Origin of the sequence: Cetobacterium sp. 2G large (genome assembly GCF_014250655.1) — a bacterium.
Classification (GTDB): Bacteria; Fusobacteriota; Fusobacteriia; order Fusobacteriales; family Fusobacteriaceae; genus Cetobacterium_A; species Cetobacterium_A somerae.
The window spans coordinates 115,343-173,013 of the sequence record NZ_JACHTH010000003.1 but is presented as its reverse complement, the minus strand read 5'-3'; the positions used below and the strand labels follow the sequence as shown (position 1 = coordinate 173,013).

At 30.5% G+C, this 57,671-nt stretch carries 45 protein-coding genes (2 of these 45 running past the window's edge); 35 read left to right on the top strand and 10 right to left on the bottom strand.

The genetic code is table 11. The features are described 5' to 3' along the window. The 6 genes in view from H5J23_RS02030 to glgB are tightly spaced (at most 21 nt apart) and all read right to left on the bottom strand, a layout consistent with a single transcriptional unit that may run on beyond the window. Window positions 1-219: the beginning of a glycoside hydrolase family 13 protein gene (locus H5J23_RS02030; RefSeq protein ID WP_185890797.1), read on the bottom strand. Its footprint begins 1,719 nt before the window's first position; the window shows 219 of its 1,938 coding nt (coding positions 1-219); its start codon is at window positions 217-219; its stop codon lies off the left edge, out of view. Next, entirely contained in the window at window positions 212-2,644 is a 2,433-nt protein-coding gene (locus H5J23_RS02025) for a glycogen/starch/alpha-glucan phosphorylase (protein WP_185890795.1), read from the bottom strand. The genes H5J23_RS02030 and H5J23_RS02025 overlap by 8 nt, the downstream gene beginning before the upstream one ends. Beyond that, on the bottom strand, window positions 2,641-4,083 hold the full coding sequence (gene glgA / locus H5J23_RS02020) for a glycogen synthase GlgA (protein WP_221892777.1): 1,443 nt from the start codon (window positions 4,081-4,083) through the stop codon (window positions 2,641-2,643). Before glgA ends, H5J23_RS02025 begins: the two co-directional genes overlap by 4 nt. A 21-nt stretch (window positions 4,084-4,104) precedes the next feature. Next, entirely contained in the window at window positions 4,105-5,196 is a 1,092-nt protein-coding gene (glgD, locus tag H5J23_RS02015; RefSeq protein ID WP_185890793.1) for a glucose-1-phosphate adenylyltransferase subunit GlgD, read from the bottom strand. Continuing rightward, a complete protein-coding gene (locus H5J23_RS02010; RefSeq protein WP_185890791.1) occupies window positions 5,196-6,314 on the bottom strand; it encodes a glucose-1-phosphate adenylyltransferase in 1,119 nt (372 codons plus the stop codon). The genes glgD and H5J23_RS02010 overlap by 1 nt, the downstream gene beginning before the upstream one ends. A gap of 2 nt (window positions 6,315-6,316) precedes the next feature. Further along, complete coding sequence (gene glgB, locus H5J23_RS02005; RefSeq protein ID WP_185890790.1) at window positions 6,317-8,197, bottom strand: 1,4-alpha-glucan branching protein GlgB; 1,881 nt, start codon at window positions 8,195-8,197, stop codon at window positions 6,317-6,319. 225 nt (window positions 8,198-8,422) lie between these two features. Here glgB and H5J23_RS02000 point away from each other — a divergent pair, with 225 nt between their 5' ends. The 24 genes from H5J23_RS02000 (at window position 8,423) to H5J23_RS01885 (ending at window position 33,567) form a co-directional block, all read left to right on the top strand. Then, window positions 8,423-9,052: a polysaccharide deacetylase family protein gene (locus H5J23_RS02000; protein WP_185890788.1), complete on the top strand. Its 630-nt coding sequence runs from the start codon at window positions 8,423-8,425 to the stop codon at window positions 9,050-9,052. A gap of 179 nt (window positions 9,053-9,231) precedes the next feature. Beyond that, window positions 9,232-9,432: a cold-shock protein gene (locus H5J23_RS01995; protein WP_023052090.1), complete on the top strand. Its 201-nt coding sequence runs from the start codon at window positions 9,232-9,234 to the stop codon at window positions 9,430-9,432. Window positions 9,433-9,675: 243 nt separating this feature from the next. After that, entirely contained in the window at window positions 9,676-11,028 is a 1,353-nt protein-coding gene (gene mgtE, locus H5J23_RS01990; RefSeq protein ID WP_185890786.1) for a magnesium transporter, read from the top strand. A gap of 146 nt (window positions 11,029-11,174) precedes the next feature. Further along, the gene (megL, locus tag H5J23_RS01985) at window positions 11,175-12,368 is read left to right on the top strand and encodes a methionine gamma-lyase (protein WP_255494336.1); all 1,194 of its coding nucleotides are present in this window, start codon (window positions 11,175-11,177) and stop codon (window positions 12,366-12,368) included. A gap of 245 nt (window positions 12,369-12,613) precedes the next feature. Next, window positions 12,614-13,954, top strand: a complete 1,341-nt coding sequence (locus tag H5J23_RS01980; protein WP_185890784.1) for a YjiH family protein — start codon at window positions 12,614-12,616, stop codon at window positions 13,952-13,954. 128 nt (window positions 13,955-14,082) lie between these two features. Further along, window positions 14,083-14,727 (top strand): transcriptional regulator, encoded by a 645-nt coding sequence (locus H5J23_RS01975; protein WP_023052086.1) that lies wholly within the window; start codon window positions 14,083-14,085, stop codon window positions 14,725-14,727. Between the two features lie 16 nt (window positions 14,728-14,743). Next, window positions 14,744-15,319, top strand: a complete 576-nt coding sequence (locus H5J23_RS01970; protein ID WP_023052085.1) for a 2-oxoacid:acceptor oxidoreductase family protein — start codon at window positions 14,744-14,746, stop codon at window positions 15,317-15,319. Then, the gene (locus tag H5J23_RS01965) at window positions 15,319-15,621 is read left to right on the top strand and encodes a 4Fe-4S dicluster domain-containing protein (RefSeq protein ID WP_023052084.1); all 303 of its coding nucleotides are present in this window, start codon (window positions 15,319-15,321) and stop codon (window positions 15,619-15,621) included. The genes H5J23_RS01970 and H5J23_RS01965 overlap by 1 nt, the downstream gene beginning before the upstream one ends. 14 nt (window positions 15,622-15,635) lie before the next feature. After that, on the top strand, window positions 15,636-16,886 hold the full coding sequence (porA, locus tag H5J23_RS01960; RefSeq protein WP_185890782.1) for a pyruvate ferredoxin oxidoreductase: 1,251 nt from the start codon (window positions 15,636-15,638) through the stop codon (window positions 16,884-16,886). Between the two features lie 4 nt (window positions 16,887-16,890). Further along, entirely contained in the window at window positions 16,891-17,829 is a 939-nt protein-coding gene (locus H5J23_RS01955; protein WP_185890780.1) for a thiamine pyrophosphate-dependent enzyme, read from the top strand. A gap of 296 nt (window positions 17,830-18,125) precedes the next feature. Beyond that, window positions 18,126-19,691, top strand: a complete 1,566-nt coding sequence (locus tag H5J23_RS01950; protein WP_185890778.1) for a hypothetical protein — start codon at window positions 18,126-18,128, stop codon at window positions 19,689-19,691. Then, window positions 19,688-20,380 carry a LytTR family transcriptional regulator DNA-binding domain-containing protein gene (locus H5J23_RS01945; RefSeq protein WP_023052001.1) on the top strand — a complete coding sequence of 231 codons (693 nt, stop codon included), beginning with the start codon at window positions 19,688-19,690 and terminating at the stop codon, window positions 20,378-20,380. The genes H5J23_RS01950 and H5J23_RS01945 overlap by 4 nt, the downstream gene beginning before the upstream one ends. Before the next feature lie 29 nt (window positions 20,381-20,409). After that, on the top strand, window positions 20,410-21,189 hold the full coding sequence (locus H5J23_RS01940) for a transporter substrate-binding domain-containing protein (RefSeq protein ID WP_185890777.1): 780 nt from the start codon (window positions 20,410-20,412) through the stop codon (window positions 21,187-21,189). An 8-nt stretch (window positions 21,190-21,197) separates the two neighbouring features. Continuing rightward, window positions 21,198-21,989 (top strand): amino acid ABC transporter permease, encoded by a 792-nt coding sequence (locus H5J23_RS01935; RefSeq protein ID WP_185890775.1) that lies wholly within the window; start codon window positions 21,198-21,200, stop codon window positions 21,987-21,989. Further along, on the top strand, window positions 21,979-22,728 hold the full coding sequence (locus H5J23_RS01930; RefSeq protein ID WP_185890773.1) for an amino acid ABC transporter ATP-binding protein: 750 nt from the start codon (window positions 21,979-21,981) through the stop codon (window positions 22,726-22,728). Before H5J23_RS01935 ends, H5J23_RS01930 begins: the two co-directional genes overlap by 11 nt. A 199-nt stretch (window positions 22,729-22,927) precedes the next feature. Next, window positions 22,928-23,671, top strand: coding sequence for a potassium channel family protein (locus H5J23_RS01925; protein ID WP_185890771.1), 744 nt, complete (start codon window positions 22,928-22,930; stop codon window positions 23,669-23,671). A 19-nt stretch (window positions 23,672-23,690) separates the two neighbouring features. Then, entirely contained in the window at window positions 23,691-26,000 is a 2,310-nt protein-coding gene (locus H5J23_RS01920) for a patatin-like phospholipase family protein (protein ID WP_185890769.1), read from the top strand. A gap of 81 nt (window positions 26,001-26,081) precedes the next feature. Next, window positions 26,082-26,708, top strand: coding sequence for a hypothetical protein (locus H5J23_RS01915; RefSeq protein ID WP_185890767.1), 627 nt, complete (start codon window positions 26,082-26,084; stop codon window positions 26,706-26,708). Between the two features lie 203 nt (window positions 26,709-26,911). Further along, on the top strand, window positions 26,912-28,030 hold the full coding sequence (locus tag H5J23_RS01910; RefSeq protein ID WP_185890765.1) for a glycoside hydrolase family 105 protein: 1,119 nt from the start codon (window positions 26,912-26,914) through the stop codon (window positions 28,028-28,030). After that, window positions 28,030-29,838, top strand: coding sequence for a transporter (locus H5J23_RS01905; protein WP_185890762.1), 1,809 nt, complete (start codon window positions 28,030-28,032; stop codon window positions 29,836-29,838). Before H5J23_RS01910 ends, H5J23_RS01905 begins: the two co-directional genes overlap by 1 nt. Before the next feature lie 109 nt (window positions 29,839-29,947). Continuing rightward, window positions 29,948-30,616, top strand: coding sequence for a GntR family transcriptional regulator (locus H5J23_RS01900; protein ID WP_185890760.1), 669 nt, complete (start codon window positions 29,948-29,950; stop codon window positions 30,614-30,616). A 23-nt stretch (window positions 30,617-30,639) separates the two neighbouring features. Next, a complete protein-coding gene (kduI, locus tag H5J23_RS01895; protein WP_185890758.1) occupies window positions 30,640-31,476 on the top strand; it encodes a 5-dehydro-4-deoxy-D-glucuronate isomerase in 837 nt (278 codons plus the stop codon). A 43-nt stretch (window positions 31,477-31,519) separates the two neighbouring features. Then, the gene (gene kduD, locus H5J23_RS01890) at window positions 31,520-32,281 is read left to right on the top strand and encodes a 2-dehydro-3-deoxy-D-gluconate 5-dehydrogenase KduD (RefSeq protein WP_185890756.1); all 762 of its coding nucleotides are present in this window, start codon (window positions 31,520-31,522) and stop codon (window positions 32,279-32,281) included. A gap of 68 nt (window positions 32,282-32,349) precedes the next feature. Next, a complete protein-coding gene (locus H5J23_RS01885; RefSeq protein WP_185890754.1) occupies window positions 32,350-33,567 on the top strand; it encodes an AarF/UbiB family protein in 1,218 nt (405 codons plus the stop codon). A gap of 39 nt (window positions 33,568-33,606) precedes the next feature. On the opposite strand, the gene H5J23_RS01880 is transcribed toward H5J23_RS01885, so the two are convergent. Further along, window positions 33,607-34,251, bottom strand: coding sequence for a GntR family transcriptional regulator (locus H5J23_RS01880; RefSeq protein ID WP_185890752.1), 645 nt, complete (start codon window positions 34,249-34,251; stop codon window positions 33,607-33,609). A 196-nt stretch (window positions 34,252-34,447) separates the two neighbouring features. On the opposite strand from H5J23_RS01880, the gene H5J23_RS01875 reads away from it, so the two are divergent. From H5J23_RS01875 to H5J23_RS01840, 8 genes are all read left to right on the top strand, one after another. After that, window positions 34,448-35,884, top strand: coding sequence for a tagaturonate reductase (locus H5J23_RS01875; RefSeq protein ID WP_185890750.1), 1,437 nt, complete (start codon window positions 34,448-34,450; stop codon window positions 35,882-35,884). Beyond that, entirely contained in the window at window positions 35,884-37,374 is a 1,491-nt protein-coding gene (locus H5J23_RS01870) for a UxaA family hydrolase (protein ID WP_185890748.1), read from the top strand. The genes H5J23_RS01875 and H5J23_RS01870 overlap by 1 nt, the downstream gene beginning before the upstream one ends. Before the next feature lie 16 nt (window positions 37,375-37,390). Then, complete coding sequence (locus tag H5J23_RS01865) at window positions 37,391-38,368, top strand: TRAP transporter substrate-binding protein (protein ID WP_185890746.1); 978 nt, start codon at window positions 37,391-37,393, stop codon at window positions 38,366-38,368. 11 nt (window positions 38,369-38,379) lie between these two features. After that, a complete protein-coding gene (locus tag H5J23_RS01860; protein ID WP_185890744.1) occupies window positions 38,380-38,859 on the top strand; it encodes a TRAP transporter small permease in 480 nt (159 codons plus the stop codon). Then, window positions 38,859-40,166 (top strand): TRAP transporter large permease, encoded by a 1,308-nt coding sequence (locus tag H5J23_RS01855; RefSeq protein ID WP_370523806.1) that lies wholly within the window; start codon window positions 38,859-38,861, stop codon window positions 40,164-40,166. The genes H5J23_RS01860 and H5J23_RS01855 overlap by 1 nt, the downstream gene beginning before the upstream one ends. 23 nt (window positions 40,167-40,189) lie before the next feature. After that, window positions 40,190-41,593: a glucuronate isomerase gene (uxaC, locus tag H5J23_RS01850; protein WP_185890743.1), complete on the top strand. Its 1,404-nt coding sequence runs from the start codon at window positions 40,190-40,192 to the stop codon at window positions 41,591-41,593. 119 nt (window positions 41,594-41,712) lie between these two features. Further along, on the top strand, window positions 41,713-44,595 hold the full coding sequence (locus H5J23_RS01845) for a DEAD/DEAH box helicase (RefSeq protein WP_185890741.1): 2,883 nt from the start codon (window positions 41,713-41,715) through the stop codon (window positions 44,593-44,595). Continuing rightward, entirely contained in the window at window positions 44,579-44,974 is a 396-nt protein-coding gene (locus tag H5J23_RS01840) for a (deoxy)nucleoside triphosphate pyrophosphohydrolase (RefSeq protein ID WP_185890739.1), read from the top strand. Before H5J23_RS01845 ends, H5J23_RS01840 begins: the two co-directional genes overlap by 17 nt. Window positions 44,975-45,007: 33 nt before the next feature. Here the strand turns inward: H5J23_RS01840 and argH are convergent, their stop codons facing one another. The 3 genes from argH to yfcC all read right to left on the bottom strand — a co-directional run bounded on the left by argH (window position 45,008) and on the right by yfcC (window position 49,678). Continuing rightward, on the bottom strand, window positions 45,008-46,423 hold the full coding sequence (gene argH / locus H5J23_RS01835; protein WP_185890737.1) for an argininosuccinate lyase: 1,416 nt from the start codon (window positions 46,421-46,423) through the stop codon (window positions 45,008-45,010). Further along, complete coding sequence (locus H5J23_RS01830) at window positions 46,378-47,916, bottom strand: Na+/H+ antiporter NhaC family protein (RefSeq protein ID WP_023052235.1); 1,539 nt, start codon at window positions 47,914-47,916, stop codon at window positions 46,378-46,380. Before H5J23_RS01830 ends, argH begins: the two co-directional genes overlap by 46 nt. A 262-nt stretch (window positions 47,917-48,178) precedes the next feature. Further along, on the bottom strand, window positions 48,179-49,678 hold the full coding sequence (yfcC, locus tag H5J23_RS01825) for a putative basic amino acid antiporter YfcC (RefSeq protein WP_185890735.1): 1,500 nt from the start codon (window positions 49,676-49,678) through the stop codon (window positions 48,179-48,181). Between the two features lie 421 nt (window positions 49,679-50,099). Between yfcC and H5J23_RS01820 the strand changes: the two genes are divergently transcribed. The 3 genes from H5J23_RS01820 to H5J23_RS01810 all read left to right on the top strand — a co-directional run. Next, window positions 50,100-51,521, top strand: a complete 1,422-nt coding sequence (locus H5J23_RS01820) for a sodium-dependent transporter (protein WP_185890733.1) — start codon at window positions 50,100-50,102, stop codon at window positions 51,519-51,521. A 164-nt stretch (window positions 51,522-51,685) separates the two neighbouring features. After that, the gene (locus H5J23_RS01815) at window positions 51,686-52,957 is read left to right on the top strand and encodes a phosphatidylserine decarboxylase family protein (RefSeq protein ID WP_185890731.1); all 1,272 of its coding nucleotides are present in this window, start codon (window positions 51,686-51,688) and stop codon (window positions 52,955-52,957) included. A 119-nt stretch (window positions 52,958-53,076) separates the two neighbouring features. After that, window positions 53,077-57,671, top strand: partial view of a hypothetical protein gene (locus H5J23_RS01810; protein ID WP_185890729.1) — the 5' portion only. It continues 1,072 nt past the right edge of the window; only the first 4,595 of its 5,667 coding nucleotides appear in the window; the start codon lies at window positions 53,077-53,079; its stop codon lies off the right edge, out of view.

The following is a 57,671-nucleotide window of genomic DNA, read 5'->3' as shown; positions in this document are numbered from 1 at the left end:
TCCAATTTTTTTTTCAGCTTCAGGAAGCATTTTAAACTCCAATATTTTTCCATTTTTAATTATTAAGTTAATACCTAAACAGTTAATATTTTTTTGAGTTAATATATTAAATTTTATATTTTCTCCACAAGGAGTAGCTCCAAAAGGTGTTTTAAATTGTTCATTTTGAGAATCAAATAAAATAGAATCTTTAGGCAACGAGTAAGAAAGACTATTCACCTCTTTTCACCTCCTTAATATGCCAAATATCTTCAGCATATTTTCGAATACTATTATCAGAAGAGAATTTTCCAGAGTGTGCAATATTAACTAAACACATTTGTAACCAGCCTCTTCTATTTTCGTATAGAGTATTAATTTTATTTTGAGCTTCAACATAAGCAGAGAAATCCTTTAAGACAAAATAAGGGTCTCCTTCTCCATATATATGATTTAGGATATCTTTAAACTCCTCCTTATTTTCAGAAAAAGTTCCATCACTAAGTTGAGTAAGAATCTTTTGTAAATCAGGGTTAGAATTTAAAATATCTCTAAAGTTATATGTTCTATTCTTTTCTAAATCCATAACTTCTTGAGAAGTAAGTCCAAAGATAACGATATTATTATCTCCAACTTCGTCATAAATCTCAACGTTAGCTCCATCAAGAGTAGCAAGAGTAACAGCTCCGTTCATCATAAACTTCATATTTCCAGTTCCAGAGGCCTCTTTAGAAGCTGTTGAAATCTGCTCACTTACATCTCCTGCTGGAATTATAAGCTCAGCTATAGAAACACCGTAATTTTCAAGAAATACGACCTTAATTTTATTTCTAATATCAGGATCATTATTTATAACATTAGCTACAGAGTTTATAAGCTTTATAATATTTTTAGCTAAATAATAAGATGGTGCAGCTTTAGCACCAAAAAAGAATGTTCGTGGAACTATATCAAGCTCTGGATTTTGTTTTAGCTGATTGTATAGATAAATTATATTAAATACATTAAGCAGTTGTCTTTTGTATCCATGAAGCCTTTTAACTTGTACATCAAAAATTGAAAATGGATTTATATCTATGTTATATTTATTTTTAACAAAGGCAACAACTTTCTCTTTGTTTTTAAATTTGATTTTATCTAGTGTCTGTAAAACATTATCATCATTTATATATTTTAAAAAGTTAATAAATTTATTTGTATCATTTAAACACTCAGGACCACTTTTCTCTATAACTAATTTGTAAAGTTCAGGATTTGCATTTTTTAACCATCTTCTATGGGTAATACCATTAGTTTTATTGTTAAATCTTTCAGGATAAAGAAGATAGAAGTCATGGAGCTCTCTGTTTTTTAGAATTTCAGTGTGAATTTTAGCAACTCCATTAATTGAATGAGAACCTATTATAGCTAGATTAGCCATTCTAACCTCACCATTATAGATTATTCTCATTGAATCAATTTTACTATAATCCTCTTCATATTTTTTACTAACCTCTTCACAGAATCTTCTATCAATCTCTTCGATAATCATAAGAATTCGAGGAACAGTTTTTTTAAACATATCATAAGGCCATTTTTCCATAGCTTCAGCTAATATAGTATGATTAGTATAAGCTAAAGTTTTAACTGTTATATCCCAAGCGCTATCCCAGTCTAGTCCCTCTTCATCTAAAAGTAACCTCATAAGTTCACCAACAGCTATAGCAGGGTGAGTATCATTAATATGAACTCCTACAAAATCAGAGAATTTATGGATAGATTCTTTGAGCTTTTTATATCTTTTTAAAATAGTTTGAAGTCCAGCACTAACAAAAAAATACTCCTGCTTTAGACGTAAAAGCTTTCCTCGCATACTAGAATCATCAGGATATAAAATCTGTGAAATAGCTTCAACAGCAAACTTTTTATCAATAAATTTTTGATAATCACCTTTTTGAAGACCATTTAAATCAATCTCTTCTTCAGGGAGTTCAGCACTAAAAAGTCTAAGGGTATTAACAGTTTCCATATTAGAACCTAAGATAGGGATATCATAAGGAACAGCGTCAATCTCTTCACAACCAGAGTATACGGGCTCAATTCCATTTGGAGTATTAACTAAATTTACAACTCCACCAAATCTAACAGTTACAGTTTTTTCAGGTTTTTTAATCTCCCATAGAAAATCCTCTTTTAACCAGTTATTTAAAAGTTCTTTTTGATATCCATTTATAATTTTTTGATTAAAAAGGCCATGTTTAAATCTTATACCACATCCATGACCAGGAAAACCAAGGGATGCAAGTGAATCCATAAAACATGCTGCAAGTCTTCCAAGACCACCATTTCCAAGAGCAGGATCAGGTTCTAATTCTAAAAGAGTATCTAAATCAATTCCTAAATCTCTAAGCCCATCTTTAACAACATCTCGAATATTAAGATTTAAAAGATATGAGTTTAATAATCTCCCAAGTAGAAATTCCATAGAGAAATAATATATCTGTTTACATTTTTTCTTAGTGTAGTAGTTGTTAGTTTCTGCCCAAGATTCAGATATATAATCTCTTATAAGTTTTCCAAGAGCTAAATATTTATGCTCTAGGGAAGCTTCTGTAGTAGTTTGTGCAAAAGTTAGAGTAAGTCTTTTAACATAATCTTCTTTAAATTGATTTTTAGTTAGATTCATAAAAGACCTCCATATAACGATTTATATTTTTTAGCTGACTCTTTCCAATCAGAGTTATATTTCATACAAGATCTCATAAGAGCGGTCCAAGCTTTTTTATCTTCATAGAAAACTTTAGCAGCATATTCAAGTTTGAAAAGCATATCATGAGCATTATAGTTTTGGAAAACAAAACCAGTTCCTCCCAAGGTATCGGGATTAAAGTTAGAAACAGTATCTTTTAAACCTCCAGTCTCTCTAACTAAAGGAATAGTACCGTATCTCATAGCAATAAGTTGACCTATACCACATGGTTCGAATAGAGATGGCATTAAAAACAGATCACATGCTCCATATATTTTTCTAGCTAATTCATCACTAAATGTTATGTTAGCTGAGAGTTTCCCAGGATTAATATATGAATAATAGTTAAACAGATCTTGGTACTGCACATCTCCAGTTCCTAAAACAACAAATTGAAGGTTAATATTCAAGATATCATCCATAACCCATTTTATAAGATCAAGGCCCTTTTGACTAACTAAACGAGAAACTAATCCTACCATTAAAATATTTTCGTCTACAGGAAGTCCCAGTCTTTTTTGTAATTCCACTTTATTTATAGCTTTTTTCTTTAAGTTAGTTAATCCAAAATTAGCGTAAAGTTTATCATCTTTTCTAGGATCGTATAAAGTGTAATCGATTCCATTTACAATTCCATGAACTTTATCTCCAAGTTCAATAATTAATCCATTTAATTTTTCCCCATAGAAAGGATATGTAATCTCTTTAGCATAAGTTTCACTAACAGTTGTAACTAAATCAGAGTATATAAGACCACCTTTCATAAAAGATACACCATCATAAAATTTAAGTTTATCTTCTGAATAATATGATGAATCAAGACATAGAAGTTCTCCCAAAATATCTTTAGAAAATACACCTTGATATTTTAGATTATGTATTGTAAAAACTGTTTTAGTATTTTTTAAAAGTGAATCCTCTTTGTAAAAAGCTTTTAAAAGTACAGGAATCATACCTGTGTGCCAATCATTACAGTGAATGATATCAGGAGAAAAATCAGGTATATGCTTAACAGCTTCTAAAACTCCTCTACAAAAGAAAGAAAAAATCTCTCCATCATCATAATGACCGTAAGGTATATGTCTTTTAAAATAGTATTCATTATCTATGAAATAGAAATCCACACCATCATACTCTAAATGAAATAATCCAGCATATTGATTTCTCCATCCAACAGGTACAGTAAAAGAACCTAAAAAATTCATTTTTTCTACAAATTTTTTAGGAATATTTCCGTTTTTTGGAAGTATAACTTTAGCATTAACACCAACTTTTTTTAATGCCTTTGGAAGAGCGTGAGATACATCCCCAAGACCTCCAACTTTTAAAAATGGATCAGCTTCTGAAGTGGCAAAAAGCAGATTGATATTTTTCATCTTCTTTCCTCCTTGTAAAAGTTAAAATTTATATTTTTTCTGAATAACAAGAGGATATGAAGGGTTTCCTTCTAACTCTGTTTCTTCTAAAACAACATTTTTATCAACAATAATATTCTTTAAGTGTGTACCAGCTTTTATAGTACAATTTTGAAGAATAATACAATTTTCTACTCGAGCACCTTTTTCTACATTGACATATCTTGAAAGCACGCTATTAATAACAGTTCCTTCAATAAAACACTCATTAGAAATAATAGAGTTTTTTACAACCTCTTCACTTAAATAGTGAGTAGGAATTGAATCTTTAACCTTGCTAAAAATAGGTCTATTTTCATTAAAGAAAATCTCTTTTAAAGTTTTAGAGTTTATTAAATCCATATTAGTTCTAAAGTAGTTAGCTAGTGAATTTAAACAAGAAAGGTACTCTTTATGCTCAAATCCCATGATTTTTAGATTGTTTTTACTTCTATAGATAATATCTTTTAAAGAGATTTGATTATGGGGTCTAGACATAACTAAGGCCATTAAAAGAGATCTTTTTATCAAAAATATTTCTAAAGATATATTTTGATTTTTCTTTGGTAAAAAATTAGCACAAGCTCTTGTTAGATGATTTTTTTCATTAAATTCTAAAATATCACAACCAAGAAAATTTTCTGATGGTTCAGGAATATTTTTATATATAACTGTAACATCAGCTTCTGAAAGCTCATGAAATTCAATAGCCTTATCTAAGTCTATATTTGCAACCATGTAAGTTGGAGCGATGACAATCATCTCATCTTTAGATTTTAGAAGATCATCAAAGTTTTCAACTAAAAGTTCAGTGTCACTTTCAACATCACCACTGTGAATTGTAAGACCTCCATTTTTTCTATTTAACCCCCAAGATTTAGCTACATCTAAGTGATTTCTAAGAGAACGACAATTTTTACTAGTAAGAACATGAATATTTCTAATTCCAGAATTTTTCATATATGATAAAGGGAAATCAATAGCTCTATATTTTCCTGCAATAGGAACTGTAGCGATTCCTCTATGGGCTGTTAAAGTTTTTAAAAGATCTCTACTTTCAAAAGATGTGATAACTCCAGTATATTTTGCTAACATTATTCATCCCCCCCACTGATAAATAGAATTTCATCTTTTCTTCCAAAATGCTCATTTTTTTCAACAACAACATTTTCACCTAAAATTATTCTATTAACAAAACTATCCTCTTTTAAAACTGCTCCAGCTAAAATGACACTGTTATGTACTTTAGCTCCCTCTTCAACAAAAACCTCAGAAGAGATAATAGAGTTAATAACTTCACCTTTAATAATACATCCCTCTGAAATAATAGAGTTTTTAATAACTGCAGTTTCTTCAAGAAGGTGACCAGGTTTATTTGTAGCTTGAGAGTAGATTCTCCAATTTTTATCAAAGAGGTCAATGGGATTTGAGCTATCTAATAAATCCATATTAGCAGCCCAAAGACTCTCTATAGTTCCTACATCTTTCCAGTAACCAGCAAAAGGATAAGCCATTAATTTTTGATTTTCTCTTAAAAACTTTGGAATAATATTTTTTCCAAAATCTTTGTCTGAGTACTTATCTTGTTGATCCTCTTTTAGTGCTTTTTTTAGAGCAGACCAATTGAAAATGTATATACCCATACTTGCTAAAGTACTCTTAGGCTCTTTAGGTTTTTCTTCAAACTCATAGATCTCTCCATTTGTATTTGTATTCATAATTCCAAAACGAGAAGCTTCCTCAAGAGGAACATCAATAACAGCTACAGTTGCTGCAGCTCCTGTTTCAATATGAAAATCTAACATTTTATCGTAATCCATTTTATAGATATGGTCTCCAGAAAGAATAAGAACATATTCAGGATTATACATATCAATATAGTTTTCATTTTGAAATATAGCATCGGCAGTCCCCTTATACCAACGATTTTCACTTTCTGTAGAGTATGGAGGTAAAATACTAACTCCAGCTCCTTCAACATCTAAATCCCATGGACTTCCAACTCCAATATGTTTATTTAACAGAAATGGCTTGTATTGAACTAAAACTCCAACAGTGTCAATTCCAGAGTTAACACAGTTGCTTAATGGGAAGTCTATAATTCTGTACTTACCTCCAAAAGGAACAGCAGGTTTTGCAACATCTTTTGTGAGTTTTTTAAGTCTACTTCCTTGACCGCCAGCTAAAATCATAGCTATCATTTTCTTTTTCATAGTTAAATTCCCCCTTTTTTTAATATTGGCTTTAAAAACAGTGTACAAAGTGGAGCTATATTTATTGAAATAGAGAAAGGTTGATCATCTAGCTCTCTATTCATAGGTTTGATAATTTCACTATTAACTTGGTTACTACCGCCAAAAATATCTTTATCACTATTAAAAACTTCCATATACTCAAACATTCTTGGAACACCAATAGAGTGATTTATATACTCATTTTTAGTAAAGTTACAAACAACTAAAATAAAATCCTCTAAATTATCTCCTTTTCTTATAAATGTTATAAGTTTTTGAGTGTGATTTTTATGATTAACCCACTGGAATCCATCAGAAGTTGAATCTTTTCCCCAAAGAGCTGGTTCTGATTTATAAAATTCATTAAGTTTGCTAATATAAGTTTTTAAAGAGTCATGTTGTGGATATTTTAAAAGTTTCCATTCTAACTCTTCATAATATCTCCATTCGATAAATTGACCAAATTCCCCTCCCATAAAAATAAGTTTTTTTCCAGGATGTCCAAACATGAATCCATAAAACATTCTAAGGGAATCAAATTTTTGAATATAATCTCCACTCATTTTATCAAGAAGTGATTTTTTTCCATGTACCACTTCATCGTGAGATAAGGCTAGTATAAAGTTTTCGCTAAAAGCATACATAATAGAGAATGTTAAAAGATTATGATTTTTATCTCTTTCACAAGGGGTATAGGACATGTATTTCAACATATCATTCATCCATCCCATATTCCATTTGTAGTTAAATCCAAGGCCTCCTTTATATGTAGGAGCTGTTACTAAAGGCCAAGATGTGGCTTCTTCAGCAATCATAAGTGGGTTTTTGTAAAGTTTAAAAATTGTTTCGTTGAGTGTTCTTAGAAAATCGATAGCTTCTAACTTAGCATCTCCACCAAGTGAGTTTTTAAGACCTGTTTTTTCACGTCCATACTCAAGGTATAAAAGGTTTGAGACTGCATCAGCACGAATTCCATCAATATGAAAATGTTCAAATAAAAATGTTGCACTTGATAATAAAAAGTTTTTGACAAAGGGTTTAGTAAAATCAAAGTTAGCAGTTCCCCAAGTTGGGTTTTCCCCTAAAATTTCGTTTTCGTATTCAAAAAGAGGTGTTCCATCAAATCTATATAGACCATGGGCATCTTTACAAAAATGTCCAGGGACCCAGTCTAAAATGACTCCAATTCCAGCTTTATGGCATTCATTAACAAGATATTTAAAATCTTCAGGTGAGCCATAACGACTTGTGATAGAGAAATATCCAACTCCTTGATATCCCCAAGATGTATCTAAAGGATGTTCAGTGAGAGGAAGGATTTCAATATGAGTAAAACCTGTTTCTAAAATATATGGAACAAGCTTTTTAGCAATTTCTCGGTAGTTGAGAAACTCTCTTCCATCTTCAGGGCCATCTCCACGGTTATAGTTTCTTTTCCAAGAACCTAAATGTAGTTCATAAATACTGATAGGTTTACTGTAAAGATTTTCTGAAGCTCTTTTTTCTAACCATTTTTTATCTTCCCACGGAAAAGATTTAAAAGGGTTATAAACAATAGAAGCAGTATTAGGTCGAACTTCAGAATAAAAGGCAAAGGGATCACTTTTCATAAATATTTTTTGATTTTTATCAGCAATCATATATTTATAAATTGTTCCCTCTTTTAAATTAGGAATAAAAAGAGTCCAAATTCCAGTTTGAATATCTTTATTCATATAGTTTCTTTTTCCATCCCAGTCATTGAAATCCCCAACGACTGAAACTTTCATAGCATTAGGTGCCCAAAGAGTAAATAGAACTCCATCAACACCATCATTTTTTTTCAGATGAGAACCGAAAGTTTTATAAAGAGTATAATTCATAGAAATCCCCCCTTTTTCCCAAAATTTTAATTATTATAATATATTATTTTGAAAAAAGATACATCTTTCCTTTATAAAAATAAAAAATAATTTCCAAATTAAAAAAAGAAAGTGAAGGAATATTTTGTATTAAATTTATTTAGTATAAAATAAAAAGAAAATATCTATACCAAAGGTATGATATTGTGTTATATTTTAATTGAAAAAATAAGGAGAGGGGAAAAGATGAAAATATTAAAGTATTTATTAGTGGCATGTATGATGACTATGTCTATTTTTGCTCAGGAAACAAAGAGAATAGCTCTGACTTTTGATGATGGTCCAAAAGCTAAAATAACAGAGGAAATTTTAGAAGTTTTAAATGAAAACAATGCAAAGGCAACATTTTTTATTTTAGGAACAAATGGAAAAAGATATCCAAAAATTTTAGAAAAAATATATGATGGTGGACATCAAATTGCAAACCACTCATATAATCATCCAAATTTAAAAAAATTACCAATGAATGATGTAAAAAAAGAACTTGAAAGTACAAATAAAATTATTACAAGTGTAACAAATAAAAAAGTTGTATACTTTAGACCTCCATATGGTGCTTTAGGAAAAACTCAAAAAGAGGAGTTAAAAAAGAGTTTAGGTATGGAGTCAGTTATGTGGAACATCTGTCCTAAAGATTGGGAAAAACCATCTGACGCAGATTATATAGCTAAATTTTTAGTAGAAAATGCAAAGGATAATGGGATAGTATTACTACATGACTATGGGAAAACTGCTCAGGCTCTAAAAGTAGCTATTCCTCAATTAAAAGCTAAAGGTTTTGAGTTTGTAACAGTTGAAGAGCTAAATAAGAAATAAAAAAAATTAATAAAAAAGCTTTACTTTTTAATAAAAAACATGTATAATAATTCTAGATTAATAATATGAGTTTTAAAATTTTTAGAAGAGAAACCTATAGGTAACTTGAGTTTGTTTAACCTCTGATTTAAAGATTAAGATTTGTAGAGTTATAAAAAATAATTTTATGGAGGTATCAAATGAAAGGTACTGTTAAATGGTTTAACGAAGAAAAAGGATTTGGATTTATCACTGGTGAGGACGGGAAAGATGTATTCGCACACTTCTCTCAAATCAAGAAAGATGGATTCAAGAAGTTAGTAGAAGGAGAAGAAGTAACTTTTGACGTAGTTCAAGGTGAAAGAGGACCTCAAGCATCTAACATCGTAACTGTAAAGTAATGATATTTTAAAGCCTTAGAAGATTTTCTAAGGCTTTTTTTTATGTAAAAATATAAAATATTTACTTTTTTTTATAAAAAAGGTATAATTTAAAGGTTGAAAAACAAAAATAAATTAAAGGAGAGAAAAGATGGATAGTTACCCCAAACGGACTAAAAATAAAAACAATTTAATATATAGTTTGTAGGGGAAAGGTCTAGAAATTTTTCTTCAGTTTTCCTCTGCAAAATTCAAGGAGGAAAAATGTTTGAAACAAAAGTAAAAGAGCTTCTATTAAAAAAAGATTTAAAAGGTCTAAAGGAGGTTCTAAACTTAGAAACTCCTGTAAATATAGCTGAATTTATTGAAGCTAATAGTGAAAATGAAAAAGATATAATTATTCTTTTTAGACTTTTACACAAAGAGTTAGCAGCGGAAGTTTTTGCAAATTTAGATGCCGATGAGCAGATAAAAATTGTAGGTTCAATAAATGATGATAAGCTTCAATCTCTATTAGAGGAGCTATATTTTGATGATATGATTGACTTTTTAGAAGAGATGCCTTCAAATGTTGTGAAAAGAGTGCTTGAGAACTACAAGCATGAAAATAGATCTCTAATAAATCAATTTTTATCTTATGAAGAGGATTCAGCAGGAAGTTTAATGACAATAGAGTATCTTTCTCTAAGAAGTAACCAAACTGTAAAAGAGAGTCTTGAGCATGTAAGAAAATATGCAGAGGAACTTGAAACTATAGATGTTGCTTATGTTATAGACAAGAATAAAAAGCTTGAGGGAGAGATAACATTAAAGAAACTTTTAGCATCTTCTGATGATGAGGTTATAGAAAATATTATGGATAAGAATATACTTTCTGTAAAAACATCAACAAACCAAGAGGAAGCTGTAAAGTTATTTAAAAAGTATGATTTAACAGTTTTACCAGTAATTGATAAAGAGAATATTTTAGTGGGAATTATTACTATAGATGATATGGTAGATGTTATTGAAGAGGAAAATACAGAGGACTTCCAGAAGATGGCTGCCATGGCACCAAGTAAGGAGGAGTATTTAGAAACTTCAGTTTTACACTTAGCTAAAAATCGTTTAACATGGCTTTTAGTACTAATGGTTTCAGCTACTTTTACAGGATCAATTATTAGTAAATATGAAGAGATAATAGAACAGATGGTAGTTTTAGCTGCAGCAATTCCAATGCTTATGGATACAGGAGGAAATGCTGGTTCTCAATCGTCAACTCTTATAATAAGAGGAATGGCTTTGGGAGAGATTAAAATGAGTGATTATTTAAAAGTTGTATGGAAAGAGTTAAGAGTAAGTTTAATCGTAGGATTGGGATTAGGAGCTGTAAACTTTTTACGTATGAATTATATATTAAAGCAAGATTTTAAAATGTCAATGCTAGTATCGTTTACTTTAGGTATAACAGTAGTAATAGCAAAATTAGTTGGAGGATTACTTCCAATTGGAGCTAAAAAATTAAAGTTAGACCCAGCTATAATGGCAGGGCCATTAGTTACAACTATTGTTGATGCACTAGCCTTAGTAATTTACTTTTACTTAGCAATGTTTTTATATAGTGATGTATTGAGATAGAGAGTCAGATCGAAAGATCTGACTTTTATTTTTCTAAATATTTTTATAAAAAACTGTTATATAACAGTTTTTCCTTTGAAACCTTGCTTTAAGAGTTAAAAGAGGTATAATTGTGTTAAAAATAGGTTTCGTAGGGAGGAGTTATTATGGATAAAAATATGAAAAATGGTTTTGGAACAATAGCGATTCATGGTGGAAGTGAGAAAAATCCTTTTGGAACTTTAGCTACACCAATCTATCAGACATCAACATTTATATTTGATTCAGCTGAGCAAGGGGGAAAAAGATTTGCTTTAGAGGAAGAGGGATATATTTATTCAAGATTGGGGAACCCTACAGTAACAGTTGTAGAGAAAAAATTAGCTCTTTTAGAAGAGGGAGAAGCAGCATTAGCTACAGCTTCAGGAATGGGAGCAATAGCTTCAGTTATGTGGACAGTTTTAAAAGCTGGAGACCACGTTTTAGCAGATAAAACACTTTATGGATGTACATTTGCACTGCTTAGTCATGGATTAACAAAATTTGGAATAGATGTAGAATTTATAGATACTTCAGATTTAGAAGCTGTAAAGAGATCTTTAAAAGCTAATACAAAAGTTGTTTATTTAGAAACACCAGCAAATCCAAATCTGAAAATTGTTGATATAGAAGCAGTTTCAAAAATAGCTCATACACACAATGATGATATATTAGTTGTAGTGGACAATACATTTGCAACACCGTATTGTCAAAAACCTTTAACACTGGGAGCAGATGTTGTTGTTCACTCAGCTACAAAATATTTAAATGGACATGGAGATGTAATAGCAGGTTTTGTTGTAGGTAAAATGGATTTAGTAACTCAAGTTAGACTTGTTGGAGTAAAAGATATGACTGGAGCAGTTTTAAGTCCAATGGACGCTTACTACATAATTAGAGGAATGAAAACTTTAGAGATTAGAATGGAAAGACACTGTTCTAATGCTAGAAAAGTAGCGGAGTTTTTAAATACTCATCCTAAAGTTGAAACAGTGTTTTATCCAGGATTAAAAACACATCCAGGACATGAGGTTGCATGTAAACAGATGAAAGACTTTGGAGGAATTTTTGCCTTTGAACTAAAAGGTGGAATGGATGCAGGAAAAACTTTATTAAATAATCTAAAACTTTGTTCTCTAGCAGTTTCTTTAGGAGATACAGAAACACTTATTCAACACCCAGCTTCAATGACTCACTCACCATATACAAGAGAGGAGAGATTAACTGCAGGAATCACTGATGGATTAGTTAGAATCTCTGTAGGACTTGAGGATGTAGAGGATATAATTACAGACTTAAGAAATGGTTTAGAGTTAGTTTAAAAGCAGTATAAAAATAAAAAATAATATATTGACAAAATAACGAAAATGCATCATAATGCATTATAAAATTTTAATATTAGTTCACCTTTATAAACTGAGCCTAAGGCCGATGGCAAAGACGTTATAACCCTGTGAACATAAATATTGTGACGCTGCCATAACAATATTCGAGAATTTTGTTATTTGTTATCTTTGAGAGCGTACTTTGTGCGCTCTTTTTTTGACTAAAAAATAGGGAGGCGATAGTGGTAATCAATACTTTTAAATTCGGATTTTATTCTTTTATGGGAATCTGGCTGTTTCTAGTTCCAATTGTAATTGGAGGAGAATCAGCAATGCTTTTAGGACACATAAAAAGTTATATAGTTAATGGATATGTGGGAGTAGTTAAGTCCTTTATGATAGGATTTGCTGTGGTCACCATATTTGGAACTATTTTTGGAATAAAAAAGAAAACTTTTAATGATAGAGTTTTGGACGAATTTTTTATAAGTAGTAAATTTGTATCAATAGTTAGAATAATTGGAGCACTGTCTTTAATTTTAATAGCATATAATTTTTTACCCAATGTAATAGGTGATGTAGTAGCAGATGAAGGAACTGGTTTAATGATGATAAATGAACTACTTCCAACTATTTTAGTAACTTTTTTACTTGAAGTTATGCTAATTCCACTTCTTACATCTTTTGGATTAGTTGAGTTTATTGGAACTTTAATCGCTCCATATATGAGAAAGTTATTTAGAGTGCCTGGGTATGCAGCAATAGATGCTTTAGCATCTTTTGTAGGAGATGGAACTATTGGAATTGTAGTTACAGATCAACAATATGAAAAAGGGTATTATACTCAAAAAGAAGCGGCGATAATAGCTACATCTTTCTCTTTAGTTGGGATATCATTTGCTATAATGATGGCAGATTTATTAAGGTTATCACATATATTTGGATATTTTTATGGCTCTATTGTAGTTTGTACAATTTTAACAGGAGTTGTGATTTCAAGACTTCCTTTAAAAAAGTTTAAAGATGATTACTATAAAGAGGGTGAAGCTCCAAATGAAAGAGATACGAGTATGAGTTACGCTTTAAGATTGGCTTCAGATGTAGCTGGAAGAACAAAGGCTACAAAGGTTTTAAAGGATTCATTTTTAAAGGTTTTAACAATATACGTAACGTTTACTCCTGTTATAATGTTAATAGGAACAATAGGGTTAGTTCTTGCAGAGAAAACAACAGTTTTTCAAGTAATAACAGCACCTATGGTACCATTTTTAGAATTTATAGGTTTTGAAAGAGAGATAGCTCAGTATATGGCTCCATCTATGATAATAGGAATTACAGATATGTGGTTACCAGCTGTATTTATTAAAGATTGTCCAAGTGAATTGGCTAGATTTGTAATTGGAGGACTAACTTTTTCTCAATTGATATATTTTAGTGAGACTGGAATTATTCTTATGAATTCAAAAATAGGGTTTAATTTTTTTGATGTAATGAAAATATTTTTCTTAAGAAGTATAGTGGCTTTTCCAATGATATATGGAGTTGGATTGTTCATGTTAAAAATCGGATTATTAGCAAATTAAGGGAGGAAACTCTCTTTTTTTATTGAATAGGAAAAATGAGAAAAAAATTCTTATTGTAAGAAAATTTTTTTTGACTTTTTGAAGAGCGTGGGGTATATACCTATATTGGAAAAAGGAGGGGGATTAATTTGAAAGGAGACTTAGAGATCTTAGAAGAGTACAGAAAAGTAGCAAGATTTATGTCTAAATGTTATGGAGAAAATGTAGAGGTAGTTCTTCATGATTTAACAGATATAAGTAGTTCTAGTATCGAGATATTCAACAACCATGTGAGTGGAAGAGAGATAGGTTCTCCTATGAGTGAATTTGGATTAAAAATTTTGAAAGAGAGACTCTATGATGATAGAGAGTTTATAACAAACTCAAAAGGTGTTGTGGGAGGAAAAATTCTTAGATCCTCAACATTTTTTATAAAAAATATAGATGGGAATATTATTGGAATGATATGTGTAAATGTAGATGTGAGTAGTTATTTAAACATAGCCTATCAAATGGAGAGTATGGCAAATTTTGGTCTAAATTTAAAAGATGAAAAAGAGTTAGTAACAGAAGTGGATTTTCCAAACTCTATAAAAGAGATGATAAACAAGGCTTTACTAGAGATTTTAAAAGGTAGAGTATCTTGGAAAGAGATAGAGGGGGAGGAGAAACTTAATGTTATAAAAAAACTTCACCAAAAGGGGATATTTGATTTAAGAGGTGGAGTTTTAGAGGTCTCAGAAGCTTTAAATGTTTCTGAATCAACAATATATCGTTATTTAAGCAAAATTTAAAAAAGGATGGTAGATCATGAGTAAAATGGTAGAAATCAGATGGCATGGTAGAGGTGGACAAGGTGCAAAAACAGCTTCTCTTCTATTAGCAGATGTAGCATTTAGTAGTGGGATGTATGTTCAAGGTTTTCCTGAGTATGGACCAGAGAGAATGGGAGCACCAATAACAGCTTATAATCGTATAGGAAATGAACCAATTAGAGTTCATTCAAATATTTATGAACCAAACTTTGTAGTTGTAGTAGATGAAACTTTAATAAAAGCAATTGAAGTGGAAAAAGGTCTTAAAGAGGGCGGAGCTATAATTGTAAATAGTGAGAGAAGTCCTGAGGAGTTAAGAGCTGAATTAAGAGGTTATACAGGAAGACTTTATACATGCAATGCTAGAAAGATATCTGAAGAGTGTTTAGGAAAATATTTCCCAAATACACCGATGCTTGGAGCAGTTGTAAAAGTTAGTGAACTTATACCAGAAGCTGAATTTATAAAAAATATGGAAGAGTCATTTAAACATAAATTTAGTACTAAACCTCAAGTTTTAGAGGGGAATATGTGTGCGTTAAAGCGTTCAATGGATGAGGTGGAAGGATAATGAAAAATAAAAACGGTAGAATAATAGATGAAACTATAACTTGGCAAGAGATAACTCCTGGTGGAGTAGTATATGAAGCTGGAAGTGCTGAAAACTTTAAAACTGGTGACTGGAGAACAATGAAAGTTGATTTTATTGATGAGAATTGTAAGCAATGTTTACTATGTATCCCAGTATGCCCAGATTCAGCTATTCCAGTTAAAGATGGAAAAAGACTAGATTTTGATCAGGATCACTGCAAAGGGTGTGGAGTTTGTTTTGCAGTATGCCCATTTAAAGCGATAGAGTTTACAAAGGCTTAGGAGGAGAGAGGAAAATGAGTATAAGAGAGAGAATGTCAGGAAACGAAGCTGTAGCCACAGCCATGAGACAGATAAATCCAGATGTAATGCCAGCATTTCCAATTACACCATCAACTGAGGTACCGCAATACTTCTCTAAGTATGTAGCAGATGGAAATGTAAATACAGAGTTTATTCCAGTGGAATCAGAGCATAGTGCAATGTCAGCAGCTATAGGAGCTCAAGCAGCAGGAGCTAGAACAATGACAGCTACTTCGTCATGCGGACTTGCTTTAATGTGGGAGATGTTATATGTAGCTTCTTCAATGAGATTACCTATAACTATGGCACTTATAAACAGAGCTTTAACTGGACCAATTAATATAAATGCAGACCACAGTGATTCAATGGGGGCTAGAGACACTGGTTGGATTCAAATATATAGTGAAACAAATCAAGAGGCGTATGACAACTATATTCAAGCAGTAAAAATAGCCGAAGATCCAAGAGTTATGCTTCCTGCAATGGTTTGCCAAGATGGGTTTATAACATCTCACGCTGTTGAAAATATAGAGCTTTTAGAAGATGATAAAGTAAAAGCTTTTGTGGGAGAGTATAATCCAGAGGATTATCTATTAAACTCAGCTATACCAATAGCTCATGGACCATACGATACAGCTAACTTCTATATGGAGCATAAAGTTCAGCAAGCTCATGCTATGATGAACGCAAGACATGTTATAAAAGAGGTTGCAAAAGATTATGAAAAATTAACAGGAAGAAAGTACTCATTCTTTGAAGAGTATAAGATGCAAGATGCAGATGTAGCTATAGTACTTATAAACTCAACTGCTGGAACAGCTAAAGAAGCTGTTGATGAGTTAAGAGCAGAGGGGAAAAAAGTTGGACTTATTAAAATTAGAGTATTTAGACCATTCCCATTTGATGAATTAAAATATAGCTTAACAGGAATAAAAGTTGTTGGTGTAATGGATAAATGTGAGGGATTCTCTGGAGCTGGAGGACCACTTTTTGCTGAGGTTAGATCAGCACTTTATGATTCACACGATAGACCAGAGATGTTTAACTATGTGTATGGATTAGGTGGAAGAGATGTAACTGTAGATAGTATAAAAGGAGTATTTAACGAACTTCTTTATGAAGCACACGCAAAACAACTTATAGAGGATCAAGTGGAAATAGCTTACAACCCAGAATTGCTTTTAGCACATACATCAGATTTTGAAGTTGGTAGAGTTTACAGACACTTAGGAGTAAGGGGGTAGTAAGATGGCATATAATTTTAAAGAGGAAATGAATAAACCAGAGAGATTAACTGGAGGACATAGACTTTGTGCAGGATGTGGAGCAGGAGTTGCTGTAAGAGGAGTTTTAAGAGCTTTAAAGGTAGAGGACAAGGCGGTAATTGCAAATGCCACAGGGTGTTTAGAGGTATCAACGTTTATGTATCCATATACAGCTTGGAAGGACTCATTTATCCATAGTGCATTTGAAAATGCAGGAGCGACTTTAAGTGGAGTAGAGGGAGCTTACAACGCTTTAAAAAGACGTGGAAAAATAGATGATACATATAAATTCATAGCTTTTGGAGGGGATGGAGGAACTTATGATATAGGATTCCAATCACTATCTGGTGCAATGGAAAGAGGGCACGATATGGTTTATGTATGCTATGACAATGGAGCATATATGAATACAGGAATACAGAGATCATCAGCTACACCAAGATATGCTGATACAACAACTTCACCTATTGGTAAGGATAGCAATGGAAAGGTTCAAAGTAGAAAGGATTTAACAGCTATTATTGCTGATCATAATATTCCGTATGTTGCTCAAACAACATTTTTAGGAAATATGAAAGATCTACATGAAAAATCAGAAAAAGCTATCTATACAGAGGGAGCAGCATTTTTAAATGTGTTAGCTCCATGTCCAAGAGGATGGAGATATTCTACAGAAAAACTTATGGAGATGTGTAAGTTAGCTGTTGAAACTTGCTACTGGCCACTATTTGAAGTTATAAATGGAGAGTGGAAATTATCTTATAAACCTAAAAATAAACTTCCTATTACAGAGTTTATAAAAGATCAAGGAAGATTTGCTCATCTATTTAAACCTGGAAATGAGCATTTAATAGAAGAGATGCAAAATGAAGTAGATAGAAGATGGGAAGCTCTTTTAAAAAGATGTGGAGAGGTGATTTAAATCCTAAAGAAATGTTCGTAGAAGTTGAATAATTGTGCGTGAAAACGCTCTTAATGTTCTAAAGGACTTTAAAAAAATCTAAAAACATGTATAATTTAAGACGTAAGGAAACTTACCCTTGAAACATTTAACGTTGTGTTAAAGTTTGAAGTGCCCCGACGTCTAGAAATAGATAAAACCCCCCTCAGTTTCTGAGGGGGGTTTTATTTTAGTGAAGATATTAATTAATAAAGGATAAAATGATATAATAAAACAAGTTATAAATAATTAAATGTTTAAAATTATGAGGAGGGGGAATGGATATAAAAAAAAGGATGGGAATATATACTTTAATATTTCTAACAATTCTATCATTTTTAACATATTTATCAAAAAATAGTGATAATTATATAAAAATATCTAATAATAGAGAAAGCATAGATTTTTTTAATAAAAATCAAGAGGAGATTTTTTTATATAAAAATGAGAATAAGAAATTAGAAAAAGTTAAATTAGACAGCTATTTAGATGGTTATGCTAGTTTTAATACTAAAGAAAAAAACTATGTTTTAGAGGTTCAAGAAAAAAATTATTTGACTGAAAAATATCATTTGAAAAAAGAAGAGGAACCTATTGAACTATCTTTAGACTACTCACCAAAGAGTAATTTACGACAAAATAATATTTTTCTAAATTCGTTGACTGTAATATTTTTAATATATAATTTTATGTTATTTTATAATTTTAAAAAAGAAATCTTATCAAAAAAAGAGTTGTTTTTTCCAATATTTTTTGTTTGTTTAAAAATTATTTTAACTAATACAACTGTTTTTTCCAATATTTTTCTAATAAGATTAAATGCTTTAGTTAGTAGTATTTTAGGATTATATTTACTTCTTTATGTGAAGAGTATAAAGGATGAATTAAAAGATGATTTTGTTTTAAATATAGGCCTTTGGATTTTATTTTTAATGTATTATTTAGGTGAAGTTATTGTTGTGAGCAGTATTTTAAATATTAAAATTTTAAATTATTTAGTAGTAAATTATCTTTATTTCTTAAAAATAGTAATATTTTTCTATATATGGATAGATGCTTTAATTATTATATTAATAATGTTTTTTTTAAGTTCTTTGAAAATAAAAAAGAAGCAAATTATAAAAGAGATTGAAAAAAAAAATTTAATTATGATTGGAAGTTTTATAGTTCTATCTTTAATTGTAGAACTTTTTATAAATAATAGTAAATATTTTTATTATTTAAATATGTTTGAGTTTGTATTTATTTTTTGGTATATATTTTTAACAAATATAAATACAATTGGAAAGATAGATATCTTAACATTAAAAATATTTCAAATGTTTTTACATATATATCTATTTTTCATAATAACAGAAAATGTATGGTTATCTCTAGGAATTATATTTTCATTTTTAACATTAAATATGTGTACTCATTTTATAAAAGGAACTTTAAGAGTTGATAAATATTATATAGAAAACCTTGTAAATAGAATGTATCTAACTAAAAATTATAAAGAGTTTAAAGAGCAACTTTCAAAGGAGTTAAAAAAGAATTTAGAGTTAATTGATGTAGAAACGAAAATACTTATTAAAAGAGAGGACTATAAAAAGTTTTTAGTAGATAGAAATTATGATGAATCAGAAATTTTGTTGGAAAAAGGTGACATTTTAAATAAAAAGTATGATTATGCAGTGAGATTAAAATATAGTAAAAATCCATTTTTAGCATTGATTTTAATAGAAAATAAAAACATTAAATTGGTTTATGAAGAAAAAAGATATTTAGAAGAGATATCTGAAAAAATATCGTTAGTTGCAAGTAGATACAGGATTGAAAAGCTGCAGGAGGAACTTAATTGAAAAAAATAGGTGTCAATATAGATTTAAATTTACAAGAGATATTAAGAGAACTTTTAGAGGCGGAGTTTTATTCGATTGATAGTGTGATATCTTATGATTTAGAAAGTATAGATGTGGTTATAATAGATTTAAAATATGAAATTAATGATAATAAAATACACTTTTTTAGTAGAAAAAATATTCCTGTTATGTTATTATGTTCTAGAGATGATGATTTTAGAAGAATCAAAGGTTATTTTAAAAGAAAAGAGATATATGACTGCATATATAGAGATGATTATTTTGAAATTGAAAGATCATTAAGAGAGTTATTCAGCAACAAAAAAATTTTGAAAAATATAAAAGAGATTGTAATAAATGATACTTTTTATAGAGCAATTGTAAAAATAGATGATATTATATATTTAGATTATTGTAGAATTACAAGAAAAACCGAGATTACTACTAAAAATGGAAAAATATATTGTGTAAAAAGAGGATTTTCAGAGGTTGAAGATAAGTTAAGAATACTAGAGTGTTTTATAAAACTAGATAGAGGAACACTTATAAATAAAAATTTATTAAAAGAGATTGACTATAAAAATGAAAGAGTAACATTTGTTGGAGATAACTGGTTATCTGTGAGTAGAACTAAATTAAAAATTTTAGAGGAAAACTTGGATTTATTCGGAAATAGAATAGAGCTATAAAAATATTTTTTTAAAGACGGAGGATATTTATGAAAAAAATAATACTTTTTTTAACATTGATTTTAGGAAGTTTAGTTTTTGCAAATGAAAAACCTTTGATTGTTGGAATGGAGTTAGCATACCCTCCTTTTGAAATGTCTGATGCAAATGGTAAACCAACAGGTATAAGTGTAGATATGGCTTATGCACTTGGTGAGTATTTAGGAAGAGATGTCATTATAGAGGATATGGCTTATGGTGGATTAATTCCAGCACTAAAAACAAAAAAGGTAGACATAATAATATCATCTATGTCTGTAACAGATGAAAGAAAACAATCGGTAAATTTTTCGATACCATATGCAAAAAGTTATCTAGCAATGTTAGTTAACAATAAATCTGGGATTACAAATGCTAATGATTTAAATCAAAAAGGAAAGAAAGTTGCAGTAAAAAAAGGAACAAGTGGACATACTGTAGCTCAAAAATATTTTCCAAATGCTGAAATATTAGTTTTTGATAAAGAGAGCGCTTCAGTATTAGAGGTTTCTCAAGGTAAAGTAGATGCCTTTATATATGATCCGTTAACAATTTATAGAAACTGGACAAGAAATTCAGAAACTACAACACCGCTATTAGCTCAGTTTGAAACAGAATCACAACCTTGGGCAGTAGCATATAGAAAAGGTGAAGAGGATTTAGGAGCTCAAATTGATGAGTTTATAATTGAATATAAAGCTAATGGTGGATTTAATAAATTAGCTGACAAATATTTAGGTGAGGAGAGAGCTTTCTTTACAGAGAAAAATGTACCTTTCTTCTTTGATTAGGAGATGATATGAGTATACTAAAAACTCTATTTTTTAGACCAAAAACTGAAAGTGAAACTACAACGGTAAAGTGGATAAATATAGTTTTAGTAACTATGATAGTTTTAGGAGTTTTTCATTTTGCTTTTAGCAGATTAGACTACCCATATAATTGGGAAGGAATAATTGAAAAGTATAAATATAAATTTATGATTGGGTTTACTATGACCTTAGTAATATCAATATTCTCTTTAATAGCGAGCTTTATAGTAGGAGGACTTTTAGTTTTAGGGCAAAGAGGAAGTTTTTTACCAACATATTATTTTGCTAAGGGTTTTACTGAAGTTATTCGTGGAACACCATTAATTGTTCAAATTTATCTATTTTACTATGTGATAGGAACTGCTTTTGGAATAGAAAATCGTTATATAATGGGAGTACTAATAATGGGAGTATTCTCAGGAGCCTATGTTTCAGAGATTATTCGTGCAGGAATTGAAAGTATAAATAAAACTCAAATTGAAACTGCAAGATCTTTGGCTTTTACAAAGGTCCAAACGTATAGATATATAATTTTACCACAAGTTATAAAAAGAGTGATGCCACCTCTTGCAGGTCAATTTGCAAGTTTAATTAAAGATTCATCACTACTATCAATAATAGCAGTAAATGAGTTCACTAAAAATGTTCAAGAGGTAGATTCATTAACTTTTTCTCCAATAGAAAACTATTGTATATTAGCAGTTGGATATTTGATACTAACGTATCCTATTTCTCACCTTTCTAAATATTTAGAGAGGAGGTTTAGCTATGGAAATTAAAATTGATAATTTATATAAAAGTTTTGGAGAGCAAGTTGTGTTAAACGGTTTAAATTTAGATATAAAGAATATCCACTCTATTGTTATAATAGGGCCATCTGGTGGTGGAAAGTCAACTTTATTAAGAATTTTAGCTGGACTAGAAGTTTCAGATAGTGGTGAGATTGAAGTTAATGGAGAGAAAATTCCTAAAGAGGAAGAGGAGCTTCATGAGTATAGAAAAAGTATTGGAGTGGTATTCCAAGCTTTTAATCTTTTTCCACATTTAACGGCATTAGAAAATATAACCTTACCTTTGGAAAAAGTTCATAAAATTCCTGCTAAAGATGCAAAGGAAAGAGCAGAAATACTTCTAAAGAGATTTGGACTTTATGAGCACGAGGGAAAATATCCGCATCAACTTTCAGGAGGACAGCAGCAAAGAGTAGCAATAGTGAGAGCAATGGCACTAAAGCCAAAGTTCTTACTTTTAGATGAACCAACATCAGCTCTAGATCCGGCCTTAACAAAAGAGATTCTAGAGGCCATAAAAGAGCTACGTAAAGACAAAAAAGATATGGTTTTAGTAACTCATGAAATGGAGTTTGCTAAAGGGGTAGCTGATTGTGTAATTTTCGTAAGTGGAGGAAAAATTGTTGAGATGGGACCTCCTGGAATAGTATTTGAAAATCCAAAAACTGTAGAGTTATGTAAATTTCTTGGTGGAGTGGATTGTGAGAAAAGAATAAAAAATAGATAGTGTCTAGCTAAAGTTAGGCACTTTTTTTTATATAGAAAAATATTACACAAAATTACGTATTATATTTCGAAATTATAAATTAGATAAAAGATTGACTTTGAAAGTAAGAGGTGATATAAAATTCTTTTAAAGAAATTTTAAAAGGGAAAATAGTATTTAGAAAGTATATTTCTATAAACAAAAAAATTTTGGAGGTTACATGAGATTATACAAAAAAGAACAGATTTATGACTTTCTTAAAAATACAATTTTATCAATGATAGTAGCAGTTTTAATATCAGTTGTGGCTCATGTATTAGTAGATAAAGATAAAATCAGAATAGATTTTTTAGAAATTGGATTAAGTTCAGTAAAAATATTTTTTAGTATATTACCCTTAGTTTTTTTAAAACAAAAGAATTTTATATTTAAAGATGGACCATTAAAGGCGACAGCGTTAGTATTTTATTACTTAATATTAGTGCCTATTATAAACTTTTCTTTGAATATAAATGAAAATGAAAGTAGTTTAAAATACTTCTTTTATTTCTTATCTTTTATAAATATACTCCTTTTAATAGCTTGTCATATAATAATATTAAAATATGTTTTTGCAGATTTTTTTAGGCGTAGAAGAAAAGTTGTTCCAAAAGATGTAGTTGTTGTAATAACAACTTATATAACTATTGCCATAAGTTTTGGACTACTATATACTGTACTTAGTTTATTTAGTTCAACACCAGTTTTCAATGGTATAACTCAAGATTTACCACAAATTGAGTTTTATTTTAAACATATATATTTTAGTTTTATAACAATAACAACAGTAGGATATGGAGATGTATATCCATTAACTATGTTGGCACAGTTTTTAGTTGTTGTAGAGATAATAACTGGAATTGTTCTTACAAATGTAATATTAGGGCTTGTAATTGGTTCAGGAATATTATCATCAAAGGATTAAATAAAAATGGGAGGATTAAATGGGAAAGCTAAAAAAAATAATCTTATTTTTTGTGCTTTGTTTGTCTGTTTTAGGAGCTGAAGAGTCTCCAAACAGAGTTAACTCTGCTGCTGAAAAAATAAAAGAGATTGATAAGCAGATACAAGAGTTAGAGTTAAAGAGAAAAAATTTAGAAACATTAAAGCAGACTTTTATCAAAAATCAAAATGTATCTAGACCTAAAGTTGGACTAGTATTGAGTGGCGGAGGTGCTAAAGGTGCTGCTCATATAGGAGTTTTAAAAACATTAGAAAAATATCAAATACCAATAGATTACATAGTTGGAACAAGTGCTGGAAGTATAATAGCAGCTATGTATGCAGTAGGATATACACCTGATGAGATTGAAAAAACAGTTACAGATTTGCAATTTTATGAACTTTTTAGAAATACTTCAAATAGAGATTTAGAAGGAATAGTGCAAAAAACTCAATCGAATAAATACCCTTTAAATATATCTTTAACAAAAGATTATAATCTTTCTTTACCAATGGGGGTATTAAATGGAGAATATATCTATTTAGAGTTAAAGAAAATTTTTGCAAGAGCAGAGAATGTAACTGATTTTAAAGATTTTCCAATACCTTTTAGAGCTATGACTACGAATCTTCAAACAGGAGAATCAGTTGAGATAAATAGTGGTGATTTGGCTTTAGCTACTTTAAAAAGTATGGCTATTCCAACTTTCTTAGATCCAATAAGAGAGGGAGATAACTATTATGTAGATGGAGGAGTAGCAGATAACTTCCCAGTTTTACAAGCTATAAATATGGGAGCAGATATAGTTATTGGAGTAGATATAGCAGCAGAACCTATTGTAATTACAGATAATTCAAATATAATTCAAATATTAGATAAGTTATCAACATACACTGGAGATAGAAATACAGAGATTCAAACTCACTATCCAGATATTTTAATAACACCAGATGTAAAAAAACATAGTACTTTAGATTTTGATAATTTACCAAAGTTAGTTGAAGAGGGACAGATTGCATCTGAAAAAGTTGACTATGCACTATCTAAATTAACAGATAAAGAGAGGTATAATGAGATAAATTTAAAGAAAGAGCAGATGAGAAATAGAAAATTTGATATAAAAAATGTTAAATTAAGTGGAAATGATCTGTTAACTACAAAAGAAGTGGAAAAGTTAAGACCAGAAAAAGGCGATTTAACTGTAAGTGAGCTAAATCTATGGACAGAGAAGATATTTGCTAAAAACTTTGTAGATAGAGTTTTCTATACTGTAGATGGAGATACAGTTAACTTCACAGTGAGAGAGAAATTAGAAACAAAATTAAAGGCGGGGTTATTCTATGTTTCAAACTATGGAGCTGGATTAGAAGCTGTAGCTGAGATACCTGTATTTAATAAGTTTAATCTTTCTCAAAAGAACTACACGTTAAAAGCTGAGTTTTCAAAATATCCAAAGATATCATTAACAGATATGACTCAGTATAATGTTTGGGATCATAAATTACTGGTTTCAGCAGAAGTAGGTTATGGATTAAACCCTATATTCTTATATAAAGGTGGAGATAACGTTTCAACTTATGAAAATAATACTTTTGAAACAAATCTATCAATAGGAACAACTATTTTTAATGATATAATTGCGGGATACACGTTAAGTTATAAGAACATGGAAACGAACTACTCTTCTGGAGAGAAGATTAAAAACTTCTCTTACTTTAAAAAAGATGGTTCATATTTCACAAATACCTTTAGTTTCTACTACGATACAATGAATCAAGCTGAGTATGCAACAAAAGGTGGTCAAGGATTATTACAAGTATTCTCTGAAACAAATGCAAAAGAGGGTAACTCTTTTGAAGGGTATTCAGTAATGGTAACGAAATATTTCCCATTAAGTAGTAATTGGTCATTAAATGCTGGATTAAGTGGAGGGCAGATGTATAATGCTGAAAATACACCACTATCTGAGTTATTTAATTTAGGAGGATTAAGAAGTAATCCTATGCGTAGAAACTACTCATTTGTAGGATTACCAATATCTTCTGTTTATACAGATAACTTCTTTATAGGAAGTTTAGGACTACAATACACGGTGGCACAAAACCTTTATCTAAGTCTAAATTATAATGCAGGAACATATAATTATTTTTCAGGATTTGGAAGTGAAAAAGGTATTTGGGATATGGAAAAACAAGGGTATGGAATAGGAATTGGTTGGGATACATTCTTAGGACCAATGGACTTCTCAATTTCAAACAATGTTTTAAACAATGAAGCACTGTTCCAAGTTCATATTGGATATGTATTTTAATTTATAAAAAGAAATAAAGGAAGAGTAAAAATATTATAGTAAAGTTATTTTAAAGAAGATAAGTTTAAGGAGGATTTTATTATGTTGAAAAAGTTAGCCTATCTATCTCCATTAGCTTTACTAATGTTTCAGGGGTGTACATCTTTAATGGATGGACATTTAGTAGCTGTGGACTCATATGCACCAAAACCAATTCCAGCAGGGACATACTACCTTTCATCTAAAGGACCAGAAGCTGGATTACAAAAACAAACTTTTGAAAATTCACTGCAAAATATGTTAGCTTCAAAAGGATACACAAGAACTTTTGTAAATAAAGGAGCAAACTATAATATAGTTTATGACTATAGTGTAGCAGGACCATTTACAACAGAGGAGAGTTTCCCAGCACCTGTAAATGAATGGTGGGGAGTAGAACAAACATATGGTGGAGTTCATAATGGAATGTTTGAAGAGGCTTGGTATAGTGATGATACACAATATGTTAATTATTTTGTGAAAGCTTTAAGTCTATCAGCTTATGCAAATAATATACCTCTTTGGAGAGTAAAAGGGCATGTACAGGCTGAGACACCTGATTTAAATCAAGATTATCAATATCTAATATCTGGAGTATCTGATTATATAGATCAAAGTTCTGGAAAAGTTGTATATGTAAATGTTGTAAAAAACTCTAAAACTGGAGATTATACAGCAACTAAATGGTAAAATTAAAAACCTTCAAGTTAAACTTGAAGGTTTTTTTATTTTAAATTTTTATTAAAAAAAATTGACAACTACTATCAAAGAGTGTATACTAAACGCAAAATCGTATACAATTTTAAATAAAGTATACAAAAATAAATCAGGGGAATTTAAAAGTAGTTTTAAAATAAAAAATTAAATAGAGAACACGGAGGGAACATTTTAATATGAGAAGATTAAAAATTGAAAAGTACATCAATATGTATTTAAACAATTACAAAGATTACAAATCTGAATGGAACTATGAAGATGGTTGTATATTAATAGGAGCTGAATCTTTATATAAAGCTACAAAGGATAAGAGATATTTAGATTTTATTTTAAATTATTTAGATAAGAGAATTGATAAAAATGGGGCAATAGATAATTTAAATCCTGTAGAGTACAACATTGACAATATAAATTCAGGTAGAGTACTTTTTACTGCTTTTGAAGAAACAAAAGATGAAAAATATAAAAAAGCTATAGAGAGCGTAAAATATCTATTAACAATTCATCCAAGAACATTAGAAGGAAACTTCTGGCATAAAGGGAGATATCCTTATCAAGTTTGGTTAGATGGACTATATATGGCTCAACCTTTTTATACAATATATTCAAATGAAAATAGAGATGAAAATGGATTGAAAGATATTTTAACTCAATTTAAAAATGTTAGAAAAAATCTATTTTGTGAAGATAAAAAATTGTATTTTCATGGATTTGATGAAACTAAAACTATGAACTGGGCTGATAAAGAAACTGGGAGATCAAAAAATTTCTGGGGAAGAGCTGTTGGTTGGTATGCTATGGCTCTGATAGATGTTATAGAAAATATAGATGAATCAAATTTTAAAAGCCATAGAGATGAGCTTATAGATTTATATGTGGAGCTTATGGCTGGAATAATAAAGTATCAAGACGAGAGTGGACTATGGTACCAAGTTATGGGACTTGAAAAGAAAGATGGGAACTATTTAGAAACTTCTGCTACTTTAATGTTCGCATACTCATTACTAAAGGGAAGTAGATTAAATATTTTAGATGAGAGCTACTTAGAAAAAGGAAAAAAAGCTTTTAATGGAGTGATAGATAGTAACCTAAAAGAAAATAATGGAAACTTAGAGTTAAAAAATATCTGTATAATGGCTGGTTTAAATGGACTTATACCATTTAATGGAGATAGAGATGGAAGTTTTGAATATTATATCTCTGAAAAAGTAGGGGTAGATGATCCTAAAGGAGTAGGACCTCTATTTAAAGCTTATAGTGAAATTGTTTTATTAAGTAACCAAGGGGGATATTAATGAAAATAGATATATTGGTAATAGTTATCTACTTTATGTTTATGATGGCAATAGGGTATTTCTTTCAAAAACACGCATCTAATTCAACAAACGATTACTTCTCTGGTGGAGGAAAGATGTTATGGTGGATGGTTGGTGGAACAGCTTTTATGACTCAGTTTAGTGCAATGACTTTTACAGGGATGGCAGGAGATGCATTTTCTAGAGGAATAGGACCAGTTGTAGTTTTCTATGCCAATGCTTTAGGATACCTAACTTGTTTCTTATGGTTTGCACCAAAAGCAAGACAATTAAGAATTGCAACTCCCATAGAGGGAATAAGAATGAGATTTGGAAATACAAGTGAGCAGGTATTTACTTGGGCTATTATGTTACCAAATATAATTTCAGCTGGAGTTTGGTTAAATGCTTTAGCTATATTTGCAAGTGCTGTATTTGAAGTTTCTATTGATGTGACAATTTTAGTGACAGGATTAGTTGTACTTTTTATGTCTTTAACAGGTGGAGCATGGGCTGTAATAGCGTCAGACTTTATGCAGATGATAATCCTTATGGTAGGAACAGTTGCTTGTGCAATAGTTGCTTCAATAAAAGGTGGAGGGTTCTTTAATATTTTAAACTTAGGACTTCCTGCTAATAAAATAGTAGGTCCAAATATAAACTATGTTTGGTTATTTGCTATTTGGTTTATAATGATTTTCTGTAAACAGTTCTTCAGTGTAAGTAGTTTAACAGGTGGAGCATATAGATTTTTCTCTGCTAAAGATACAAAAAATGCTAGAAAAGGTGCTTTATTAGCACTTGGATTAATGCTAATAGGTCCATTAGTTTGGTTTTTACCAGTTTGGTATATGTCAGCTTTTAATCCAGATGTAACAACGTGGGGGCTATCAACTTTAGGAAAATCAATTACAAATGGAGTTTATTTAGCGTTTATAAAAAAAGAGATGCCTGCTGGAATGGCTGGAATAATGATGTCAGGAATATTTGCAGCAACTATGTCATCAATGGATTCAGCATTAAATAGAAATACAGGAATAGTAATAAAAAGTTTTTATTGTCCAATTGTAAATAAAAATGCAACAGAAAAACAGATGATGACTGTAAGTAAGTGTGTGACATTTATTTTTGGAGTTTTAATTATCTCTATAGCATTACTATTAAATAAATTTAATAATTTGAGCTTATTTACAATAACACTTATGATAGGAACACTACTTGATTTACCTATTTTAATACCTGGACTTCTTGGTTATGTTGTAAAAAAGACTCCAGACTGGGCTGGATGGGCAACAGTATTAGTAGGATTTATGGTTTCTTTCTCAGTTATGAAGTTATATAATCCAACATGGGTAGCAAATGCTCTTAGTTTAGCAGTTCCTTTTACAGCAAGGGAAGCTAAAGATATGGAGTTAATTGTGGGATTGGGAGCACAGTTTACAATAACATGTGGTTTCTTTATATCCACAAAACTATTTTTTAAAGGGTTTAAATCTAAGGAGAGAGAAAAATCATATAATAAATTCTTTAATAATATCTCAACAGAGGTTAAGGCTATTGAGTCAGGAGAAAATGAACTAGATAATACACAAAGAGGTATACTTGGAAAATTAATCTTTGCATTTGGAATAATATTATCAATGTTGGTAGTTGTACCAAATCCTATTTCAGGAAGAGTAACACTTTTCTTAATAGGATTAACAAATGCGACAATAGGATACTTTTTAAATAGAGCAAGTAAACCTAAAAAAGAGAGTAAAAGCGAAGTTGTATTTAATAAAAGTGGGGGAGTTTTAAGTAACGATTAGTAAAAAATAAAGAAATTTGACATTCTAAGAATATGGTTATATACTTTTATTAAAATAGTATACAAAAATAAAAAGTGTATACAATAAGTATAAAGGTTAAGGAGTAAAAATGTCAGTTAAAAATACAACAGAAAATATATACGAAGAGATAAAAGAAAAAATAATGAATTTAGAGTATAAACCAGGTCAAATAATTACAGAACAAGAGATAAGTAAAATATATGGAGTTTCAAGAACTCCAAGTAGAGATATATTAGGAAAATTAAATTCTATCGGCTTAGTTGAAAGCGTGCCTTTTAAATCAAGTTATGTAAGTTTGTTAGATATGGATATCATAAAACAAAGTATCTATATGAGAGTTGTTTTAGAAAAACAGATTATAAAAGATGCAATGGAGATGATGAATGATAGATTCATAGCTGAGATGGAGTACAATTTGAAGCTACAAGAACTACTTTTAAAAAGAGAGTTTGAAACGAAAGAGTTTTATGATTTAGATTGTCAACTTCATAAACTTTGGTATGAATTAACTAAAAATATGTTTATTTGGGAGCAGTTAGAAAAAGCACAAATACACTATAAAAGATTTAAGATGTTAGATATACTTGAGGTGAAAAATTTTAAGGCTATCTATGAAGACCATAAAAAGTTAGTAGATGCTATAAAAGATAAGAAAGTTGATAAAGTTGAAGAGATAATAACCGAACATCTATATAGTGGAATAAAAAGATTACAAGAGTTAATTCAGGGGGAATTTTCACAATATTTTAAAAAATAAAAATTTAGATAGGGAGTGTAAAAATGAGATTAGATATAAGATATGCAAATCATCCAGAGGATTCAAAACACTATACAACAGAGGAGTTAAGAAAGCACTATTTAATGGAAACAGTTTTCGTTGCTGATGAAGTAAACTTAATGTACTCTCATGTAGATAGAGTTATAGCTGGAGGAATCATGCCAGTTGAAACTGAGGTAAAATTAGAGGGGTGTAAAGAGTTAGGATCTGAATTTTTCTTAGAGAGAAGAGAGCTTGGAATTATAAATGTTGGTGGAGCTGGGAAAGTAATCATTGATGGAACAGAGTACAATATGGAAGCTAAAGATGGTTTATACGTTGGAATGGGAAATAAAGAGTTAACATTTACATCAAACTCTGCAGATAAGCCAGCTAAATTTTATATAAATTCATCACCAGCACATGTTGGATATCCAACTGTAAAAATTGATAGAACAACAGCTAATAAAGTTCAGTTGGGAGATTTAGAAAATTCAAATAAAAGAACTATATTTCAATATGTTCACCCTGCAGTTTGTAAATCATGTCAACTTGTAATGGGAATGACAGAGTTAGATCCAAATAACATGTGGAATACTATGCCAACACATACACATGAAAGAAGAATGGAGGTTTACTTCTATTTTGATATGGATAATAACTCAAGAGTATTCCATTTAATGGGACAACCTCAAGAGACACGTCATATTGTAATGGCTAATGAGCAAGCAGTAATATCACCATCTTGGTCAATTCATTCAGGTGTAGGAACTAAAAACTATACATTTATCTGGGGAATGGCTGGAGAGAATCAAACATTTACTGATATGGACCATGTTCCAATGGATCAGTTAAGATAGTATAAATAAGTTAGGTTTTTAATTAAGGAGGGAGAATTAAAAGATGTTAAATATGTTTAATTTAGAGGGAAAAGTTGCAATGGTAACTGGAGGAAACGTAGGAATAGGAAACGCACTTGCAATGGGACTTGCAAAAGCAGGAGCAGACCTATTTATATTTACATATAATGATGATAATATGGAAAACGTTATAAAAGAGGTTGAAGGACTAGGAAGAAAGGTTGCTTATGCAACTGGAGATCTATCAAAAGAAGAAGTAGCTATGGAAGCAGTTAGCAAATGTATGGAAGCTTTTGGAAGAATTGATATTCTAGTAAATAATGCTGGAACAATAAAAAGAGCACCAATTTTAGAGGGAAGTAACAGTGACTGGCAACAAGTTATTGACTTAAATTTATCATCAATCTATTATCTAAGTAAAACTGCAGCGATAGAGATGAAAAAGCAAGGTGGAGGAAAGATAATAAACATAGCTTCAATGTTATCATTCCAAGGTGGAAAATTTGTTCCATCATATACAGCAAGTAAGCATGGAGTAGCTGGACTTACAAAAGCTTTTGCAAATGAGTTAGCAGTGGATAATATCCAAGTAAACGCAATAGCACCAGGATATATAGAAACAGCAAATACAGCACCAATTAGAGCTGATGAAAAGAGAAACGCTGAGATATTAGGAAGAATACCAGCAGAAAGATGGGGACAAACATCAGATCTTGTGGGAGGAGCAATATTCTTATCATCAAAGGCAGCAGATTATATAAATGGACATATTTTAGCTATTGATGGTGGATGGTTAGTTAGATAAATTTTAATGAAGAGAGAGGTTTAACCTCTCTTTTTTAGTATAAATATATAAAGAATTAGGAGGAAAATATGAAAAATTTCAAATTAATAAAACTGATATATAAAATTCATACAAACTCCCCACCACCATTGGAAAAGATAGAAAAAATGGGGCTTTTAGCAGTAAAAATTGCACAGTATTATGCATTGAGAGCGGATTTTATAGATGAATCAACATGCGTATATTTAGCAAAACTTTATGAGTATAGCTATGAAGCTCAAAAGCAGGATATAGATGAGATAATAGGAGATGATATGTGGATTTTAACAGCTATGAAATCCTATGAAAAACTTCCATTTGCATCAGCATCTATAGGGCAAGTTCATCTTGGGTTTCTAAGAAATAGTGGAAATAAAAGTGAAAAAGTTGCTATAAAGATTCGAAGAGAAAACTTTAAAAAAGAGTTTTTAGAGGATGTAGAAAGTGCAAAAAAGGTAGTTAATCTATTGTTATTTTTTTATCCTAAATTGAAAAAAATATTTAACCCATTAGAAGTTTTAAATAATATTGAGGAATCAACACTACGAGAGTTAGATTTTAAAAATGAAGTTGAGGGTGCTGAATATTTAAAAAAGTTAAAAGATGAGAATATAGAGAAATTTCCTTTGGAAAATCTATATTTTTCAAATTTTATAGATAATTTATGTACAGATAAGGTAGTTGTATCAAAATTTATAGAGGGAAGAAGTTTTAACAGTTTACTAAAAGAAAAAGAGTTAAAGTATTCAGATCTTCTTCGAGTTTTTAAATACCACACTTTTTACATGTTTAAATTAGGTGTATTTCATGGAGATTTGCATCCAGGAAACATAATTTTAGGAGAAAATGGGGAGATAAATCTTATAGATTGCTCAACTATTGGAAGAGTAAAAATAAAATTAAGAGTGGGATTATTTTGGTTTTTTTATTACTTAAGTAGATATGATTATGATAAATCGGCTTTTTATTTAAATGAGATGTCAGAAAAAAAATTGAAAGAGGAAAACTATTTAAAATTTACGAAAAAGTTTAAAGTTCTTTATAGAGATTTTAAAAACTCCACAGTTTCTCAAGTTAGTTTAACAAAACGTATGATGGAAACAATAAAGTTAGCTATAAATTCTGGGATGGAGTTTGAAGAGGGTATGTTTCATATAATAAAAAGCTTAATGTATTTAGATGGAATGGTATTAAAGTGTAACCCAGATGTAAATTTAATGGATGATATAAAAGAGTTTACAACTTTACTAGAAAATGATATTTCATAAAAAATAAAAAAGAGATTTGCGCTATCAAATCTCTTTTTTTTATTGTTCAATTAAGCTATGAAAAAATCCCTCTTTAGCTTTTAAGTTGTGATTTTTAAGTTCCTCTGTAGCATTTTGAAGATTGTCATTTAAAATTGATTCAATGATGTTGATATGCTCTTTAATAGCATCAAATCTTCTAATTGGTGGTTGAGAACTTATATTTCTGATTCTCATATTATGTTCGTAAACATTTTCCATCATTTTAATAATAAAATTATTGTTACAATTTCTTAAAATTAATAGATGTAATTCATTGTCTAAAGTATCTAACTCCTTTTTTTCCTCAGGTGTTAAAGAATTTTTATTTGAAAAATCTAAAAATTTCTCTTTTAAACTTACTAAATCTTCTCTATTGATTTTATAGAAAGCCATTTCAAGAATAATTGGCTCTAAATTACTTCTAACTTGGAAAATATCGTTAATCTCTTTAAGTGAGATATTGTTAACGAACATCCCTTTTCTTGGAACTATATTAATCCAGCCCTCTTGTTCAAGTCGATTAATAGCTTCTCTAACAGGAGTACGACTGACATTAAGTGATTTTGATAAGAAATCTTCATCAATTCTTTCATTTGCTTCTAATTTACCAGAAATAATTAACTCCTTTAACTCATCATAAGCTTTGTCTTTTAAACTTTTCATATTTAACTCCCTATTTTTTTATATTAATAGTATATAATATTTTTTAAAAAAAACCAATATCAAATAAAAAATTGTTCTTTTAGTGAACGATTATATTTTTTTATGATTAAATTTATAAAAAAAAACTTGCTTTTTACAGTTAAATATAATATATTTGTAATATAATACTGATATATCACAGAATAAGGAGAAAAAAATGTTAACTAGAGAAGAGTTAAATTTACCAAAATATGGAGAGAAAGTAATTCAATTTGGAGAGGGAAACTTTTTAAGATGTTTCTTTGATTGGCAATTAGACATAATAAATAAAAATACAGACTTAAACGCTGGAGTAGCGGTAGTAAGACCAATTGATTTTGATGCAGTACCACTATTAGATACTCAAGATGGATTATACACAGCAATAATTAGAGGAATAAATGAAAGTGGAGAGGTTGTTAAAGATTATACTATAATCTCATCTATAAATAGAGAGATACCTATTTATAAAAACTTCCAAGAGTATTTACAACTAGCTCATAACCCAGAGATGAGATTTATTGTATCTAATACAACTGAAGCTGGAATAGCTTTTAGTGCAGAGGATAAGTATGAGGATGCTCCTCAAAGTACATTCCCAGGAAAGTTAACAAGATTGATGCATGAAAGATTTGTAACTTTCAATGGAGATATGACTAAAGGATTTATTTTAATGCCATGTGAACTAATCGATTATAATGGTGAAGAGTTAAGAAAGATGGTTTTAAAATATGCTGATCTTTGGAACTTAGGAGAGGACTTTAAAAACTGGTTAATAAATGGAAATATCTGGTGTTCAACATTAGTTGATAGAATTGTAACAGGGTATCCAAGAGGAGAGAAAGAGGAGTTAACAAAAGAGTTAGGTTATGAGGATAACTTTATAACAACTGGAGAGTACTTCTATTTATTTGTAATTCAAGGGCCAAAAGATATATTAACAAGAGAGTTAAAGTTAGAGGGATTAAATCTAAATATATTAATAGTTGAAGATTTAAAACCATATAAAATGAGAAAAGTAGGAATATTAAACGGAGCACATACAGCTATGGTTCCAGTTTCATACCTATATGGAATAGATACAGTTAGAGAAGCTATGGAAAATGATGATATTAGAAACTTTATTGAATTAGCAATAGATGAGGAGATTATTCCAGCTTTAGATATGGATGAAAAGGAGTTAAAAGAGTTTAAAGATGCTGTAGTTAATAGATTTAAAAACCCATATGTAAAACATATGCTAATGGATATATCATTAAACTCAATGGCTAAGTATAAATCTAGAATACTTCCACAAGTTTTAGAGACATACAAAAGAACAGGAAAACTGCCTAAGAGACTTCTATTCTCTTTAGCAGCTTTAATAAGATTCTATAAAGGTGTTAGAGAAAATGGAGATGCTATTCAGTTAAGAGATGATAGACATCATTTAGATATGTATGCAGATTTATGGCAAGAGAATAACTATGAAAACATAGTAAAATCTGTGTTAGGATTAGAAAATCACTGGGATATGGATTTAAATTCAGTACAGGGAATGACTGAGTTAGTGGCAAAATATTTAGAAAATATAGATAAAAATGGAGTGAAAAAAGCTTTAGAAGAGGTTAAGTAATGAAAGAGTTTATAAAGATAAACACAAGGGATAACGTAGTTATCGCTTTAAAAAATTATAAAAAAGGTGAAACTATAACTTTAGATGGAGATAGTTTAACATTGTTAGAGGACGTTTCTAAAGGGCATAAAATTGCCCTTGGAAACATCGAAAAAGATGAGGATGTAATAAAATATGGAATGCCTATTGGTCATGCAACGACACCGATAAAAAAGGGTGAATGGATACATACTCATAACACAAAGACAAATTTAAAGGACCTTAATAACTATGTTTATACTCCAGAGTTTCAAGATAGAGTTCTAGACTTAGAAAAAAGAAGTGTAGAAGTTTATAAAAGAAAAAATGGAGATGTAGGAATAAGAAATGAGTTATGGATTGTTCCAACAGTTGGATGTGTAAATGGAATTGCTCAACTGATAAAAGATGAGTTTTTAAATGAGATTGGAGATATTCAAATAGACAATGTCAATGTTTTAACTCATAACTATGGATGCTCACAACTTGGAGAGGACCATGTAAATACAAGAGTGATACTACAAAATACAGTTAAACATCCAAATGCTGGAGGAGTACTTGTTTTAGGACTAGGGTGTGAAAATAACCAAATTGGTGAATTTGAAAAAACTTTAGGAGAGTATGACAAAGATAGAGTTAAGTTTTTAGTAACTCAAGATGTTGAAGATGAAGTTAAAGCTGGAAAAAATATGCTTTTAAAGTTATATGAAGAGATGCTTCAAGATAAAAGAGAAAGTGCTAGTTTAAGTGAGATAAACTTTGGATTAGAGTGTGGTGGATCAGATGGACTTTCTGGAATAACTGCAAATCCAATGCTAGGAGAGTTTTCAGATTATATTGTTGCTCAAGGTGGAACAACAGTTTTAACTGAGGTTCCAGAGATGTTTGGAGCAGAGACTCTTCTTATGAAAAGATGTAAAAATGAAGAGATTTTTAAAAAGTGTGTATCACTGATAAATGATTTCAAAGAGTATTTTATAAAAAATGACCAAGAGATATATGAAAATCCATCTCCAGGAAACAAAGCTGGAGGAATCACAACTTTAGAGGATAAATCTTTAGGATGTACTCAAAAGTCTGGAGTTTCACAAGTTATAGATGTATTAAAGTATGGAGAGATTTTAAAAGAGAAAGGTTTAAATCTTTTAAGTGCTCCTGGAAATGATTCAGTTGCTACTACAGCTCTTGCAGCAGCAAAGTGTCATATGGTTTTATTTACAACTGGAAGAGGAAATCCGTATGGAGGATATGTTCCAACTGTAAAAATCTCTACAAATAGTGAGCTATATAATAAGAAAAGAAGATGGATAGATTTTGATGCAGGAAGATTAGTATCAGAAGATATCACAATGGATGAGCTACTAGAGGAGTTTATAGAGTATATAATTGAAGTAATAAATGGAAAAAAAGTAAACAACGAACTAAATAGATTCCAAGAGATTGCAATCTTTAAATCTGGAGTTACGTTATAATCAACAGGGGGCATCAATGAAAAGAATTATCGGTTTTCTAACTCTAATCCTAGTGTTTTTAACAGGATGTGGTAAGGGTGAGGAAACATCAACAAAGAAAATAAAGTTAGCACATGCTTTGACAGAGAGTCATCCAGTGCATTTAGCAATGGTTAAATTTGCAGAGGAAGTAAATGAAAAAACAGATGGAAAGATTGAGGTTTTAATATTTCCAAATGGACAGCTAGGTGGAGAAAGAGAGATCACTGAGCTAATGCAAGCAGGAGCTATTGATATTATAAAAACTAATGCAGGACCATTAGAGAGTTTTGCAAAGGAGTATTCAGTTTTACCACTACCATACTTATTTAAAGATATGGATCACAACTTAAGAGTATTAAAATCACCAATAGGTGAGGAGATTCTAGCAGCAACAGAGGATAGAGGATTTATAGGATTAACATTTTATAACTCAGGAACAAGAAACTTCTATACAAAGAAGCCTGTTAGAAATACAAATGATTTAAAGGGAATGAAAATTAGAGTACAAACAAGTAAAACTATGGTAAGAATGACTAACCTTTTAGGAGGAAGTCCAACACCATTAAGTTTTGGAGAGATTTATACAGCACTACAACAAGGTGTAGTTGATGGAGCAGAGAATAACTTAATCTCTTATGCTGAGTCAAAACACTATGAAGCAGCACCATATTTTACATTTGATGAGCACTCAATATCGCCAGATGTATTGGTTATGAATACAAAAACTTGGAACAAATTATCAACTGATGAAAAAGCTATAATAAAGACAGCAGCTTTAAACTCTTTTGACTATCAAAATGAGATATGGTCTGAAACAGAGGATAAGTTAATGGATTCTTTAAAAGATAAAGGCGTAGAGTTTTTCCAAGTGGACAAAACAGAGTTCGTAGAGAAAGTTCAACCTCTTTATGATGAAGTTACAAAAGACTCATTAATTAAAGATTATATTGAAAGAATAAGAAATTTTGAATAGTAGGAGAAAAAATGGATAGATTAAGAGGGTATATAAATAGAGTTATATTTATAGTAAGTGCGCTACTATTAACAGTTATGGTAGCAACTGTAGCTTGGCAGGTAACATCGAGATATGTATTTAATTCGCCAAGTATTTTTACAGATGAACTTGCTAGATTTTTATTAATGTGGATAGGAATGCTTGGAACTACTTATGCTTTTGGTTCTAAAGCTCACCTTTCAATGGATTATCTACATACTTTTTTAAAAGTAGATACAGTAAAAATTATAAAGATAATACTTCCAATATTAAGTATCATTTTTATGGGATTTGTTATGGTGTGGGGTGGAACGCTACTAACTTTAAATACAATGAAGCAACTATCACCAGTATTATATGTTCCTATGGGAGTTGTATATTCAATACTTCCAATAACTGGAGTTATAAATATATTCTATTTTATAACTTATATAGGAGATGAATTAGCAGCAAAAGGGAGTGATAGATAGTGGGAGTTAATATAGGAATAGTAGCAATTGCACTATTTGCAAGTTTCTTTGTATTTTTAATTTTAGGACTTCAAGTATCAGTAGGAATAGGGTTAGCATCATTTATAGCAATACTTTTATCGCTACCACTTGATATGACAATAATAGCGTCAGCTCAAAAGATGATAACTGGACTAGATAACTTTGCGTTATTGGCAATACCATTTTTCATACTTTCAGGAAATATAATGAATAATGGTGGTATAGCAATAAAATTAGTTAACTTTGCTAAACTAATCGGGGGAAGATTGCCAGGATCGTTAGCTCAGGTAAATATTTTAGGAAATATGTTATTCGGAGCTATATCTGGTTCAGCAGTTGCAGCAGAAGCAGCTATTGGAGGAACAATATACCCACTACAGAAAAAAGAGGGATATGATCCAAAATACTGTGCAGCAGTAAATATAACATCTTGTCCAACAGGACTACTTATTCCGCCAAGTAATGTACTTATAGTATTTGCATTAGTTAGTGGTGGAACTTCTATTGGAGCCCTATTTATAGCTGGATATCTACCAGGAATAGTTATGGGATTAGGGATTATGATTTTAGCATATATATTTGCTAAAAAGAATAACTACCCTGTAGAACCAAAACCAGAGATGTCTTTTGTTATAAAAACAACTTTAGATGCACTACCAAGTTTACTTTTAATTATAGTTGTTATTGGGGGAATCATAAAAGGTGTATTTACAGCTACTGAAGGATCAGGAATTGCGGTAATATACACACTAGTTTTATCTTTAATCTATAAAAACTTAAATGCAAAAGTTATAAAAAAGATTTTAGATGAAACAATTAAGATGACAGGGATCATCATGTTTTTAATGGCAGCTTCAAGCATTATGTCTTGGGCTTTGGCGTACTCTCAAATTCCTCAGTATATAACAAATCTACTGCTTGGAATTTCAGATAATAAATATGTTATTTTACTCATAATAAATATGTTACTATTAGTTGTTGGAACATTTATGGATATGACACCAGCTGTGCTTATATTCACACCAATATTCCTACCTGTGGTAACATCTTTAGGAATGCATCCAGTACATTTTGGAATCTTAATGGTTTACAACCTTTGTATAGGGCTTTGTACACCACCTGTTGGAAATGCACTATTCTTAGGTTGTGCCATTGCAGATTTGAAAATAGAGGAGATAATAAAAACGATTTTACCATACTTTATTGTAATGTTAATAGGACTTCTGCTAGTAACTTATATACCAGCAATAAGCTTATTCCTACCTAAAGTATTTGGATTAATATAAAACTAAAAATGGAGGAGTTAAAGATGAAAAAGTTTATGTGTGAAGATTTTCTATTAAATAGTGATATAGCAAAGACACTGTATCATGAGTATGCAAAAGATATGCCAATTTATGATTACCACTGTCATTTAAATCCAAAAGAGATATATGAGAATAAAAAATATAGATCTATAACTGAGATTTGGTTAGGTGGAGATCACTACAAATGGAGAGCAATGAGAAGTAATGGAGTTTCTGAGGACTATATTACTGGAGATAAAGAGGATAAAGAGAAGTTTATGAAATGGGCAGAAACAATGGATGAGTGTTACGGAAATCCACTGTTCCATTGGACTCACTTAGAGTTAAAAAAATTCTTTGGAATAGATACAATTCTTTCTAAAGAAACAGCTGAAGAGATTTGGGAAAAGACAAATGAGATGTTACAAAAAGATGAGTTTACAGCTAGAGAACTAATAAAAAGAGCAAATGTAAAAGCACTTTGTACAACGGATGATCCATTAGACTCATTAGAGTACCATATAGCTTTAAAAAAGGAGAATGACTTTGAAGTTGTTGTAAACCCAGCGTTTAGACCAGATAAAGGGTTCAATATAGAGAAAGATGACTTCTTACCTTGGTTAGAAAAATTAGAAGGGTTACATGGAAAAGAGATTGATTCATTAGCTGAGTTTAAATTAGCTTTAGGAGAGAGAATAGACTTTTTCCACGAAGTTGGATGTAGAATATCAGATCACGCTTTAGATCCTGTTGTTTTTGTAATGGGAGAAGAGGATGAAGTGGATGATATATTTAATAAAAGAATTCAAGGTGGAACTTTAACTCCAGAAGAGGCTAAGATGTTTAAAACAAACATTATGATGTTCTTAGGAAGAGAGTACAATAAAAGAGGTTGGGTAATGCAACTTCATATGGGAACTATTAGAAATAACTCAACTAGAATGTTTAAAAAGTTAGGTCCAGATACTGGATTTGACTGTATTGCAGATGATATCTTTGTACATTCGCTATCGAAGTTTTTAGATGCTTTAGATGATACAAATGAGTTACCAAAAACAATACTATATAATTTAAATCCTAGAGAAAATGAGACTTTAGGAACATTAATAGGATGTTTCCAAGGAGGGGGAATTCCAGGAAAGATTCAATTAGGATCTGGATGGTGGTTCCTAGATCAAAAGGATGGAATGATAAAGCAGATGACAGCTTTAGCTAATTTAGGATTACTTTCAAGATTTGTTGGAATGCTAACAGATTCAAGAAGTTTCCTATCTTACACAAGACATGAGTATTTCAGAAGAATACTTTGTAACCTACTTGGGGAGTGGGTAGAAAATGGAGAGATTCCAAATGATGTAGATAAATTGGGGAAAATGGTTCAAAATATATGTTATAACAATATTGAGAACTATATAGTTAAAGAATAGATAAAAAATGGAGAAACTAGTTTTAGTTTCTCCATTTTTGTAATCTCAATTAATCTTACATTAGAAATATGGTATACTTTATAGTATAAAGTTAAAATATAAGTTTTAATGGGGGATATATGAAATATGAATTTATAAGTAATACTAACTTAGAAAATAATGGAAATTTATATAGATATATAGAAAATGGATTTAAAAAAGCTAAAAGTTTCTATTTCTCTGTGGCGTTTATTAACTTTGCAGGAGTACAAATAATTTTAGATATTTTGAAAAAAAGTGAAAAACATAATATAAAAGGTAAAATTTTAACAACAAACTATCTTCATTTTACAGAACTAAAATCTATAGAGTTTTTAAAAAGATTTAAAAATATAGAGGTTAAATTTTTTGATAGTGACAAGATGGAAGGGTTTCATACTAAGGGGTATATATTTGAGTATGAAAACTGTTATAAAGCTATAATTGGGTCGTCTAATCTTACTAAAAGTGGACTTAAAAGTAATATTGAATGGAACACAGCAGTTACTACAGAAAAAAATAGTGACTTTATAAAAGGGGTTTTAAATGAATTTAATTACCTTTGGGAAAAGGGTGTTGAAAATGTAAATCCATATATAGTTTCATATGTAAAAAAAGAGGAGATAGTTGTAAGAAAAAAAGTTAGAGATGAATATTTTTTAGCAGCAGAGGACCATGATTTTGGAATTTATAAAGAATCAGATATAAAACCAAATTATATGCAAGAGATAGCTTTAAAAAACTTAGAAACAACTAGAATGTATGGAGAGACAAGAGCTCTTTGTATTGCAGCTACAGGAACAGGGAAAACATACTTAGGTGCTTTTGATGTAAAGGCATTTAAAGCTAATAAGTTGCTTTTTATAGTTCACAATGAAGAGATCTTAAAATCTGCTATGGAAACTTTTAAAAATATTTTACCTGAAAAAACTATGGGATTTTTTACAGGAAATAAAAAAAATATAGATAGAGATTATATTTTTGCTACTATACAAAGTTTAAATAATAGATACCAAGAGTTTAGTGAGGATGAGTTTGATTATATAATAGTTGATGAAGCTCATCATATAACTGCTAAAAGTTATGAGAAGGTTATAAATTATTTTAAACCTAAGTTTTTATTAGGATTAACAGCTACACCTGAAAGATGTGACGGTGGAAATATATATGAGATTTTTCATATGAATGTCCCTGTGGAGATTCGTTTACAAGAAGCTCTAGATAGAGAGCTTGTAACACCATTTCATTATTATGGAGTCAAGGATATATCAGATGTAAACTTAGAAGGAATAGATTTAAACGATATTCCAGCAGTGACTAAAGCATTAAATTTGGAAAAAAGAGTGGACTTTATTATAAAGAAGATGAATTTTTATGGATATAGCGGAGAGAGAAGAAAAACTCTAGGATTCTGTGTTTCTGTTGAGCACTGCGAATATATGACTAAAGAGTTTCTAAAAAAAGGGATAAAAGCAACAACTATAACAGGAAATCATGGAAAAGATTTGAGAGAGGATATAATAAAAAAATTCAAAGAGACAGAGGATTTAGAAGTTATATTTACAGTTAATATTTTTAATGAAGGAATAGATATTCCGTGTATAAATAGTATTTTAATGCTAAGACCAACAGCTTCACCAATTATATTTACACAGCAGTTGGGAAGAGGGCTAAGACACTATGAAAACAAGGAGTTTTTAACAGTTATAGATTTTATAGGAAACCATTCTAGAGCTTTTTTAATTGCATTGGCACTAATGGGAAGAAAAGGTTATGATAAAGAGAGTATAAAAATAGCTGTAAAAAGGGATTTTGATAATTTATCTAAAACTATTCATGTAAAGATGGAAGAGATTTGTAAACAAGAGATATTGAAACAACTAGACAATGAAAATTTTAATAGTTTAAAGTATCTAAAAGCTGAGTATGATGAATTTAAAGATTACTTAAAGGGAAGAGTTCCAAGACCATTAGATTTTATTGAGTATGAGGATGCTCCTAATTTTTATAAATACGTAAGACTTCAAAAATCATATTTAGATTTTTTAGCTAAAGTAAAGGATAATCTATTTTCATTAAAGGAAGAAGAGAGAGTGGTTATTCGTGAAATAGAGAGATTTTTACCTATAAAAAGAGTGTATGAGTTTGCAATAATTCGTGAATTAGTAGCAAAGAATTATGGACTATCAAAAAATAGGATTTTAGGAGTAGTTGGAAAATATATTGAGATATCTGATGTTAAGCATACTCTTGATACTATAGACCATGCTATGGGGTATTTAAATGGAGATTATTATGATTCTCAAGATTTGAAAAGATGTGGGAAACTTTTTCAAGTCTCTGGTGAAACTATAGCGAAAACAGAACTATTAAACAAAGTTTTAAAAAATAAAGATATAAAAGATTATATTCTAGAGGTTTTAGATTATGGACTTTTAAAATACAAAGAAAGTTTTGGAACAGAAGATTATGGGTTTCCATTTTTAAAGTTATATGAAAACTATTTTATGAAAGATGTAGCATTAATTTGTAATTATCAAATGAAACATAGTTCTGTTAGAGGAACTGGGTTATTTGCAAATGGAAATAATTATTTTTTATTTGTGGATTTACATAAAGGTGCAGATGTTAAGGAGAGCATAAAATATAATGATAAAATATTAGATAGATATAATTTTCAATGGGAAAGCCCAAATACCACAAGAGTTGGAAGTGAAAGAGGACAAAATATAGTTAAAAATAAAGAACGTGGTATAAATTTACATATTTTTGTAAGAAAATACAAAGAGGTTGATGGTGTAGTTCAACCATATATCTATATAGGAAAAGGGGATTGTGTAGACTACAAGGATGAAAAACCGATAACTACAACCTTAAGGTTAGAGAATCCACTTTCTAAAGATATATATATTGAACTTACTGAAAGAGTAGAAAAAACGCTACAAGTAGCAGAAGTAGGAGAAATTAATGAAAAAAATTATTGAGGTAGTAGGAGCTATTTTAGAAACTCCAAATGGTGATATATTTTGTGCTATGAGGCCAAAGGATAAAACTTTCCCAGGGATGTGGGAGTTCCCAGGTGGTAAGATTGAAGAGGGAGAGGAACCTAAAAGAGCTTTGGAAAGAGAAATCAAAGAGGAGCTAAATATAGATATAAGAGCGGATAAACTTTTTGATGAAGTTCAAAAAGAGTATGAAGAGTTTGTTATAAAATTATCTACTTATAATTGTACAGTTTTAGATTTCTCAGAGTTTAAATTAATAGAGCATCAAGAGTTTAAGTGGATGAAAAAAGAGTTGCTAATGACTTTAAATTGGGTTCCAACAGACATTCCAACTGTAGAAAAGTTAGTGAAATTATAAAAAGGTATACTCCCCAGTATACCTTTTTTCTTATTACATTATATCGTTTAATCTATAGTTAATAAGATCTATTTTGGCCCCATCCAAAAATTCATTTAATCTTTCTAAGTGAGAAAGCAAGCTCTCTTTACTTGGTCCACCTAAGGACTTTCTTTTTTCAACACAATTTTTAATAGCTATTGTTTCATATATATCCCCGCTAAAAATATATGAAAACTCTCTGTATTTCTCAAGTGATAGAGTTTCTAAATTCAACCCATTATCAATACAGTAACTAACAATCTCCCCAGTTATTTTGTAAGCTTCTCTAAAGCTCATTCCCCTAACAGTTAGGTAGTCTGCAACGTCAGTGGCATTGATAAACCCATCGTTACAAGCTAAAAGTAAAACCTCATTTTTTACTTTTAACGTTTTAACCATCCCAACAAATACTTGTAAACATCCCTTTACAGTGTCTACAGCATCAAAGAAAACCTCTTTATCCTCTTGCATATCCTTATTGTAAGCTAAAGGAATCCCCTTCATAGTTGTTAAAAGTGCCATTAAATCCCCGTAAACTCTACCAGTTTTCCCCCTAACTAATTCAGCTGCATCAGGATTTTTCTTTTGTGGCATTATGCTACTTCCAGTTGAAAAAGCATCACTTAACTCAATATATCCAAAGTCATTTGAAGTGTAGATTATAATCTCTTCAGAAAACCTTGAAAGGTGCATCATAACAATTGAAAGTGCAGACATAATCTCAATTAAGTAGTCTCTATCACTAACTCCATCTAAAGAGTTTAAAGTAGGTCCTTTAAATCCTAAAGTGTGAGCAGTGAACTCTCTATCTATTGGATAAGTTGTACCAGCTAAAGCTGCACATCCAAGAGGTGAGTAATCAAGTAATTCAAAAGCGTTATTTAAACGGATAAAGTCTCTTTTAAACATCTCAGAATATGCAAACATATAGTGTCCAAATGATATTGGTTGAGCCTTTTGAAGGTGAGTAAACCCTGGCATATATGTTTCTAAATGCTCTTTTCCTAAGTTAGTAGTAACTTCAATTAGTTCAATTAAATAGGACTGGATTTTTTTTACTTCATCCTTTGTAAAAAGCCTCATATCTACAGCTACTTGGTCGTTTCTACTACGTCCAGTGTGAAGTTTTTTCCCTACATCCCCAATTCTATCAATAAGAATTTTTTCAATATTCATATGAATATCCTCGTAAGTTGTAGAGAAGGTAATCTTTCCATTTTCAATATCCTCTAGAATCTCTAAAAGAGTTTTTTCAATAAGACACCCATCCTCTTTTGAAATAATCTCCATTTTAGAAAGCCCTCTCACATGAGCGATACTACCCATAATGTCGTATCTGTATAGTCTTTGATCAAAGTGAATAGAGGAGTGAAAATCTAAGATTAATTCACTTGCTGCTTCTTTAAATCTTCCTGAAAAGTACTGCATTGCTCATCTCCTTTATAGAATCTGTTTTTAGTAAAGATTTTTATTCCTATTAAAATTGCAATTTGTGAAATTATTGCAAAAAGGATTAACGAACTATTTTGTGTAAATCCACCGATTAAGAATACAGATATAGCTAAAATAGCGTTTACTACAGCATATGGAGTTTGAGTTTTGACATGATTTATATGATCACATCCAGCTCCTGCTGATGAAAGTATAGTTGTATCTGAAATTGGTGAAACATGGTCTCCAAAAAGTCCACCTGAAAGTATAGCTCCAATTGTCACATAAAGTGGAGCATTAAAAGTAACAGCCATAGGTATAACTAGTGGTACCATAATACTGTATGTTCCCCAAGAACTACCAGTTGAAAAGGAGATAACAGCACCGAATATAAAAGCAATAGCTGGAATAAATCCAGAGTTTATATCTAAAGTTTTTAAAAATCCAATTAGAAATTGGTCAGCTCCTAAATCTTTATTAATAACACCTAATGACCAAGCTAAAATTAGAATTATAACAATCTCACTCATTTTTTTCATACCATTTAAGTAGATAGAAAATATCTCTTTAAATGTTTTACTTTTATAAAAAAGCATAAGTCCCATTAAAACAAGGGCTGCATATAGATATCCACTTGTTAGAGCTGCTCTAAAAGCACTTCCTGAAACTCTAGAAGTTATAAAAGAGGTACCAAGCATTGAAAATAGAGTTCCTAAAAGAACTAGTATTGGAACCCAAACAAAAGATCCTTTAGCATTTTCAACTTGATACTTAGAGTTATCTATTTCAAAGGCACTCTCATCTATAGGATTATTTTCAAAAGTTTTCATAGGCCCAAAATCTAGCTTAAGTAGCGTTAAAGCTGGAATAATAGTCAGTGCTAGTATTGGATAAACGTTAAAAGGAATGGATTTTATGAAACTTTCATAGTCTGAAAGAGACAGATTTAAAAGCTCAAACTCCTTTTGTAAAAGTCCTATGATAAAAACTCCCCACCCAATAAAAGGAACTAAAACAGCCACAGGAGATGATGTAGAATCTAGTATAAAAGCTAGTTTCTCCTTAGAAAGCTTTAATCTTTTAAAAAATGGACTAAAGATTGGTCCAACAATTAGTGGTGTACCAAGGTCAGAGAAAAATATCATAATCCCTGTAAAATAAGCTAAAAGCTGAGCCTTAGTTTTAGAGTTTATAGAGTTTTTAAAGCTCTCAGCAAAAGCGTAAGCTCCACCAGACATCATCATAAGCTCAATAAATCCACCAATAAAGATCATAAGTACAATAACTCCAGCGTTATAACTGTCTGTAAGTTGATTGATAAAATATTTTCCCACTAGAACCTTTGTAGTCTCTAGAGGATTGTAACCATTTAAAATGAAAATACCGCAAAATACACTGGAAAAAAGTGACAAAACTACATTTTTAGTTTTAATAGATAAAAAAACTGCAATTAAAATTGGAATTATAGATAATACCCCATATGAAACCATTTTAAATCCTCCCTAAATTAGTAAAAAAATTACTACCCCAAAAGAAAAGGCATACCAAAGAATGGTATGCCCTAGAGAACTTAATTAAGCAATAAGCGTATTGTTATGGCAGCGTCACAATACTTAATTCACAGGGTCATAACATCATCGCCGTCGGCCTTAGGCTCCGTATATGGAAGTGAACTAACCTCTATTTGTTTTTGTTAAGAGTGAGTATACAACATTTTAATAAAAAATGTCAAACTATATTTAAAAATATTTTTTACTGAAGCTTTATTAAAACCCCAATAATCATGAAAATTGAACCTAAAAGGAAAAGAATTCCTTGGAACTTTATTTGAAGTTTAGCCCAAACTCCCCACTCAATTTTAGCTATTCCTAAAATAGCCATTAAGATACCAGATGTTGGTACAAACATATTTGTAAATCCATCTCCAAGTTGGAAAGCTAATACTGCAACTTGTCTAGGAACACCAACTAAATCTGAAAGTGGTGCCATAATTGGCATTGTTAAAGCTGCTTGTCCAGAACCTGATACAACGAAGAAGTTGAACACAGACTGGAAGAAGTACATAGCAACTGCAGATATAGAAGCATGTAAATGACTTAAAACACCAGCTACAGAGTTTAAAACAGTATTTAAAACTGTAGGAGTTCCAGCGTCTACTCCACCTAAAACTAATACAATACCTTTAGCCATACCAACAACCATTGCTGCTCCAATAAGGTCCTCTGCACCTTTTCTAAAAGAGATAGCAATATCATTAACAGTCATATCATTTAATTTAAAGATAACTCCAATAATTCCAGAAACAACTCCCATAATAGTGAACTGTGCAGCTATTTCAGGTAAGTAGTATCCATGGAAAACAACTCCCCAAATAATCCAAGACATTCCTAAGAATATTGTTAAAAATACAAGTTTATGTCCAAATTTAAACTCTAAATCCTCTGACTCATCAGCTTTAAAATCATCTCTAAAGAACTTATCAGTTTCATAAGATATTGATAACTCAGGATTAGCTTTAACTTTTTTAGCATATCTCATAGTATAGATAATTCCAAAAGATGTGAAGAATATCCACATAACTATTCTAAACATAGCTCCAGAAAGCACAGGAACTCCAGCAACTCCTTGAGCGATAGCCACACTAAAAGGGTTCATCCAAGATGTAGCAAATCCAATTTGAGTTGAGATATAGCACATAAAAATACCAGTGATAGAGTCATAGCCCATACCAACAACTATAGGTATAAGAATCATAGCAAAAGGAATGGCTTCCTCACCCATACCAAATACAGCTCCACCTAAAGAGAATAGAAGGAAAACAAGAGGTATAAGCAGTGCCTCAGATCCTTTAGTTTTTTTAATCATATTAAGTATTCCAGCTTCAACAGCTTTAGTTTTTAAAATAATACCAAAAGCTCCACCAGTGATAAGGATAAATGCGATAATACCAACAGCAGTTCCCCATTTATCTCCACTAACAAGACCTTCAAAGATATAGTTAGTAACACTCATATCTCCGCCAGCAGCAAATATAGGAATACCTTTAGTAAGTGGCTGTCCTAAATCATTTAATGCATATTTAAAACTTCCTGGAACAGGAACTGTTCTAGTTTTCATACCAGCTTCAGTAGCGTATTGAATTTTTTCCATGGTAAAGCTACCAACTGGTATAAGGTAAGTAAGAATTGCAGCAAAGACAACTACAAAAAAGATAATGACATACGTATCAGGTATTCTGATTTTTTTCTTCATTTGTTTCCTCCTAAAAAATTATGTTTCGCCTAAAAGAAGTAATACATATTCCAAAATAAAAGGCATACCAATTGGTATGCCTAAATAGCTTAAATTATCTTACTTAAAAATTTTAAATATGAATTAATAAGCGTATTGTTATGGCAGCATCACAACACAAATATATTACAAACATCTTCGCCATCGGCCTTAGGCTCCGTTTTACTAAGAATAGTATACTATAAATTTGGTCAAAGTGTCAAATGTAAAAAGTTTTAAAAAATGTCTTAAAAATTAGTACTAAAGTCTTTTAATTTATTAAAGTTCTTTTACAATGAACAATAGTACTAAAAAAACGTAAAAAAACTATTGTATTTTAATTTTATATGTGTTATTATTCTTGAAAATAAAAAATAATTTTCAAAAGGGACGGTGAAGAACTATGAGTAACGAAAGAGGTAATTGGGGATCAAGTGTTGGATTTGTTTTAGCGGCGGCAGGATCAGCTATAGGGCTTGGAAATTTATGGAAGTTTCCTTACTTAGCAGGAAAGAATGGAGGAGGAGCATTTGTAATTGTCTATTTATCTTTAATAGTAATACTAGGTTTTTCCCTTATGTTAGGTGAGATGGCAATAGGTAGAAGAGGAAAGTCTGATGCCTTTGGTTCATATAATAATATTAAAAAAGGTTGGGGATTCATTGGAATCTTTGGAATTTTATGTTGTTTTATTATCTATTCATACTATGTTGTAATTGCTGGATGGATTGTAAAATATATCGGTATGTTTATTAGAGGTGGACTTACAGAGGACCCAGTAACAACATTTGGGAATTTTATCTCTTCTGGAACTTCACCGATTATATATAGCTTTGTTATTGTTATAGTAACGGCATTAATCGTTTTAAAAGGTGTATCTGGTGGAATTGAGGCAGCAAGTAAAATAATGATGCCAATCCTATTTGTATTTATGTTGATTATCGTTGCAAGATCAGTAACTCTTCCAAATGCAATGGAAGGGATTAAATATTTCCTAAAACCTGATTTCTCACAGATTACTCCTGCAGTTGTAATTGCAGCTTTAGGACAGGTTTTCTTCTCACTAAGTTTAGGTATGGGTGCTATGATAACTTATGGTAGTTACCTTCCAAAGGATACTAACCTAGTTAAAAGTGCTCTTTGTATACCTGTACTAGATACACTAATAGCTTTACTTGCAGGACTTGCTATCCTTCCAGCAGTATTCTCATTTGGACTTGAGCCAACAGCTGGACCAGGATTAATCTTTATAACTTTACCAAAAGTATTTGCATCAATGCCAATGGGTAACTTATTTGGAATTATCTTCTTCGTACTTGTGCTATTTGCAGCTCTTACATCGACTATCTCATTATTAGAGGTTGTTGTATCATTTGTTGTGGATCAGATGAAGTTAGATAGAAAGAAAGCTACAATTTTAGTAAGTGGTTTAATTGCTGCATTTGCAATTCCAAACTCACACTCTTTTGGACCTTTAGCAGAGTTAAAAGTGTTCTTTGGATTAAACTTCTTTGATTTCTTAGGATACTTAACAGATAATATCTTATTACCAATGGGTGGATTACTTCTTTGTGTATTTGTTGGATTTATCTGGGATAAAGAGGATATTAAAAGAGAGATTACAAATGATGGTGAAGTGGCATTCCCATTCTTCTCAGTATGGATGATAGGAGTTAAATATTTAGGTATTCAACTTTTAGCACTAATTTTACTTCAAGCAGTTGGAGTTGTAGGAAGTGCTTTAAGCTTCTCACTAGCAGCTATATTTATGCTTCAAATCTTCTTTGATGTACTTGAAAATAGAAGAAAAGTAAAAACAGCCTAATAATTTTCCTAAAATATATATTAAAGTGAATTAGTACAAAAGCACGGATTAAACTCTGTGCTTTTTGCTTTTTAAAAATTACAAGGAAAATAAAAAAAAATTTGTAGAATAGACTATATAGAGATTTTTTTCTTTTTATAATTTAAATTAAGGAGAGTGTTAGAATGGAAAAAAATATTAAACCAATTGATAAAACATTCATGGTAGGAAAATGGATGCCTTCAGACCAAGAAACATTAGTTACTTGGATGAAAAAAATTATGGAAAAGGCAGATAAGCAAACAGGACCATTGTTGCCAACTGTTGAAAAATTAAAAAACTTCATTGAAACAGATCCAAAAGCTTATATGTTTTTTACTCAGATGTTTGATCAAGTTGCGAAAAATAAAACAAAATCACCAGCTGATTTACCTCAAGTTCGTGATTATCAGCATATGCTATCTCTTTTTAATGTAATTATGACTCATTCTCCAGAGTTTGATGAAACTGGGCTTGTAGGTTTTCCTTTTAACGCTATCTTAGATTGGTCTATGGCTACAACTGGTGGTTGGGCAGGATTTTTAGATGAAAAGATTAATTCACATCTTAAAAATATGTTAGATGAGTGGGCTGTATATCTTTCTTCAGCAGAAAGTGCTCATGTTTTAAATGATGATCCTAAAACAGGTTGGTTTGGAGAAGATGCTAAAAAAGCAATGCCAACATTTGTTGATGATTTTATTTGTGATCCAAGTTTACCTCATCATGGTTTTACATCATGGGATGACTTTTTCACACGTCGTTTTAGAGAGGGAGTTAGACCTATTGCTATGCCTGAAGATGACGCTATTGTTATAAATGCTTGTGAGTCTGCTCCATATAGATTAGTTAATAATGTTCAACTATATGATAAGTTTTGGATAAAGGCACAGCCTTATGCATTAAAATTTATGCTAGATAATGACCCATTGACTGAAAACTTTGTTGGTGGAACTGTTTATCAAGCATTTTTAAGTGCTCTTAGCTACCACCGTTGGCATGCACCAATTTCTGGAAAAGTTGTAAAAACAAAAATTATAGATGGAACATATTATTCACAAGCACTTAGTGTAGGACTTGATCCAGCAGGACCAAATGAATCACAAGGTTATATCTGTGAAGTTGCAACACGTGCTTTAATTTTTATTGAAGCGGACAATCCAGATATAGGTTTATTCTGTTTTATGGCTGTTGGAATGGCAGAAGTTTCAACATGTGACGTACGTGTTTTTGAAGGACAACATATTAAAAAAGGTCAAGAGTTAGGAATGTTCCATTTTGGTGGATCAACTCATTGTCTATTCTTTGGACCTCAAGTTGAAGTAGAGTTTAATTTACATAATCAAACTCCAGGACTTGATAGTTCAAATATTCCAGTAAATGCTCATTTAGCAACTGTAAAAAGAAAAAATAAATAAATTAGTAAATAAATACACATATCAGAAAAACTAGGAGTATAAATTCTCCTAGTTTTTTATTTTATTATTCCCCTTCAAAAATGTTATAATAAAGACACAAAATTGTGAAGGAGGAGAGAGTGAAAAAGCTACTATTTTTACTAAAAATTTTAATAACTTTAATAGTTTTATTAGAAACTCTCTACGGTAGGGAGATTAACCCACTAAAGGCCTTTACATATGATATTGTAATTTCAAACTATGAAAATAGTCCTAAAAGAGATATTCAGATAGTGAATGATTTAACAAAAGTTAAGGGGCAGTTAGCAAATAGTGGTGAAGGATTCTTAGATGTTGAAGGAGAGGCATTTACCTCTTGGGAGATATTTAAAAATGGTAAAAAAATTAGTACAGGAGATAGAGATCTTTTAGATGATAGGATTGTAGAGTTACTTCCAGAGGAGAGTATAAAATACGAGATTGTAGCTACACCAAATCCAAAACTTTTATCTCAAGAGATAAAAAATATAGTTACAATTTATGAGGATAATCAACTTTTAGAAAAAAGAACATATAAAGGTGAAGTGTTAGGTTCAAAAGCTAAAATAAAAAGAGAGGTAGATTTAAAAACTTACTCTCCTGGAGAGTATATAAACTATAAAGTTGTAGTTGAACCTGATGGCCCAGGATATCTGAATAACTTCAAGTTAGATGAGAGTATAGATAAAGTTTTAGTACCAACTTTAAATGGGAAAAAAGAGCTACTTCTTTCAAATATAGAGGTTAAAAGTAATAGAGAAAATATTCAAAGTGAGATGGATATCCCTTTTGGAGAGAGCTTAATCTATGAGATAAAAGGTAAAATAAACGAGAATATTTTAGGTGATATTGAGTATAAAGGTTTAGTTACTAAAAGTGAGCCATATAGTTTAGATATAAAATTTTTAAATACTGAGAAGTACTCTCCTGGAAAAGAGTATACATATGAGATAGAGATAAAAAATAGTGGAAAAGGAAATGGTAGTAATATTCCTTTGGAGTTTTTAGTGAATAAAAGTGAAGTAGTGAACTGGAAGGGAGAGGTTGTGAAAGCTTTTCCTAAAAATGAGACTAGTTTAAAAGAGGTAATAGCTTTAGGAAAGGGCAAAAAAATTATAAAAAAATATAGTGTGTATGTAGATGATTTTAGTGTTAGTGATATAGAATCAAAAGTATTGATTGATAGTCATACGGTCAATAATAAAATTTCATCACACAGTTCAGAACCTAAGGTAACCTCCCAAGTAGAAAGCTATTTGGATAAAAGTGGAAATAAAAAACTAAAGGGATATACATCAGAAGGTTATGTAGAATATCTTTTTAAAGTTGAAAATAAAGGTCTTGGAATTTTAAATAACTATAGATTTAATAGTAATATAGATAGTTTAAAAACAAAATCTGTAAATGGAAGAGAGATTTTAGCTTTTTCATCTAGTGATAAAAAAATATCTCGAGATAAGGGAATAATAGTGGATGAAACTTCAGAGGGAGATGATATTTTAAATATCTTACCTGGAGGGTTTGTAGAGTATAGAGTAAAAGGAAAAGTTGCTAAAGAATCAGTGGGAGATATTGTTAAAGATAAGGTAGTTGCAAAGATGGAAAAAAGTGATGTAACTCATAGTTTAAAAGTTTCAAAAGATAGTTATAAAGCTGGTGAAGAGATAAATTATACTATCACTTTGAAAAATAGAGGTTACGGAACTGCATACGAACAAAAATACAGATTAAGTGTAGATGAAGCTTTAGTTTCAGCTTCTGGAATTGAAAATAAAAAAGTAACTGCTTTTAAAAATGATTCACCAATTGAGAAGACTCCAATTCTATACCCTGGACAGGAGATAAAATATAATTTTAAAGGTGTCACTAAAAACAGTATTTTTGATAGTATACATATGAAATCTATTTATGGTGAAGATGTAAAAGAGAGTGAAGTTAAATCTTTACCTGGAAAACTAGAGTTTTCAAGTAGTTTGAAAAGTGTAAATGGAAAAATAGTAACTAGTGGTGTGAGATATAAACCTGGAGATATGGTAACTTATGAAGCTACTTTAAAAAATATAGGAGAGGGATTTTTAGATAATTTAAGTGTTGAAAGTAATTTAGATGAGATAAAAGCTTTAGTAGCTGGATCAGATGTAAAAGAGAAAGTTTTAGAGGGAATAAATATAAGTGTAAAAAGTAGTGACCCAAGGACAGTTATAACATCTAAAATGGGAGACACAGGAAACTATATAAAAAAGAGTGTAGATTTTGCTCCTAAAAGTAGTATAACTTTTGAGATATCAGGAATAGTTTTAGATAAAGCTATTGGAACTTTAAGTGGAATGAGCTTTGTTGTAAATGGAATGGGAAAAACCACTGATGAACTGGGAAGTGTTGGGGGTTCTATAAGTGGAGAAAAGACTCTTTTAGAACCTGAAAATGGTATATATAAACCTGGAGATAAACTTAAATACATGCTTACTATCAAAAATAAAGGTGATGGATATGGTCGTTCTATTCCTATAGAGGATATACTTTCTGAAGTTACAACTGAAAAAGAGGGGAAGCGTTATGGAAGAGCTTTCTCCAATTGGAAGGTAACGTACTTAGGAGCTAAAGATGAATCTAGTAGATTTAAAAAGCATACATATTTAAAAAATGAGGTATCTGGAAGAGAGGATCTGAATACAAAGGTAGATATAGGTCCTGGAGTAACGATAGAGTTTTTAGTAGAAGCTGATATAGATAGCAGTGCAATTGGAGTTATAGAAAGCAAAGCTAAAATAGCTGGTGGAACAAATGATGATCAAACAATCTATTTAAAACCCTTATCTGAGTATTCAGAAGAGGAGAAGGTTGAGCAGGGAGTTAGAGTTCGTTTAAGTTCTACAAAGAGTGAGATAAAGCTTGGAGAGGTTGTAGGATTTACTGTAAATGTAGAAAATTTAGATAAAGAGAGTTACGAAAATTTAAGTTTAAAAAATACTACTCCAAAAGGGTTTAGATATTTAGATGATGAGTTTCAAAAATTTAGTTTAAAACCAGGGGAAAAATATAGTAAAACTTTCTATATGAAAGCAACTGTTGGAGCTAATATGGGAAAAAATATTTTCCAAAGTTATGTAGCCAATAGAAATAGTAAGATATCAAATATAGGTGAAAGTAGTGTTGATGTAAAGGGAGACTCTCTTTTAAATACAGCTACTATAATTGGTAAAGTAATAGATGAGGCAACTGATAAAGGAATACCATATGCAGTTGTTTATACTCCAAGTGGAGTTGTGGTTCAAGCTGATGAGTTTGGTAGATTTCATCTTCCAGATCAGTGGGTGGATAAAGCTTTTGGTGAAAACTTTACAGTAAAACTTGATGAAAATAGTTTACCAAAGGGAAGTGTAATTAAAAGTGAAAACCCTCTTGTAAAAAGAATAACTCCATACTCTTTAACAAAGTTTAACTTTATAGTTCAAAAAGGAGAGAAGGAACCTGAAAAGAATTATACATATATGGGAACAGGATTAGTAGATGCATATATAGGAAAGGATAGTGACAAACCAAGAGTTACATATTTTGGTAAGGGTAGCTATGGAGACTATAAGCTAACACTACATTTTGATACTAAGGATAAAAAGAATCAAACACTTTTAGAGAGAGTTACAGATGATGACTATGTTTATTATCCAACTTATGGTGATGACTCTAAAATTAGAAAAGAGGTAAATACTAATGGAAAACTTTACCTAAAGTTAGAGCATAAAAAGTCATACCTAATGTGGGGTAACTATGAAACTGGTTTTGTGGGAACAAAGTTTATGGACTATAATAAAGAGTTGTATGGATTTAAAAGTGAGTATAAAGAGGATGATATAAATGTAAAAGTCTTTATGAGTACTCCAAACACTATGTATGGTCATGATGAGTTTTTAGGAACTGGTGGAAGTTTATATTTTCTAAAAAATGGTGAAGTGTTAAAAGGTAGCCAAAAAGTTTGGATAAAAATTGTTGATGCAGATACCTATGTTGTGGAAAAGGTAATCTACTTACAAGAGGGAAGAGACTATGAGATTGACCCTTTTATAGGAAGAGTTATACTTACAACACCTTTAAGTGGTGGAAGTTCCACAGACTACTATGCATATTTAGTGGTTGATTATAGTTATCTTCCTAAAGAGGGAGAGGTTGTAGATTCATCAAATTACGGTGTAAAAACTGTAAAAGATATAAATGATAATCTAAGTGTAGGGCTAACTGCTGTTCATGAAAGTCGTGGGAAAACAGACTACGATTTAAAGGGTGTAGAGGTTAAGTTAAAAGATGAAAAGGGAAACTATATAAAGGGTGAGTTTAGTACTAGCTCTGGAGTTTCAAACGTAAGTAACTATTTGTCTTTTGATGGAGGATTAACTTTCCAAGAGGTGAGTAGAGATGACAGTAAAATATCTGGAAATGCCTATAGAATTACAGGAGCTTTAAAACTTTTAGAAGAGGCTGAATTAAAAGCTTGGTACGAAAGAAAAGAGCGTGGATACTCCTTTGCTTCAGACTTAGATGATAGATTTTTAGAAACTTTTGGAAGTGAACTAAAATATAGTCACTCTGAAAATCTGAAAAGTTATCTAAAGTTTCAATATGTAGATCAGATGAAGTGGGTAGAAAAAAGAGAAACTGGAACAGTAACTAGTGCTAAATTGGAGTATATTTTAAATGAAAG

What these genes read in the sequence shown, in the direction of transcription:
- H5J23_RS01965 (WP_023052084.1), top strand. Translation starts at nt 15,319, where the DNA reads ATGAAAAATAAAAACGGTAGAATAATAGATGAAACTATAACTTGGCAA.
- H5J23_RS01875 (WP_185890750.1), top strand. Translation starts at nt 34,448, where the DNA reads ATGTTAACTAGAGAAGAGTTAAATTTACCAAAATATGGAGAGAAAGTA.
- argH (WP_185890737.1), bottom strand. Translation starts at nt 46,423, where the DNA reads ATGCAGTACTTTTCAGGAAGATTTAAAGAAGCAGCAAGTGAATTAATC.
- glgB (WP_185890790.1), bottom strand. Translation starts at nt 8,197, where the DNA reads ATGAATTATACTCTTTATAAAACTTTCGGTTCTCATCTGAAAAAAAAT.
- H5J23_RS01910 (WP_185890765.1), top strand. Translation starts at nt 26,912, where the DNA reads ATGAGAAGATTAAAAATTGAAAAGTACATCAATATGTATTTAAACAAT.
- H5J23_RS01905 (WP_185890762.1), top strand. Translation starts at nt 28,030, where the DNA reads ATGAAAATAGATATATTGGTAATAGTTATCTACTTTATGTTTATGATG.
- H5J23_RS01880 (WP_185890752.1), bottom strand. Translation starts at nt 34,251, where the DNA reads ATGAAAAGTTTAAAAGACAAAGCTTATGATGAGTTAAAGGAGTTAATT.
- H5J23_RS01860 (WP_185890744.1), top strand. Translation starts at nt 38,380, where the DNA reads ATGGATAGATTAAGAGGGTATATAAATAGAGTTATATTTATAGTAAGT.
- H5J23_RS01820 (WP_185890733.1), top strand. Translation starts at nt 50,100, where the DNA reads ATGAGTAACGAAAGAGGTAATTGGGGATCAAGTGTTGGATTTGTTTTA.
- H5J23_RS01970 (WP_023052085.1), top strand. Translation starts at nt 14,744, where the DNA reads ATGAGTAAAATGGTAGAAATCAGATGGCATGGTAGAGGTGGACAAGGT.
- H5J23_RS01900 (WP_185890760.1), top strand. Translation starts at nt 29,948, where the DNA reads ATGTCAGTTAAAAATACAACAGAAAATATATACGAAGAGATAAAAGAA.
- yfcC (WP_185890735.1), bottom strand. Translation starts at nt 49,678, where the DNA reads ATGAAGAAAAAAATCAGAATACCTGATACGTATGTCATTATCTTTTTT.
- porA (WP_185890782.1), top strand. Translation starts at nt 15,636, where the DNA reads ATGAGTATAAGAGAGAGAATGTCAGGAAACGAAGCTGTAGCCACAGCC.
- mgtE (WP_185890786.1), top strand. Translation starts at nt 9,676, where the DNA reads ATGTTTGAAACAAAAGTAAAAGAGCTTCTATTAAAAAAAGATTTAAAA.
- glgD (WP_185890793.1), bottom strand. Translation starts at nt 5,196, where the DNA reads ATGTTAGCAAAATATACTGGAGTTATCACATCTTTTGAAAGTAGAGAT.
- H5J23_RS01915 (WP_185890767.1), top strand. Translation starts at nt 26,082, where the DNA reads ATGTTGAAAAAGTTAGCCTATCTATCTCCATTAGCTTTACTAATGTTT.
- H5J23_RS01870 (WP_185890748.1), top strand. Translation starts at nt 35,884, where the DNA reads ATGAAAGAGTTTATAAAGATAAACACAAGGGATAACGTAGTTATCGCT.
- kduD (WP_185890756.1), top strand. Translation starts at nt 31,520, where the DNA reads ATGTTAAATATGTTTAATTTAGAGGGAAAAGTTGCAATGGTAACTGGA.
- megL (WP_255494336.1), top strand. Translation starts at nt 11,175, where the DNA reads ATGGATAAAAATATGAAAAATGGTTTTGGAACAATAGCGATTCATGGT.
- H5J23_RS01930 (WP_185890773.1), top strand. Translation starts at nt 21,979, where the DNA reads ATGGAAATTAAAATTGATAATTTATATAAAAGTTTTGGAGAGCAAGTT.
- H5J23_RS01950 (WP_185890778.1), top strand. Translation starts at nt 18,126, where the DNA reads ATGGATATAAAAAAAAGGATGGGAATATATACTTTAATATTTCTAACA.
- H5J23_RS01925 (WP_185890771.1), top strand. Translation starts at nt 22,928, where the DNA reads ATGAGATTATACAAAAAAGAACAGATTTATGACTTTCTTAAAAATACA.
- H5J23_RS01845 (WP_185890741.1), top strand. Translation starts at nt 41,713, where the DNA reads ATGAAATATGAATTTATAAGTAATACTAACTTAGAAAATAATGGAAAT.
- H5J23_RS02000 (WP_185890788.1), top strand. Translation starts at nt 8,423, where the DNA reads ATGAAAATATTAAAGTATTTATTAGTGGCATGTATGATGACTATGTCT.
- H5J23_RS02025 (WP_185890795.1), bottom strand. Translation starts at nt 2,644, where the DNA reads ATGAATCTAACTAAAAATCAATTTAAAGAAGATTATGTTAAAAGACTT.
- H5J23_RS01920 (WP_185890769.1), top strand. Translation starts at nt 23,691, where the DNA reads ATGGGAAAGCTAAAAAAAATAATCTTATTTTTTGTGCTTTGTTTGTCT.
- H5J23_RS01885 (WP_185890754.1), top strand. Translation starts at nt 32,350, where the DNA reads ATGAAAAATTTCAAATTAATAAAACTGATATATAAAATTCATACAAAC.
- kduI (WP_185890758.1), top strand. Translation starts at nt 30,640, where the DNA reads ATGAGATTAGATATAAGATATGCAAATCATCCAGAGGATTCAAAACAC.
- H5J23_RS01840 (WP_185890739.1), top strand. Translation starts at nt 44,579, where the DNA reads ATGAAAAAAATTATTGAGGTAGTAGGAGCTATTTTAGAAACTCCAAAT.
- H5J23_RS01865 (WP_185890746.1), top strand. Translation starts at nt 37,391, where the DNA reads ATGAAAAGAATTATCGGTTTTCTAACTCTAATCCTAGTGTTTTTAACA.
- H5J23_RS02010 (WP_185890791.1), bottom strand. Translation starts at nt 6,314, where the DNA reads ATGAAAAAGAAAATGATAGCTATGATTTTAGCTGGCGGTCAAGGAAGT.
- H5J23_RS01955 (WP_185890780.1), top strand. Translation starts at nt 16,891, where the DNA reads ATGGCATATAATTTTAAAGAGGAAATGAATAAACCAGAGAGATTAACT.
- H5J23_RS01940 (WP_185890777.1), top strand. Translation starts at nt 20,410, where the DNA reads ATGAAAAAAATAATACTTTTTTTAACATTGATTTTAGGAAGTTTAGTT.
- H5J23_RS01830 (WP_023052235.1), bottom strand. Translation starts at nt 47,916, where the DNA reads ATGGTTTCATATGGGGTATTATCTATAATTCCAATTTTAATTGCAGTT.
- uxaC (WP_185890743.1), top strand. Translation starts at nt 40,190, where the DNA reads ATGAAAAAGTTTATGTGTGAAGATTTTCTATTAAATAGTGATATAGCA.
- glgA (WP_221892777.1), bottom strand. Translation starts at nt 4,083, where the DNA reads ATGAAAAATATCAATCTGCTTTTTGCCACTTCAGAAGCTGATCCATTT.
- H5J23_RS01935 (WP_185890775.1), top strand. Translation starts at nt 21,198, where the DNA reads ATGAGTATACTAAAAACTCTATTTTTTAGACCAAAAACTGAAAGTGAA.
- H5J23_RS01995 (WP_023052090.1), top strand. Translation starts at nt 9,232, where the DNA reads ATGAAAGGTACTGTTAAATGGTTTAACGAAGAAAAAGGATTTGGATTT.
- H5J23_RS01815 (WP_185890731.1), top strand. Translation starts at nt 51,686, where the DNA reads ATGGAAAAAAATATTAAACCAATTGATAAAACATTCATGGTAGGAAAA.